The sequence below is a fragment of the uncultured Oceanisphaera sp. genome (assembly GCF_947495715.1).
Classification (GTDB): Bacteria; Pseudomonadota; Gammaproteobacteria; order Enterobacterales; family Aeromonadaceae; genus Oceanimonas; species Oceanimonas sediminis.
This window is the reverse complement of record NZ_CANLZU010000011.1, coordinates 1-57,671: the sequence shown is the minus strand read 5'-3', so window position 1 is coordinate 57,671 and position 57,671 is coordinate 1. Positions and strand designations below refer to the sequence as shown.

Annotated in this window: 41 protein-coding genes and 1 tRNA gene; 29 read left to right on the top strand and 13 right to left on the bottom strand. The window is 59.5% G+C overall.

What is annotated here, in order from left to right; all coding sequences use genetic code 11:
* Positions 1–135: 135 nt before the first annotated feature.
* Positions 136–1,326 carry an amidohydrolase family protein gene (locus Q0753_RS08435; RefSeq protein ID WP_298719423.1) on the bottom strand — a complete coding sequence of 397 codons (1,191 nt, stop codon included), beginning with the start codon at positions 1,324–1,326 and terminating at the stop codon, positions 136–138.
* Positions 1,327–1,613: 287 nt separating this feature from the next.
* On the opposite strand from Q0753_RS08435, the gene Q0753_RS08430 reads away from it, so the two are divergent.
* The 9 genes from Q0753_RS08430 (at position 1,614) to Q0753_RS08390 (ending at position 13,191) form a co-directional block, all read left to right on the top strand.
* Positions 1,614–3,209 carry an ABC transporter substrate-binding protein gene (locus Q0753_RS08430; protein ID WP_298719421.1) on the top strand — a complete coding sequence of 532 codons (1,596 nt, stop codon included), beginning with the start codon at positions 1,614–1,616 and terminating at the stop codon, positions 3,207–3,209.
* 148 nt (positions 3,210–3,357) lie between these two features.
* Positions 3,358–4,947 carry an ABC transporter substrate-binding protein gene (locus Q0753_RS08425; RefSeq protein ID WP_298719419.1) on the top strand — a complete coding sequence of 530 codons (1,590 nt, stop codon included), beginning with the start codon at positions 3,358–3,360 and terminating at the stop codon, positions 4,945–4,947.
* Between the two features lie 54 nt (positions 4,948–5,001).
* On the top strand, positions 5,002–5,967 hold the full coding sequence (locus tag Q0753_RS08420) for an ABC transporter permease (protein WP_298719417.1): 966 nt from the start codon (positions 5,002–5,004) through the stop codon (positions 5,965–5,967).
* A gap of 27 nt (positions 5,968–5,994) precedes the next feature.
* Entirely contained in the window at positions 5,995–6,978 is a 984-nt protein-coding gene (locus tag Q0753_RS08415; protein ID WP_298719415.1) for an ABC transporter permease, read from the top strand.
* Positions 6,979–6,990: 12 nt separating this feature from the next.
* Positions 6,991–7,989, top strand: coding sequence for an ABC transporter ATP-binding protein (locus Q0753_RS08410; protein ID WP_298719413.1), 999 nt, complete (start codon positions 6,991–6,993; stop codon positions 7,987–7,989).
* Positions 7,989–8,996 carry an ABC transporter ATP-binding protein gene (locus Q0753_RS08405; RefSeq protein WP_298719411.1) on the top strand — a complete coding sequence of 336 codons (1,008 nt, stop codon included), beginning with the start codon at positions 7,989–7,991 and terminating at the stop codon, positions 8,994–8,996. Before Q0753_RS08410 ends, Q0753_RS08405 begins: the two co-directional genes overlap by 1 nt.
* 155 nt (positions 8,997–9,151) lie before the next feature.
* Positions 9,152–10,369 carry an MFS transporter gene (locus Q0753_RS08400; RefSeq protein WP_298719409.1) on the top strand — a complete coding sequence of 406 codons (1,218 nt, stop codon included), beginning with the start codon at positions 9,152–9,154 and terminating at the stop codon, positions 10,367–10,369.
* A 189-nt stretch (positions 10,370–10,558) separates the two neighbouring features.
* Positions 10,559–11,650, top strand: a complete 1,092-nt coding sequence (hppD, locus tag Q0753_RS08395) for a 4-hydroxyphenylpyruvate dioxygenase (RefSeq protein WP_298719407.1) — start codon at positions 10,559–10,561, stop codon at positions 11,648–11,650.
* A gap of 173 nt (positions 11,651–11,823) precedes the next feature.
* Positions 11,824–13,191, top strand: coding sequence for a sodium-dependent transporter (locus Q0753_RS08390; protein WP_298719405.1), 1,368 nt, complete (start codon positions 11,824–11,826; stop codon positions 13,189–13,191).
* Positions 13,192–13,468: 277 nt separating this feature from the next.
* Here the strand turns inward: Q0753_RS08390 and Q0753_RS08385 are convergent, their stop codons facing one another.
* The 4 genes from Q0753_RS08385 to Q0753_RS08370 form a co-directional block, all read right to left on the bottom strand.
* Entirely contained in the window at positions 13,469–14,080 is a 612-nt protein-coding gene (locus tag Q0753_RS08385; protein WP_298719403.1) for a LysE family transporter, read from the bottom strand.
* 184 nt (positions 14,081–14,264) lie between these two features.
* Entirely contained in the window at positions 14,265–15,887 is a 1,623-nt protein-coding gene (locus Q0753_RS08380) for a methyl-accepting chemotaxis protein (protein WP_298719400.1), read from the bottom strand.
* Positions 15,888–16,118: 231 nt separating this feature from the next.
* Positions 16,119–17,483, bottom strand: coding sequence for a sigma-54 dependent transcriptional regulator (locus Q0753_RS08375; RefSeq protein ID WP_298719398.1), 1,365 nt, complete (start codon positions 17,481–17,483; stop codon positions 16,119–16,121).
* On the bottom strand, positions 17,477–19,345 hold the full coding sequence (locus Q0753_RS08370) for a sensor histidine kinase (protein WP_298719397.1): 1,869 nt from the start codon (positions 19,343–19,345) through the stop codon (positions 17,477–17,479). The genes Q0753_RS08375 and Q0753_RS08370 overlap by 7 nt, the downstream gene beginning before the upstream one ends.
* A gap of 322 nt (positions 19,346–19,667) precedes the next feature.
* Here Q0753_RS08370 and Q0753_RS08365 point away from each other — a divergent pair, with 322 nt between their 5' ends.
* The 8 genes from Q0753_RS08365 (at position 19,668) to Q0753_RS08330 (ending at position 31,437) form a co-directional block, all read left to right on the top strand.
* Positions 19,668–21,074 (top strand): cytochrome ubiquinol oxidase subunit I, encoded by a 1,407-nt coding sequence (locus Q0753_RS08365; protein ID WP_298719395.1) that lies wholly within the window; start codon positions 19,668–19,670, stop codon positions 21,072–21,074.
* Position 21,075: 1 nt separating this feature from the next.
* Positions 21,076–22,065: a cytochrome d ubiquinol oxidase subunit II gene (gene cydB, locus Q0753_RS08360; RefSeq protein WP_298719394.1), complete on the top strand. Its 990-nt coding sequence runs from the start codon at positions 21,076–21,078 to the stop codon at positions 22,063–22,065.
* 271 nt (positions 22,066–22,336) lie between these two features.
* Complete coding sequence (locus Q0753_RS08355) at positions 22,337–24,985, top strand: GAF domain-containing protein (protein ID WP_298719392.1); 2,649 nt, start codon at positions 22,337–22,339, stop codon at positions 24,983–24,985.
* Positions 24,985–26,727, top strand: a complete 1,743-nt coding sequence (locus tag Q0753_RS08350; RefSeq protein WP_298719390.1) for an EAL domain-containing protein — start codon at positions 24,985–24,987, stop codon at positions 26,725–26,727. Before Q0753_RS08355 ends, Q0753_RS08350 begins: the two co-directional genes overlap by 1 nt.
* A 79-nt stretch (positions 26,728–26,806) precedes the next feature.
* Positions 26,807–27,577 carry a gamma-glutamyl-gamma-aminobutyrate hydrolase gene (gene puuD, locus Q0753_RS08345; protein WP_298719389.1) on the top strand — a complete coding sequence of 257 codons (771 nt, stop codon included), beginning with the start codon at positions 26,807–26,809 and terminating at the stop codon, positions 27,575–27,577.
* Positions 27,578–27,616: 39 nt separating this feature from the next.
* Entirely contained in the window at positions 27,617–29,101 is a 1,485-nt protein-coding gene (gene puuC, locus Q0753_RS08340) for an aldehyde dehydrogenase PuuC (protein ID WP_298719387.1), read from the top strand.
* Positions 29,102–29,214: 113 nt separating this feature from the next.
* Positions 29,215–30,489 (top strand): FAD-binding oxidoreductase, encoded by a 1,275-nt coding sequence (locus tag Q0753_RS08335; protein ID WP_298719385.1) that lies wholly within the window; start codon positions 29,215–29,217, stop codon positions 30,487–30,489.
* A gap of 201 nt (positions 30,490–30,690) precedes the next feature.
* Positions 30,691–31,437, top strand: coding sequence for an META domain-containing protein (locus Q0753_RS08330; RefSeq protein WP_298719383.1), 747 nt, complete (start codon positions 30,691–30,693; stop codon positions 31,435–31,437).
* Positions 31,438–31,667: 230 nt separating this feature from the next.
* On the opposite strand, the gene Q0753_RS08325 is transcribed toward Q0753_RS08330, so the two are convergent.
* From Q0753_RS08325 to Q0753_RS08310, 4 genes are all read right to left on the bottom strand, one after another.
* Complete coding sequence (locus tag Q0753_RS08325) at positions 31,668–32,006, bottom strand: 4a-hydroxytetrahydrobiopterin dehydratase (protein ID WP_298719381.1); 339 nt, start codon at positions 32,004–32,006, stop codon at positions 31,668–31,670.
* Between the two features lie 10 nt (positions 32,007–32,016).
* The gene (gene phhA, locus Q0753_RS08320; protein WP_298719380.1) at positions 32,017–32,811 is read right to left on the bottom strand and encodes a phenylalanine 4-monooxygenase; all 795 of its coding nucleotides are present in this window, start codon (positions 32,809–32,811) and stop codon (positions 32,017–32,019) included.
* A gap of 482 nt (positions 32,812–33,293) precedes the next feature.
* Positions 33,294–34,484, bottom strand: coding sequence for a nicotinate phosphoribosyltransferase (gene pncB / locus Q0753_RS08315; protein WP_298719379.1), 1,191 nt, complete (start codon positions 34,482–34,484; stop codon positions 33,294–33,296).
* Complete coding sequence (locus Q0753_RS08310) at positions 34,477–35,124, bottom strand: isochorismatase family protein (RefSeq protein WP_298719378.1); 648 nt, start codon at positions 35,122–35,124, stop codon at positions 34,477–34,479. The genes pncB and Q0753_RS08310 overlap by 8 nt, the downstream gene beginning before the upstream one ends.
* 144 nt (positions 35,125–35,268) lie before the next feature.
* On the opposite strand from Q0753_RS08310, the gene Q0753_RS08305 reads away from it, so the two are divergent.
* From Q0753_RS08305 to Q0753_RS08260, 10 genes are all read left to right on the top strand, one after another.
* Entirely contained in the window at positions 35,269–35,610 is a 342-nt protein-coding gene (locus Q0753_RS08305) for a DUF2750 domain-containing protein (RefSeq protein WP_298719376.1), read from the top strand.
* 137 nt (positions 35,611–35,747) lie between these two features.
* The gene (gene zapE, locus Q0753_RS08300) at positions 35,748–36,848 is read left to right on the top strand and encodes a cell division protein ZapE (RefSeq protein ID WP_298719374.1); all 1,101 of its coding nucleotides are present in this window, start codon (positions 35,748–35,750) and stop codon (positions 36,846–36,848) included.
* A 325-nt stretch (positions 36,849–37,173) separates the two neighbouring features.
* Positions 37,174–38,676: a BcsE family c-di-GMP-binding protein gene (locus tag Q0753_RS08295; protein ID WP_298719372.1), complete on the top strand. Its 1,503-nt coding sequence runs from the start codon at positions 37,174–37,176 to the stop codon at positions 38,674–38,676.
* Between the two features lie 172 nt (positions 38,677–38,848).
* Positions 38,849–40,432, top strand: a complete 1,584-nt coding sequence (bcsG, locus tag Q0753_RS08290) for a cellulose biosynthesis protein BcsG (RefSeq protein WP_298719370.1) — start codon at positions 38,849–38,851, stop codon at positions 40,430–40,432.
* Positions 40,408–40,611 carry a cellulose biosynthesis protein BcsR gene (gene bcsR, locus Q0753_RS08285; protein ID WP_298719368.1) on the top strand — a complete coding sequence of 68 codons (204 nt, stop codon included), beginning with the start codon at positions 40,408–40,410 and terminating at the stop codon, positions 40,609–40,611. Before bcsG ends, bcsR begins: the two co-directional genes overlap by 25 nt.
* On the top strand, positions 40,608–41,315 hold the full coding sequence (gene bcsQ / locus Q0753_RS08280) for a cellulose biosynthesis protein BcsQ (RefSeq protein ID WP_298719365.1): 708 nt from the start codon (positions 40,608–40,610) through the stop codon (positions 41,313–41,315). Before bcsR ends, bcsQ begins: the two co-directional genes overlap by 4 nt.
* Positions 41,309–43,897 carry a UDP-forming cellulose synthase catalytic subunit gene (bcsA, locus tag Q0753_RS08275; protein WP_298719363.1) on the top strand — a complete coding sequence of 863 codons (2,589 nt, stop codon included), beginning with the start codon at positions 41,309–41,311 and terminating at the stop codon, positions 43,895–43,897. Before bcsQ ends, bcsA begins: the two co-directional genes overlap by 7 nt.
* Positions 43,897–46,158 carry a cellulose biosynthesis cyclic di-GMP-binding regulatory protein BcsB gene (gene bcsB / locus Q0753_RS08270; RefSeq protein WP_298719361.1) on the top strand — a complete coding sequence of 754 codons (2,262 nt, stop codon included), beginning with the start codon at positions 43,897–43,899 and terminating at the stop codon, positions 46,156–46,158. Before bcsA ends, bcsB begins: the two co-directional genes overlap by 1 nt.
* A gap of 3 nt (positions 46,159–46,161) precedes the next feature.
* Positions 46,162–47,253, top strand: coding sequence for a cellulose synthase complex periplasmic endoglucanase BcsZ (bcsZ, locus tag Q0753_RS08265; protein ID WP_298719359.1), 1,092 nt, complete (start codon positions 46,162–46,164; stop codon positions 47,251–47,253).
* Positions 47,244–50,564: a cellulose synthase subunit BcsC-related outer membrane protein gene (locus Q0753_RS08260; protein WP_298719357.1), complete on the top strand. Its 3,321-nt coding sequence runs from the start codon at positions 47,244–47,246 to the stop codon at positions 50,562–50,564. The genes bcsZ and Q0753_RS08260 overlap by 10 nt, the downstream gene beginning before the upstream one ends.
* A gap of 184 nt (positions 50,565–50,748) precedes the next feature.
* Here Q0753_RS08260 and Q0753_RS08255 read toward each other — a convergent pair whose 3' ends face one another.
* The 4 genes from Q0753_RS08255 to rsgA form a co-directional block, all read right to left on the bottom strand.
* The gene (locus Q0753_RS08255; RefSeq protein ID WP_298719355.1) at positions 50,749–51,267 is read right to left on the bottom strand and encodes a DUF4136 domain-containing protein; all 519 of its coding nucleotides are present in this window, start codon (positions 51,265–51,267) and stop codon (positions 50,749–50,751) included.
* A 135-nt stretch (positions 51,268–51,402) separates the two neighbouring features.
* Positions 51,403–54,735: a miniconductance mechanosensitive channel MscM gene (mscM, locus tag Q0753_RS08250; protein WP_298719353.1), complete on the bottom strand. Its 3,333-nt coding sequence runs from the start codon at positions 54,733–54,735 to the stop codon at positions 51,403–51,405.
* A gap of 64 nt (positions 54,736–54,799) precedes the next feature.
* On the bottom strand, positions 54,800–55,660 hold the full coding sequence (gene asd / locus Q0753_RS08245) for an archaetidylserine decarboxylase (RefSeq protein WP_298719351.1): 861 nt from the start codon (positions 55,658–55,660) through the stop codon (positions 54,800–54,802).
* A gap of 27 nt (positions 55,661–55,687) precedes the next feature.
* Positions 55,688–56,722 carry a small ribosomal subunit biogenesis GTPase RsgA gene (gene rsgA / locus Q0753_RS08240; protein WP_298719349.1) on the bottom strand — a complete coding sequence of 345 codons (1,035 nt, stop codon included), beginning with the start codon at positions 56,720–56,722 and terminating at the stop codon, positions 55,688–55,690.
* Positions 56,723–56,810: 88 nt separating this feature from the next.
* On the opposite strand from rsgA, the gene orn reads away from it, so the two are divergent.
* Positions 56,811–57,356, top strand: a complete 546-nt coding sequence (gene orn / locus Q0753_RS08235) for an oligoribonuclease (protein ID WP_298719347.1) — start codon at positions 56,811–56,813, stop codon at positions 57,354–57,356.
* 238 nt (positions 57,357–57,594) lie between these two features.
* Positions 57,595–57,670: transfer RNA gene (locus Q0753_RS08230), tRNA-Gly, on the top strand.
* The last annotated feature ends 1 nt before the right edge of the window (position 57,671 follow it).

Below are 57,671 nucleotides of genomic sequence, written 5' to 3'. Positions count from 1 at the left end.
GGGGAGATCCTCTGCGCCAACCGTTGGTGCCGTCGATCCAACCCCAAAATGGGGGCTGCGGCGAGTCGGTGTGAGGGTGTCTCGTCCTGCTCTTGTGCGCCATTCAATGGCGTGATTGCTAACGAATGTGTCTGCTCAGAATAAACATTCGCCCTGGTCAGCGACCAAAGTGCCGGCCTTGAACACGGTGCGAGCCTGAGGCGGTTCGACAATGGCTTCGGCCAGTGTCCGGGCATCAAGCAGCACCAGATCGGCCTGGCAACCCACCGCCAGACCATAGTCGGTCAGCCCCATCACCTCGGCGCCGCCCCGGGTAATGGCATGAAGCGCCTGTTCCAGCTCCTTGTCCTGGCGCCAGCGATATTTGAGCCCCATCAGCATGGCCCGCTGCAGCATGTCGCCATTACCATAAGGGCTCCAGGTGTCGCGAATGCCGTCGTTACCGGCGGTGACCTTGATGCCGGCGGCACGCAGTTTTTCATAGGGCGGTACATTACGATTGGCCGGGGCGGTAGTCGCAATGGCAATATCGGCCCGGGCCAGCCCGTCGATCAGCCGATCCTGATAGGCCGGGTCTATTTCACCCAGGCAAAAGGCATGGCTGATGGTTACCTTGCCCTGCAGACCCAGCGCCAGGGTACGTTCGATTATCAGCTCGACCGAAAAGGCGCCGAGCTCGCCCGCTTCGTGCAGGTGCAGATCGACGCCCTTGCCGTACTTAACGGCCATGTCGAATACCGCGTCGATATGGGCCACCGGATCGCGCTCAAAAGATGAAGGGTCGATACCGCCGACGTAATCGGCACCCAGCTTGAGCGCCTCTTCCATCAGCGCCCGGGTACCGGGCCTACCGAGCAGGCCACTCTGGGGAAAACACACCGTCTCGATATAAATCTGCTTGGCCAGCTTGGCCTTGGTAGCCAGCACACCTTCCATATGTTGCAGGCCAATTTCGGTATCCACATCGATATGAGTACGGATATGAGTCGTGCCCTTGCTGATAGCCTGACGGGTAATGCGTTCGGATTGTTGCTGTGCGTCAAATTCATGCTGGCGCCGAAAATGACGTTCGTTTTCGATAATGGCGGGCAGCTCTCTGGGAACCTGGTTTTCATACCAGTCCATGCCCCACAGGGATTTGTCGATATGCGCATGGCCGTCGATAAACCCGGGCAGGGCCAGGCGGTGGTGCCCTTCCTGCAGTATTGCGCCGTGTGGTAACGATATATTCGGCTCGATACGCACGATTCGGCCCTGCTCAATCAATACATCCTGGCTTCCCTGCTGTGGTGCAAGACGAACTTGTCTGATCAATGTGGCTACCATGATTGCTCCCTTTGGTCCTATTAACCCCGAATGGCTTGTGCTCGACTGTGTTAACGATGGCAAGGGACGTCGTAACGATCCGCGCCATAACTTGCCGATCATCCTACCCAGAGTTGAATTTGTGTTTTGTGGTTGCCATCACAAACAAACCAATTGTTAGCACTTTGTTTTGTTTTTATTATCACTTTGAATCTACGATGTTAACTGTTGGCGCGGTTGATTGATAATCAGCTCCAGCAACGGTCGTCATAACCAGGCCGTTATGTTTTCACTCACAGGGACGATGAATGATGAAACTAAAGACGATAACCGCTTGTTTGGTGGCCGCTTCCTGCAGTCTGGTGACGCAGCAGGCGCTGGCTGAAAATGTAGTGCGTTGGGCTCAGCAAGGGGATATTCCAACGCTGGATCCGTATGCATTTGCCTCTACGCCGGCGCTGGCATTTCAGAACCATATCTATGAAGGTCTGGTGCAGTGGAATGAGCAGTTGGAAATGTCGCCGGCCCTGGCTACCCACTGGGAGCAACTGGACGATACCACCATCCGTTTTTACCTGCATAAAGGTATCAAGTTCCACAACGGCAACGGCTTCAATGCCGACGACGTAGTCGCTTCCATTGCTCGTGTTACCCACCCGGACTCGGGCATTCGCGGTAACGCTTCCTCGATCAAGGATGCGGTAAAAGTGGACGACTACACGGTCGATATTCGGCTCAGTGGCAAATCACCGATCGCCCTCAACGAGCTCAGCGGTATTTTGATGATGGACAAGGAGTGGCTTGAAGAGCACCAGGCCACCGAGCCCACCAGCATGACCAAGGGAACCGAAGGCTATGCCACCAATCACACCAACGGCACCGGCCCCTTCAAGCTGGAAAGCCGACGCCGCGACGCCGAGATGGTGCTGGTAAAGAATGACGGTTGGTGGCAGGCCGATCAGGCCAAGCACAATATTGATCGCATCGTGTTTCAACCGGTGGCATCCGAATCTACGCGTCTGGCGGGCATTCTGGCCGGCGAATTTGATTTGGTGAGCGATGTGCCTCTGCAGGATCTGCCCCGCCTGGAAAGGGAAAAGGGCATAGAGGTAAAAGTCCGGCCTTCTTTACGCGTCATGTTTCTGACCCTGAACATGAATGACGAGCTGAATGCGGGCAATGTGGATGGCAAGAATCCACTTAAAGATCAGAAGGTACGTCAGGCCCTGCACATGGCCATCGATCGTGAAGCCATCGTCAAGAAAATCATGCGGGGCATGACCGAGGTGGCCAACACCTATGTGGCTCCCGCCATCGCCGGCTTTGACGCCGAGCGAGGCGTGACCACCAGCTACGACCCCAAGCAGGCCAAGGCGCTGCTGGCCGAGGCCGGCTACCCCGATGGCTTCAAGCTGGCGTTCGACTGCGAGCAGGGTTACTACCTGAACGCGGAGCAATGGTGTCAGGCGGTGCAGCGTTACTGGTCCAAGGTGGGAGTCCAGTCCAACCTGAACATGCACACCCGCAGCGTCTATTCCCAAATTCGCGACAATGGCCGCACCGATGTGGCGGTACTGGGCTGGGCCAACCTGCCGCTCTATGATGCCTACAGCATCAACCAGCAGTTGCTGCATTCCAAAGACGGTGGCATCTACGGCGCCTTCAATATTCCCCGCTATCAGAATGGCACCATCGATACCCTGATCGAACAGTCTTCGTTCGAACTGGACTCGGCAATCCGTACCCAGCAGATGGAAGATGTGCTGGCGATGGCGCATCAAGACCTGCCCTTCCTGCCTCTGCATTTTGAGCCGATGGCCTGGGCAACCTCCGACAAGCTGGAAATCACCCAGAACCCCGACAACGTGGTACGCCTCTGGTACGCCAGCATGAAGCAGGGTTGATTGGGCAAGGGGCCACCCGAGGAGTGGTGGCCTCAATACGCAAAGAGTGAATGCGAAACCCGAGGAGAATCGTCGACAGGCAGCAGAACCTGTTCTGAATAACAAAGCCGTAATCAACCATCAGTTTGTTCACCCAAAGGAATGATGAATGATGAAATTAAAGACGATATCGGCCTGTTTGGTGCTTGCCAGTTGTGGCCTGATCACCCAGCAGGCCCAGGCCGAAAACGTGGTGCGCTGGGCCCAGCAGGCGGACATTCCCACCCTGGATCCTTACGCCTTCGCCTCAACCCATGCCCTGAGCTTTCAAAATCATATTTACGAAGGTCTGGTGCAATGGAATAACAGCCTGCAGCTGGAGCCGACTCTGGCCACGCACTGGGAGCAGTTGGATGACACCAGTCTCCGCTTTTATCTGAATAAAGGTATCAAGTTTCACAACGGCAATGATTTCACCGCCGATGATGTGGTGGCCTCCATCAATCGGGTGACCCACCCGGACTCGGGCATTCGCGGCAATGCTTCCTCGCTCAAGGACGCGGTCAAGGTAGATGACTACACGGTCGATATCCGTCTGAATGGCAAGTCGCCCATGGCGCTTAATGAATTGTCCGGGGTGCTGATGATGGACCGGGAATGGCTGGAAGAACACAAGGCCACCGAACCCACCAGCATGAGCAAGGGCACCGAGGGCTATGCCACCAACCACACCAACGGCACCGGCCCCTTCAAGTTGGAAAGCCGGCGGCGCGATGCGGAAATGGTGCTGGTCAAGAACGACAACTGGTGGCAGGCAGAGCAGTCCAGGCACAATATCGACCGCATCATCTTCCAGCCGGTGTCGTCCGATTCAACCCGTCTGGCGGGCATGTTGTCCGGCGAGTTTGACCTGGTGAACGATGTGCCGTTGCAGGACCTGCCCCGGCTGGAAAGGGAAAAAGACATAGACGTCAAGGTCCGGCCCTCGTTGCGGGTTGACTACCTGTCGCTGAACATGGCGGATGAGCTGAACGCGGGTAATGTAGATGGCAAGAACCCGCTCAAGGAACAGAAGGTACGCCAGGCCCTGCATATGGCCATCGATCGTGAAGCGATCGTCAAGAAGATCATGCGCGGCATGACCGAGGTAGCCAACACCTATGTAGCCCCCGACATTGCCGGTTATGACGCCGAGCGCGCCATCGAGCTTGATTATGACCCCAAACGGGCCAAGGCCTTGCTGGCCGAAGCCGGTTATCCCGATGGCTTCACACTGGCCTTTGACTGCGTACAGGGTGCTTACCTGAATGCAGAGCAGTGGTGTCAGGCGGTGCAGCGTTATTGGTCCAAGATTGGCGTAAAAACCAACCTGAACGTGCATAGCCGCAGTGTCTATTCCCAGATCCGCGACAACGGCCGCACCGATGTGGCGGTACTGGGCTGGGCCAACCTGCCGCTCTATGACGCCTACAGCATCAACCAGCAGTTGCTCCACTCCAAGGACGGCGGCATCTTCGGTGCCTTCAATATTCCCCGTTACCAGAACGACAAGGTGGACGCGTTGATTGAACAGTCGGTGTCCGAGCTGGACAAGTCGACCCGGGTACAGCTGATGAGCGATGCCCTGGCCATGGCCCAGCAGGATCTGCCGTTTATTCCGCTGCACTTCGAACCGGTGGCCTGGGTGACCTCAGACAAGCTGAACATTACCCAGAATTCCGACAACGTGGTACGGCTCTGGTACGCCAGCCTGAACTAGCAAACAGGGGCCCGATAGCCCCTAATCCGTTATTGCGATTCAAAGGAGTGAATGATGTTGGCTTTTATCATACAGCGGCTGATCCAGGCCTGCGGCCTGATGCTGACGGTGGCGTTGATCGCCTTTACCATGTTCCAGTTTGTCGGCGATCCTATCGACGGCATGCTGCCGGAAAGCGCGACCCAGTTTGAACGGGACGAACTGCGTGAAAAGCTGGGCCTGAACGACAGTGTCATCACCCAGTACGGGCGCTTCGTCGGCAATATCGCCCAGGGCGATTTCGGCATTTCCTACTACAACAAGATGGATGTGCTCAACCTGATCATGGAGCGGCTGCCCGCCACCCTGGAGCTGGTGTTCGTGGCGGTGATCATCTCGCTGCTGGTGGGCCTGCCGGCGGGGGTCTGGGTCTCGTTGTCGCGCAACAAGTGGCTGACCAGCCTGGTACAGACCATTTCCCTGATTGGTGTGTCTCTGCCCAGCTTTATCGCTGGTATCGTGCTGATCATCGTGTTTTCGGTCTGGCTGGGCTGGCTGCCTTCCCACGGCCGGGGCGACATAGTGGAGTTCGGTTGGTGGAGCAGTGGCCTGTTCAGCAAGACGGGCTGGGCTTCCATCATATTGCCGGCGCTGTCGCTGGCCCTGTTCATGATCACCATGATCATGCGCCTGGTACGCAGCGAGATGAAAGAGGTGCTGCGCACCGATTACATCAAGTTTGCCAAGGCCAGGGGTATCAGGCAGCGCAGCATCAACTACACCCATGCGCTGCGCAACTCCCTGCTGCCGGTGATCACCATCATAGGCCTGCAAATCGGCGGCCTGATCGCCTTCGCGGTAGTCACCGAGACGGTCTTTCAGTGGCCCGGGATGGGACTGCTGTTTATCCAGGCGGTGAACTACGTCGATATACCGGTTATTTCCGCTTATCTGGTGTTTATCTCCCTGATCTTTATCTGCATCAACACCCTGGTCGATATTCTCTACCGGGTGATCGATCCGCGCTTGAAAACCGCTTGAACGTTAAGCACAAGGACGAGGTAACGTATGGCTATCAATACTACTAAAGCGGCCCTGACCGGCCAGAACAGTCCTCGGCCCGGGGGGCTGAAAAAGATATGGCAACAGCTGCTGGCGGCTTACGACAGCGACATCGCCTATAACTTCCGAACCTCCCGGCTGACGATGTTTGCCACCGCAGTGCTGGCCCTGCTGCTGTTTTCCGGCATCGGTGCCTCCCTGCTGTCGCACTATGACCCCTTCGATATGGCGGCTTTCGATCTGATGGACTCCGAGCTGCCGCCCTTTTGGGTTGAAGGAGGCGAGGCTCGCTTCTGGCTGGGCACCGATATTCAGGGGCGGGATGTCTATTCGCTGATCCTCCATGGTCTGCAGGTATCGTTGATTGTCGGTTTTATCAGTGTGCTCTGTGCCATGGCGCTTGGGGTGACTCTGGGGGTGATCAGCGGTTATTTCGGCGGCATGATCGACGCTCTGATCATGCGTCTGGCCGATGCCATGCTCAGCTTCCCGACCATCATGTTTGCACTGCTGGTGAGCGGTGCGGCGCGAGGTCTGCTGCCCCAGGAAATGCACGATCAGATGGCGGTGTACATCATCGTTATCTCCATCACCCTGACCGGCTGGATGCAGTATGCCCGCACCGTGCGCGGCTGTACCCTGCTGGAAGGCAACAAGGAATATGTGCAGGCCGCCAAGGTGATGGGCAGTAATAATATGCGCATCATGTTCCAGCATATCCTGCCCAATGTGCTCAGCCCGGTCATGGTGCTGGCCACCCTGCACCTGGCGCTGGCGGTACTGACCGAGGCGACCCTGTCGTTTCTTGGGGTTGGCATGCCGCCGCATCAGCCCTCGCTCGGTACCCTGATCAACGAAGGCAACCGATACCTGTTCTCCGGTCAGTGGTGGGTGGTGCTGTTCCCCTCCCTGGTACTGGTGATCCTGGCCCTGTCGGTCAACCTGGTGGGTGACTGGCTGCGCGATGCCCTCAACCCCAAACTGCGTTAAGGAGCAAGACATATGAAAAATGCAAGCAACAACCGCGGTGAGGTGGTGCTGGAAGCCGATGATCTGTGTATCGAGTTTGCCCATCGCAAGGGCAACCTGAAGGCAATACAGCATGTGTCGTTCGAGATGCGCAAGGGCGAGATCCTCGGCGTGGTGGGCGAGTCGGGCGCCGGCAAGTCGCTGACCGGCTCGGCAATCACCGGTCTGCTGGAGGCGCCGGGCTTCATTGCCGGCGGCGAGATCCGCCTCTATGGCGAACGGATCGACAACCTGGCAGAAGATCAGCGCCGCCTGCTGCGCGGCAAGGAGATCGGTGCCATCTTCCAGGATCCGCTGACCAGCCTTAATCCGGTGCTGACCGTTGGCCGGCAACTGATAGAAACCATTCAGACCCATCTTCCCCTGTCCCATGGCCAGGCCCGGCAGAAGGCGCTGGATCTGATGAAGGAAGTCGGCATTCCGGCGGCGGAGCAACGCATCGATCAATACCCGCACCAGTTTTCCGGCGGTATGCGCCAGCGCATCGTGATCGCCCTGGCGCTCTGTGTCGAGCCCAAGGTGATTATCGCCGACGAGCCGACCACGGCACTGGATGTGTCGGTACAGGCCCAGGTGCTGCAGTTGCTGCGGCGGCTGTGCAAGCAGCACGACGCATCTGTGATGCTGGTGACCCACGACATGGGGGTCATTGCCGAGATCTGCGATCGGGTAGCGGTGATGTATGCCGGGCGGCTGGTGGAAATAGGCCCGGTCGAGGCGGTGCTCAAGTCGCCGAGCCACCCCTATACGGTGGGGCTGATGGGGTCGATTCCGCGCATTGGGGTGCGCGAGCCGCGCTTGTCCCAGATCCCGGGATCCATGCCCCGGCTCAACGCTATTCCCCAGGGTTGCGCCTTTAATCCGCGCTGCCCTAACAGCAGTGCCGAATGCCGGCAGCATGAGCCTGAGCTGAAAACCGTCGGTGACTCCCGGGTTGCCTGTCTGAAAGTGATGCAAGAGGAGCTGGTGTGATGAGCGAGATGATAGAAGATCGTGGCTTGCTGGAAGTCCGTAACCTGCATATCAAGTTCGATATCTCCAAGCCGTTTATTCATCGGCTGCTGAACCGGGCGGAAAAAACCTATGTGCATGCGGTTCGCGGCATCGATTTCAGCATCCGCAAGGGCGAGACCTTCAGTCTGGTGGGGGAGTCCGGCTGTGGCAAGTCGACGGTTGCGCGGCTGCTGTCTGGTCTGTATCAGCCGACCGACGGCGACATCAGTTATCAGGGCACCATGCTGGCCGAAGCGACACGTGAGCAGCGCCAGCATATTCGCCGTCGCTGCCAGATGATCTTTCAGGATCCCTTCGCCAGCCTGAATCCGCGCTGGAAAGTGGAACGTATCGTTGCCGAACCCCTGGTGCTGTTTGGCATGATCAACAACCGGGATGAAGGTCGTCAGCGGGTCGGCAAGCTGCTGGAGCAGGTGGGGCTGGCGGCGTCGGACATGGACAAGTTTCCCCATGAATTTTCGGGCGGCCAGCGTCAACGTATTTCCATCGCGCGGGCATTGGCCGGCGAGCCGGAATTCCTGATCTGTGATGAACCGACCTCGGCGCTGGATGTGTCGGTGCAGGCCCAGGTGCTCAACCTGATGAAGGATCTGCAGGACGAGCTGGGGCTGACCTATCTGTTTATCAGTCACGACATGTCGGTAGTGTCCCACTTCTCGGATCGGGTCGGCATCATGTATCTGGGACGACTGGTGGAAGTGGGTACGGTAGAGGAGGTGTTCAACCGGCCTCGTCACCCTTATACCCGCATGCTGATGGATGCGATCCCCAGCATGGACGTGATTCATAAAGAACGAACCCCGGTTACCGGTGAAGTGCCAAACCCCATCTCGCCACCTTCCGGCTGTGCGTTTCACCCTCGCTGTGCCTTTGCTACCGACCAGTGCAAACAGGCCACACCGGCAGTGCAGGACATGAGTGCCACCCAGCAGGTAGCCTGTCACTACCCTCTGTCTCTCGACTGAGCAAGCAGCCAGCCCGGCGGTGTTGTGGTCGGATTGGGTAGCATTTGACCCCAACATTTATTATAAATCGTCTCTCCACCACTCATGGTGGCGAGGCGATTTGTTTTTTCCTTTCCCTTATTGCTGCAATGGCCTGATCGGGCCCGGAGTTTGTTATGTCTGCACCTTCACGGCATTGGCTCAATGTCGGCCTTCTGTCTTATGGAATGGCACTGTCACAGTCGGGCATGCTGATTTACCTGAGTCTGATCTCCATGGTCGGTTTTCAGCTTGCGCCGTCACCGGCGCTGGCTACCCTGCCGTTTGCTATTCAGTCGGTATTTTCAGCCCTGGCCAGTTTTCCCGTGGCCTATCTGATGGCCTGGCTGGGCCGCAAGTGGGGCATAGTGCTGGGCCAGTTGTTCGGCATGGGAGGCGCCAGCTTGACGGTGGCGGCGCTGATGATGTCCCAGTTCTGGCTGCTGATTGCCGCCTGCGTGCTGTTCGGCATCTATTTCAGCCTGACCCAGCAAATCCGCTTTGCCGCCGCCGAACTGGTGCCTGCATCGATGAAGGAACAGGCGGTTTCTTTGGTGATCGGGGCGGCGGTAGTGGCATCCATCGTCGGGCCCGGATTGTCGACCTGGGGTGAGTCCTTCGGCTACGGCGTGCCTTTTGTGGGCAGCTTCGCCGCCATTATTCCGCTGTGTTTGCTGGTGATGACCGGGGTGTTGTTTTTGCGTCCTCCGGCGCGGCAAGCAACAGCCACCACCGGCGGAGGGCGCTCTCTCGGCCAGATACTGAAAGCGGGGGCCTGGCGGCCAATGGTCGCGGCAGCGGTCTCTTTTGCGATGATGTCCTTTGTGATGATCGCCACGCCCTTGTCGATGAGCCATGCCCATTTTCATGTCAGCGATTCCAATACGGTGGTGCAGTTTCATTCGCTGGGCATGTTTCTGCCCGGGCTCTTTATCGGCCCCTTTCTCAAACGCCATGGTCCCAAACGATTGATCCTGGCCGGCATTAGTGTGTTTATGCTGGCGATCATCATCAACCTGCAGGGCATGTCATTCTGGCATTACCTGAGTGGCCTGCTGCTGGTGGGCGTGGCCTGGAGCCTGATGTTCGTCAGTGCCACCAGCTGGCTGACCCGTTTTTACCAACCCGATGAGGCGGCGCGCGTACAGTCGTTCAACGATTTCTGCGTCTTCATGGTGGTGGCGGTGTGCGGACTTTTCTCCGGCAAGGTACTGACCACCTTTGGCTGGGAAGGGCTCAATCTGGTGATGTTGCCCAGCCTGGGACTGGTGGCACTGATCTGCCTGCTGGAACCCAAGGCCGGCCCGCTGGTGAACAAGGCGGCTCGCTCTACTATCGACAAGCAGGCCGGTTGATTCATCGCCGTCACCATAGCGCCGGCTGATTGGCCGGCGCCATGGTTTTTACTTTCGTCCTCACCCCGGCCGCCGATGGCTGCCGGTAATGCTCCTTCAAATACGCAAGCTGGCGGTTAAAAACTAGACTTAGGGCTGGCAGCATCACCTGAACCGTTATTTTGTTGCGATGGATGAAGGAGGGGCATCATGGTGTCTAAAACCGGTCATACCGACACACCGGCTATCTGGGACAATCCGATGGGAACCGATGGCTTCGAGTTTGTGGAATATGCCTCCAGCCAGCCGGCGCAGTTGGCAGCGCTGTTCGAGCGGCTGGGCTTCGTGGCCATTGCCCGCCATCGCAGCAAAGACGTAACTTTGTATCGCCAGGGCGACATCAATTTTATCCTTAATGCCGAACCCGACAGCCAGGCCGCGGAGTTCTCCCACCTGCACGGTCCCGGCGCCAATGCCATGGCCTTTCGGGTCAAAGACGCGGCCGCCGCCATTCGGCAACTGGCGGCGCAGGGTGCGACCGTGGTGGCGTCCGGTGCCGGCCCGATGGAATTGCAGATCCCGGCCATTGAGGGCATCGGCGGCTCGCTGATTTATCTGGTGGATCGCTACGGGGAACAAAGCATCTATGATGTGGACTTTCGGCGCCTGCCCGGCGTGGATCAGCACCCCAAAGGCGTGGACCTGACCTACATCGACCACCTCACTCACAACGTGGAAATGGGCCATATGGATCTGTGGGCCGGTTTCTACGAGCAGTATTTCAACTTTCGTGAAATCCGCTACTTCGACATCGAAGGCAAGCTCACCGGACTGCGTTCCCGGGCCATGACCAGCCCCTGCGGCAAGATTCGCATTCCGATCAACGAATCGGCGGACAAGAAGAGCCAGATCGAGGAATTTCTGCAGCAGTACAAAGGCGAGGGTATCCAGCATATCGCCCTCGGCACCGACGATATCTTCCATACGGTGGAAACCTTGCGTGACGGGGGCATGAGCTTCATGGTTACACCCGACACCTATTATGAGAAGCTCGATGCCCGCTTGCCTGGGCACGGCGAGGATCTGGCCCGCCTGCGGAAAAATCACATTCTGCTGGACGGTGCCCCCACACAGGGGCAGGGCCTGTTGCTGCAGATCTTCACCGATACGGTGATAGGGCCGATTTTCTTCGAAATTATCCAGCGCAAGGGCAACGAAGGCTTCGGTGAGGGTAACTTTCAGGCGCTGTTCGAGTCGATTGAGGAAGACCAGATCCGACGTGGGGTACTGAAACGAGAGTGAGCTACCCCCGATTAAGTGATGAAATTGGCATAAAACTGAATTTTCTACTACGGGCCATTTTTTATCTTAGCCATTGATGGCAAACTAGCAGGACATACTGTCAGTCATTCTTTACACCTGTTGTGGAGTGTGACTGACATTTTTTGTGTCCAGTAACAGGAGTGGCAGTACCCGTGGCGGAGAACAATCAGCAGGCTGGCAACCCGGCCCAGTGGTCCAGCCGTTTTGCCTTTATCATGGCGGCGGTGGGGTCGGCGGTAGGTCTGGGAAATATCTGGAAGTTTCCCTATATCACCGGTGAAAACGGCGGCGGCGCCTTCGTGCTGGTGTATCTGGCCTGTATCGCCGTTATCGGTCTGCCGTTGATGATGGCCGAAGTCATGCTGGGCCGCCGTGGCGGCAAGAGTCCCATCGGCACCATGGAACGGGTGGCGGCCACCGAGGGGCGCAGCAAGGGCTGGGGCGGTATCGGCATCATGGCGACCCTGGCGGCGTTTCTGATCCTCTCCTTTTACAGCGTCATCGCCGGCTGGACCATGCCCTACATCGTTTCGGCGGTCAGCGGTGACTTCAGCGGCATAGCGGCGGAAGAGTCCGGTGCCCTGTTTGGTGGCCTGCTGGCCTCGCCGGGCGAGCTGCTGTTGTGGCATTCCATCTTCATGGGGCTGACGGTGCTGGTGTCGGCCGGTGGCGTACGCCACGGTCTTGAGCGAGCGGTCACCAAGCTGATGCCGGCGCTGTTTGTGCTGCTGTTGATCCTGGTGGGTTATGCCATGACCACCGGCCATTTCGGCGAGGCGGTCGGCTTTTTGTTCACGCCCGACTTTTCCGCACTCACCGCCGAGGCGGTATTGGTGGCGCTGGGCCATGCCTTCTTTACCCTGAGTCTGGCCAGCGGCGCCATGATGGCGTATGGCGCCTACCTGAAAAAAGACGTGTCCATCGCCCGCACTTCGGTGGTAGTGGCCATTATGGATACCGGTGTAGCGCTGCTGGCGGGGCTGGCCATTTTTCCCATCGTGTTCGCCAATGGGCTGGAGCCGGGGGCGGGCCCGGGGCTGATTTTCGTGACCCTGCCGGTGGCTTTTGGCCAGATGCCCGGCGGCAGCTTCTTCGCTTCTCTGTTCTTCGTGTTGCTGCTGTTTGCGGCCTGGACCTCGTCCATCTCCATGCTGGAGTCGCTGGTCAGCTACCTGAACGAAAAGGGCGTGAGCCGGGTCAAGGCCGCCATCGGCGGTGGTCTGGTGGCCTGGCTGGTAGGCATAACGACCGTGCTGTCGCTCAACGAATGGTCCGGCTTCACCCCGCTCGACATGTTTGCGCGCTTCGAAGGCAAGACCCTGTTTGACCTGTACGATTACCTGACCGCCAACATCATGATGCCGCTCGGCGCCCTGTTTACCGCCATCTTCGTGGGCTGGAAGATGAAGCCGGAACACTCCGCCAGCGAGCTGGGCGGCTGGCACCGGGTCTGGTTTCCGGTGGTCCGCTACCTGTCACCTATCGCGCTGTTAATCGTGTTCTATTTCAATCTGAAATAAGCAAGACAGCTCGGCAAGCCAAAAAACCGGCTGGCTCGACAGAGCCAGCCGGTTTTTTTATGAGCGGCATTTTATGTTCAGGCGCTGCTTCAGCTGCGCGGTGTGTTTTTTGAGGTACCGCTGCGTGCCACCAGCCAGCTGATGCAGGCGTCTACAAATGACTCCGGCCTTGTAGGCGCTGCTTCAGCTGCGCGATTTGTTTTTTGACGTACCGCTTGCGCGCTACCAGCCAGCTGAAGCAGGCTTCTACAGGGTTTCGTGTTTATGGGCGGGTGGCTTAACGGGCCAGCGGCAGCCAGCCGCCGAGCAGTACGAACAGGCCGGCGCAAATGCGGTTGAAGCGCTTTCCGCTGCGGGCCAGCCAGGCGCGGGTGCGCTGGGCAAAGCTGGCAATAAAAACTTCGGTGACAAATTCGGTCAGCGCGAAGGTCGCCGCCATCACCACAAACTGGATAAACAGCTCGCGCTCCGGGTCGATGAACTGGGGCAGAAAGGCGGCGAAAAACAGCACCGCCTTGGGGTTGGTCAGCGCCGACAGCAGCCCCTGGCGAAACAGGGATCCGCCGCTACGGGAACCGGCCTGCTGATGTAAATCGGCACTGGGGGCGGGGGCTCGCCACAGCTGAATGCCGAGCCAGACGAGATAGGCGCCCCCGACAATCTTCAGCGCCATAAACAGGCTGGTGGAGGCCTGCAACAGGGCACCGATACCAAACAGCGACAGCGCTATGACCATGGCAAAGCCGACGGCACCACCGGCCACGGTAAACAGGGTCTTGCGCCGGCCATAAAGGGCGCCGTGACTCAGGGCCAGCAGGCTGTTGGGGCCGGGAGTCAGCGACAGACCAATCATGGCCGCCAGATAAACAAGCCAGGTGTCCAGTGCCATCGTGGTGCTCTTGAATATGGGAGGATGGCGCAATATAGCAGCAATGAGGTTGCGGTTTCGAGCTGGAATATGAGCCGAACGACCATTATCCCTGTTTGCGGGCGCGACAGGCCTGCGCATTCGAGAAGCTCGGCGCCAGCACACGAGTCTATGTGCAGGCGCCGAACCAAGGGGAGAGTGGTAGTTATATCCGGAACCGGCCCACCATCTCGTTGAGGCGTTCGGCCAGGCGGGCCAGATCGTTGCTGGAAGCGCTGGTTTCGTTGGCGCCGGCCGAAGTCTGCACCGACAGATCCCGAATGTTGATCAGGTTTTTGTCTACCTCTCTGGCCACCGTGGCCTGCTCTTCGGCGGCGCTGGCAATGGTCTGGTTCTGTTGGTTGATCTGCATGATGGCCTCGGTAATCAGCTCCAGCGCTTCGCCGGCTTCCTGGGCGACCTGACGGGTTTGCATGGTGCGATCGGTGCTCATCTGAATGGCGTTAACGGTGCTGCTGGTGTCGCTTTGAATGGCGTGCATCATGGCTTCGATTTCCTTGGTCGACTCCTGAGTGCGGTGAGCCAGTGCCCGTACCTCGTCGGCCACCACCGCAAATCCGCGGCCCGACTCGCCGGCGCGGGCGGCTTCAATGGCGGCGTTCAGCGCCAGCAGGTTGGTTTGTTCGGCAATGGAGCGAATCACGTCCAGCACGGTACCGATATCGCGTACCCGATTGGCCAGGCTTTCTACTCCTTGCTTGGTATTGGTAATTTCATGTTCAAGCTCGGTCACGGTATTGATGGTGTTGGTGACTCTGGTACGGCCGGTGCGGGCCTTGTCGTCGGCCATGTCGGAATTTTGCGAAGTGGAGGCGGCGTTGCGGGCCACTTCTTCCACCGCCACCGTCATTTCGTTCACGGCGGTGGCGGCCTGCTCCAGCTCGTCGCTTTGCTGCTGCAGGGTGCGGGTAGACTGGTCGGTCACCACACTCAGCTGTTCGGCGGTCGACGCCAGTTGGGTTGCAGAGTCATTGATATCGAAAATGGTCTGTTTGAGTTTTTGCTGCATCTGGGCCAGGGCGCGAATCATGTCGGCGGCTTCATCCTTGGCGTCGTCACCGAATTCCGAGGTCAGATTGCCGGAGGCAATGATATTGCTGACCTCCAGCGCCTTGCGAATCGGCAGCAGCAGGCTGCGGCTGAACAGCAGGGCCAGCGTCACCACCAGCAGCATGGCCAGAACAATGGCCAGCACCATGATGAGATTGGAGGTCGAGATAATGTCATCGACTGAAACCGATACCTCATCGGCTCTTTGTTTCTGGTAACTGCCCAGGTTATTCAGATCGGTGGTCACCTTGATGCCCAGCTCGTTAAGCCCCTGATGGCGAAACTGCTCGGCCTGGGTCTGTTGGCCGCTGTTGATCATGCTCAGCAGGCGGTTATTAACGGTATCGTAGTTGGCTTTACTCTGAATAATGCTGCCAAGCAGCTGCTTGCCTTCGTTCGATTCTACATAGGCCTTCATCTCCTGAACGTTGGTCAGAAAACTGTCTTCCAGACTTTTAAGGCGGTTGACGGCATCGCGGCGACGTTGCTGGTTGTCTGCGTAGAGGGCGTTGAGGGTGTAAAGGCGGATCAGCAGAAAGTCACGCCGTATCTCGCCGATTTTAATCGCGGCGGGCATGCGTTTGTGGGCCATGACATCAACTTCTCGCCCTATGTTGCCAAACTGCACCATGGCCATGATTCCCAACAGCAGGGTAATGGCTCCCAGCAGGCCGAAGGAAATAATGGAGCGGGGTCCGATTTTGAGTTGTCGCAGCATAGCCATACCTTGGAAAGGGGGTGTGAATTGGCGCCGATAATAGTCGCGCCATCCCGGGTATTGTTTGCGAAAGATCAATAGAAGGATCGTTAAGGAAGGATAAGCCGACGTGCAAGATTCAACCAAATCCCCTCTGCCGATTAGGCCGAGGGAGAGGGTTCTGAATGGCTATTTATTTGCGTCTTTCATCAGGGGGCTCAGCCGGAACATGGCAACGGCTTGCCGCCGTATTCACAGTCCGTAGCGCTCTATTTTTTTCAATAACCCCTGACGAGACAGGCCCAGAGCCTGGGCGGCGTGGGTGCGGTTGTGGTCGAATCTGGCCAGCGCCTGGCTTATCAGTGAAATTTCCAGCGCCCGCACCTGGGCTTCCAGGCTGTCGCCGGGCCGGGCTGTGGCGTGTTCGCTGCCGGCCTGGGCGTCCGGGTAGAGCAGGGCAATGTCTTCCAGGGTAATGATGCCGTTTCTGGCGATGGCGGCCACGCTGTCGAGGGCGCTTTTCAGCTCGCGCACATTGCCCGGCCAGCGGCGTTGAATAAACCAGTTGAAGGCGGCGGTATCCGGATGCAGCGGCGCCCGGTTGTCCCCCCGGGCCGGCAGCCCCAGAAAGTGGGTGATCAGCAGCGGAATATCTTCGGGCCGCTCGTCCAAAGGCCGGGTTTCGATGTTCACGCCCTTGATGCGGTAGTAGAGATCTTCCCGAAACTCCCCGGTTTTCACCTTTTCGGGCAAGTCCGCGTTGGTGGCCGACACCAGCCGTACATCGATGGTTTCAAGGACACGACCGCCCACCGGGTAATAGCTGCCTTCCTGCAGCACCCGCAACAGTTTGACCTGCATCGCCAGCGGCATGTCGCCGATCTCGTCCAGAAACAGGGTACCGCCGTCGGCCAGCTTGAGCAGGCCGTCGCGGGCCTTGTCGGCACCGGTAAAGGCGCCTTTGGTGTGGCCGAACAGCTCGCTTTCCAGCAATTCGGCGGGAATGGCACCGCAATGCACCGAAATAAAGGGGCCGCCGGCGCGGGCACTGAGGGCGTGCACCGCCTTCGAGATCACCTCCTTGCCGGTGCCCGAGGGGCCGGTCACCAGCACCCGCACATCGGTGGGGGCGATGCGTCCGACCAGGGCGCGAATGCTGTTCATCGACGGCGAGGCGCCAATCAGCGTATCCAGCCCCTGCTGATCGACCTGTTGGTGTTTGAGGTTGTTGAGCTCGCGCACCAGCTGGTGTTTGGTCAGGGCGCGCTTGACCACCACCGCCAGCATGTCGGGATCGATGGGCTTGGCCAGAAAATCCCAGGCACCCTGGCGCAGCGCTTCCAGCGCCAGCTCGCGCTCGCCGTGACCGGTGAGGATGATCACCGGTCGATCGATGAAGTTGGGCAGTGCCGCCAGGGTATGCTGGGGATCGAAGTGCGGCGGCAGCGACAGATCGAGCAGGATCAAGTCTGCGTCGAAGTGCGGCAGCTTGGCGCTCAGTTCGTCCAGGCTGGCGCCGGTGTTGACCTCATAGCCTTCCGAGGTCAACCACTGGGCACTCAGGGTGCGAAAGGCGGGCTCGTCGTCAATCAGCAGGATACGGGGTGGGTTCAACATGATCTGTCCTCGGGGAAAAAGAGTTCAAAGGTCACCGGCCAGCCCATATCGCTGCGGTGTTGAATGCGGCCGCCGTGGGCATCCATGATGCGGCGCACGATAGACAGTCCCAGGCCACTGCCGCCGCTGCGCTTGCCGACGAAGGGACGAAACAGGTGATTAAGCATGTCTTCGGGAACCGCCGGGCCGTTGTTGTGCACCCGGACTATGCCGGGTCTGTCACCGGCCTCGATGCGGATCACGCCATTCGGCTGATTGCGCACGAAGGCCAGGGCATTGTCGATCAGGTTGACCAGCACCTGTTGCAGTCGATAGGCATCGGCACTCAGGCGAACCTCGTCGGACAGGGCACACTCGAAGCGGGTGTGCTGCCAGTCGAACTGGGGGCGCAGGCTGTTCAGCATGGCGAGCAATGGTACCGATTGACGCTGCACGCCGATGTTACCGGAGTAGGCGAGCATGTCCGAGATCAGGCGGTCGGCGCGCTTGAGCTGGGTCTGGATCATCGCCTTGCGTTCAGGCTCCAGCCCGGCGGAGGCCATGGAGATGATATTGAGCGGGTTGCGCAGCTCGTGCGCCATGGCCGCCGACAGGCCGCCCAGCTCCACCAGATGCTGCTCCGACAGCCGCTTGCGCTCGGCTTCCGCCAGTTGCAGCGACCGTTCCAGCAGGCTGCAGCGCGTGGTCAGCAGCGAGGCAAACACTTCTGCCGCCAGCCGCAGCCCGGGGGTGACGTCCTCAAAGCCCTGCAGCCGGGATTGCCAGCCCGGATTCTGGTGGCGACAGATAATGCAGGGACCTTCGACGACAGGGGGCCGCTGTTCGTTCGGTAACAGCCGTACCTGCACCGGCTGCCCCATCTGATGGGACAGCAACTGCTCGGCCACCGCGCTCAGCCCGGCCCAGTGACTGGGCTCGGCCAGGCGATTGAGCCAGGTATCCAGCAGTTGCTCGCCAAGCCGGCTGCCGGGATAAATCAGCCGCTCTACCAGTTTGCTGACCGGTTGATACAGTGCCAGTGCCAGCATCAGCAACAGCATGGAATAGAGCCACAGCTGCCATTCGGGCACATTGGCCAGCGCCTGCATGCCGAACGGACCGGCCATGGAGCTGAGCAGGGCAATCAGGCCCATCACCAGTGCCGTCATCAGTATCCACAACAGGGCGCGGTTGGCCCAAGCGTTGACTTCCAGCATCTGGTAGCGCACCACGCCATACACCAGCAAAACCACATAGGTGGGCAGCAGCAGCATGGGCCAGGGATACCAGTACAGACCGAGTGAAGGGAAAATAAAGCTGGTGGCAAGCCAAAGCCCCCAGGCGCCGGCGGCAAACATGGCGGCGATGGAGCGGCGGCGGTTACCGCGATGGATACGCCAGCCCCACAACAGCAGGGCGTGCGCCAGTATTCCGATGACGATGGTATAAATGATGTTGAACCAGCCGGCCCCGCTGAACACGAAGTAATGACTGAAGGGACCGAACGAGATGATGTCGCCGCCGCCCAGCGCCAGGCTGATGCCGAGCACCAGCAGGGCCGCCGAATAGAAGAGGCCACGCCGGCGGGCCAGATTATCCAGCCAGGGTCGTCGGCCCGGCCCCTGATTGACGAAGCCGATGGCGAAGTCGAGGAAGAAGGTGGGCATCAGCGGGTTGGCCAGGATCAGCATCTTGCCCAGCCGTTCCCAGCCATAAAACACCGAGACATGGCCACTGCACCACAGCGCCATCATGATGCCGAAACCGGCCAGCGCCTTCATGCTGCGTTGGCGGCGCGCGCGCCAGAACAGCCAGGCCGACACCAGCAGGGCACAGCCGCCGGTGAGCAACATCATCAATTCAAAAGCCAGATCCAACGCCATGCTGGGTTCCCGTCATGTAAACATCGTTGACACTTTAACGGGGAAAGACTGTAAACCTGGTTGTCACCCGGGGCAAGTATTCATCGTTTTTTTGATCCAGGCCAAGGCGGGTGCAGGTTTTCCTATTTGTGGCATGCATCGTGCTTTATCTAGCGACAGCAGGTTCACCCTCGAGTAAACCAACCGGATTGAGTCCACCCTGGAGAAACGTTTTATGAACATGACTACTTTGGTACTGGAATTTTCTGCCATTTTTATTGTTCTGCTGCTGGCTATCCTGCCGGCGGTAGTAAACCGCTTTCAATCTCGTTAAGGGAACAAGATGGAACTTGATGCTGCCATACTGTCGCGGATCCAATTCGCCTTTACCGTCAGTTTTCACATTATCTTTCCGGCTATCACCATAGGTCTGGCAACCGCCATCGCCATCTGGGAAGGGCTGTGGCTGAAAACCCGGAATCCGGTCTACTTTCAACTGGCCAAATTCTGGATCAAGCCCTTCGCCATTACCTTCGGTATGGGCGTGGTCAGTGGCATAGTGCTGTCGTACGAATTCGGCACCAACTTTTCTCGTTTCTCCGAACTGGTCGGCCCGGTACTGGGGCCTCTGCTGGCCTACGAAGTGTTGACCGCCTTCTTCCTGGAAGCCGGTTTTCTCGGGGTCATGCTGTTCGGCTGGCAACGGGTAGGGGAAAAGCTGCACTATTTCGCCACCTGTGTGGTGGCGGTGGGCACCTGGATTTCGTCGTTCTGGATTATCGTTGCCAATTCCTGGATGCAGACCCCGGCAGGCTACGAGATCGTCGATGGCCGCTTCGAGGTGGCCAGCTGGATGGAAGTGATCTTCAACCCCTCCATGCCGTATCGGCTGGTGCACATGCTGCTGGCGGCCATGCTCACTGCCACCTTCGTGATTGGCGGCGTCAGTGCCTGGTATCTGCGCAAGAACCGGGATCTCGCCTTTGCCCGCAAGGGACTGTCGATGGCGTTGTGGGCGGCTCTGGTGCTGGCGCCGCTGCAGGCGGTGGTGGGTGATTTTCACGGCCTCAACGTGAAAGAGCATCAGCCAGTCAAGGTGGCGGCGATGGAAGGTATCTGGCCCGAGACGGAAGCCGGTGCCCCGCTGCTGTTGTTTGCGGTGCCCGACATGGAAAACGAGACCAACCATTTTGAAATCAGGATCCCCAAGCTGGCCTCGCTGATCCTGACCCACGAGCCGGATGGCGAGTTGCAGGGACTGAAATCGGTGCCTGCCGACGAAAGACCCTATGTGCCGCTGGTGTTCTATTCCTTCCGCGTCATGGTGGGGCTGGGGGTGCTGATGATCGGTGCCGCCCTGTGGGGCTTGTGGTTGCGTCGCCGGGGGAGTCGTTTCGAGAGCAAACCCTTTCTGCTGCTGATGACGCTGCTGATCCCGTCGGGCGTTATCTCTACTCTGGCCGGCTGGTATGTGGCGGAAGTGGGCCGTCAGCCCTGGCTGGTGCACGGCCTGGTACGCACCATGGAAGTGGTGACGCCGCTGCCGGCCGAGCGGGTGTTGTTCTCGCTGACGCTGTTTGTGCTGACCTACAGTCTGCTGCTGTGTGTCTATCTCTATTTCATGGCCAAGCTGATCCGCAAGGGGCCGCCGGACATGACGCGGCTGGAACAGCACATGATTGGTGTCAATGCGCCCGGCTTTGCCCTGGCCTGGGTGAAGAAACTGCAACGTGACGTGGTGGAGAATTAACATGGATCTGGCGCTGTTTTATTATTTATTGCTGGGCTTTGCGGTGCTGATGTACGTGGTGCTGGACGGTTTCGACCTCGGCCTCGGCATCCTCTACCCCTGGTTCAGGAGCGAAGGCGAGCGCGATCACATGATGCGCTCCATCTCCCACGTGTGGGACGGTAACGAAACCTGGTTGGTCTTTGGCGGCGTGGTGCTGTTTGCCGCCTTTCCCGCCGCTTACGCGGGTATTCTTTCCACCATGTATACGCCGATCATCATCATGCTGATCGGGCTTATCTTTCGGGGTGTGGCGTTTGAATACCGCTTCAAGTCGCACCGCTCCAAGCCCTGGTGGGACAAGTCCTTCTTTCTCGGCTCTACCGTAGCCACCTTCTGCCAGGGCGCCATTCTCGGCGCCGTGGTGCAGGGCGTGGAAGCGGGTCAGCAGGGCGCGCTGGACTGGCTGACACCGTTCAGCGTGTTCACCGGTTTTGCGCTGATGGTGGCCTATGCGCTGCTGGCCTGCTGCTATCTGGTGATGAAAAGCCGGGGGCCGATCATGGCGCGCTCTGCTCATTTGGGGCGCAAGCTGGTGCTGACCATCATGGCGATTCTGGTGATCGTCAGCCTGTGGACCCTGTACGCCAACACCGAGGTAAGGGCGCGCTGGCTGGATGGCATCAATTTCCTGCTGTTGCTGCCGCTGCCCTTGCTCAGCGCTTTGCTCGGCTGGTTACTGTATCGGGATCTGGATGGTGAACCCCACGAGACCCGGCCCTTCTGGCTGGCGGTCGGACTGTTCGTGCTCGGTTTTGCCGGTCTGGTGGTGGGACTGTTCCCTTATCTTATTCCCCATCAACTGACCCTGTGGCAGGCCAGCGCGCCGGATTCCAGCCTCAAATTTCTGCTGCCGGGCATTCTTATCTTTCTGCCGCTGATCTGCGCCTATACCCTGTGGGGCTATCGCATTTTCTCCGGCAAGGTCGAGGATTTCGAAGAGGGTTACTGATGGCGAATCGTAAAAAGAGCTGGCTCTGGTTTGCCGTGCTTTATCTGGCCGGTGTGCTGGCCGTGACTCTGGTAGGCATGGCCATTAAACTGGCCCTCGGCATCTGATAAAAAAGGCTCCTTCGGGAGCCTTTTTCATTGTGGGTGACCGACGCGGTTCAAGATCAATAAAAGGTCTAAACATGCTCCACATGGAGCTTATAAACGGTTACAGTCCCCAATCAGTGCCGCTTACAACGGGTTCCATTTCGCCTCCATATTGCCGGATTTTTATGATCACTCCCCAGTTTCCCGAAAACGAAGCAGCCAGGTTGGCTCAACTTCATGAGTTGCAGTTGCTGGACTCGCCGTCCGAACCTGCTTTTGAACAGCTGGTCGAGCTGACGGCGCTGCTGTTGAAGGTTCCGATAGCATTGGTGTCACTGGTGGATAAAGATCGACAGTGGTTCAAGGCCCGAGTCGGCGTGGACAGCTGTGAAACCGGGCGGGATATTTCATTTTGTGGTCATGTGGTGGCCGATGGCGAGCCGCTGGTGGTGGAAGATGCCACGCTGGACCCCCGTTTTGCCGATAATCCGCTGGTAACCGGTGCGCCACATATTCGCTTTTATGCCGGTATTCCCTTGGTGCTGGAATCCGGGATGAGTCTGGGAACCCTGTGTGTCATCGATACTCGGTCGCGCCGTCTCGATGAGGATGAATGGCGACAACTGCAATTGCTGGCAAAACAGACCGAGCAATTGATTCAGCTGCATCAGCAACGGCAGCTGCTCGGCAACCAGTGCATGGTCAGCGATCATCGGCTGGCGCGTTACGAAGCCATTACCCAGGGGGCGGCAGCCGGCATAGTGCGGATTGACGGTCGAGGAATCATTCAGGAAATCAACGATTATGCCCTGAGCCTGCTCGGCTATCGGCGAGCGGAATTACTGGAAAAAAATGTCAGTGCTCTGATGCCGGAACAGTGGTCCGCCCATCACGATCAGTATTTGCACAATTATATCGAGAGCGGGCAGCCCAAGGTGATCGGCAAGGGACGTCGAGTGTCGGCGTTGCACAAGAGCGGTCATCAGGTGCCGGTGCATCTGGCGGTGGGTCGGGTGGTCGATTCGCATCAGCCTCGGCAAATGGAGTTTATCGGCATTCTGACCGATCTGACCGAAATGCATGAGGCGGAACAGCGCGAGCGGAGCGCGGCCCGCCAGCTGCAAAAGCAGCAGCGCCTGCTGAGCGTGTTGCACAAGGGACTGACCGACTACCATGCGCTGATGTCCGGCAACCGCTTGTGGAGCTTTCTGCAGGAAGCCCTGCGCGAGCTGACCGACAGTGACTATTCGCTGATTGGCGAAGTCTTGTCGGAACAGGGGCAACCCGAGCTGAAAATTCACGCTATTACTGACTTGTCCTGGAACGAGGAATCGCGCCAGTTGATGCAGAAACTGCAGGCGGGCGAGATGAAGCTGACCAACCCGCACAGCATGCTGGGCCAGGTGTTTGCCCAGGGCAATACCGTACTCAGCAACGGCATGGACAGTGACGAGCGCCGGGGTGGTTTTCCACCGGGTCATCCGCCGTTGCATAATTATCTGGGTGTCCCCATTCTCGACGAGGGCACCGTCATCGGTATGTATGCCATCGCCAATGGCGGTGAAGACTATGATCAGGATCTGGTGTCCTGGCTGGAGCCCTTTACCTCCACTTGCGCCCTGCTGATCAAGTTGTATCGCCAGCTAAACGAACGTGAGCAATTTACCGAGCAATTGCGTCAGGCGCGCGATCAGGCCGAGCAGGCCAGCCGCGCCAAGACCGATTTTCTGTCATCCATGAGCCACGAGCTGCGCACACCGCTTAATGCCATCATGGGCTTTGCCCAGCTGCTGCAGAGCAATAAACGCGCGTCGCTTGACGAACGGCAGTTGCGACAGGTGGAGCAGATTTACAAGAGTGGCAGCCATCTGCTCAATCTGATTAACGAAGTGCTGGATCTGGCGCGCATCGAAGCCGGTCGCATCAATATGTCGCTCGAAGCGATACAGCCGCGCGAAGTGATTGATGATGCCTGTGACACCCTGATGCCCATCGCCCGGCAACAGGGGGTGGCGCTGCATATTGATGCGGCGCTGAACCGCATGCCGGCGGTGCTGGCCGACTACACCCGGCTGAAACAGGTAATGATCAACCTGATTTCCAATGCTATCAAATATAACCGTTCCGAGGGGAAGGTCTATATTGGTTGCCGTCAGCACGCCGACCTATTGCGGGTCTCGGTACGAGACACGGGGCCGGGCATAGATCCCCTGTATCTGGAACAGCTGTTTCAGCCCTTCAATCGACTGGGGGCGGAAAATGGCGCCATTGAAGGCACCGGTGTCGGGCTGGCACTGACCAAGAGTATTCTCGAACAGATGGGAGGACGTATCGGGGTCGATAATCATCATGGTGAAGGGTGCGAGTTCTGGTTCTGCCTGCCGTTGGCGGTGTCTTCTTCGCGAAAGGCGGTGGCTGATCTGTACCAGGAACCCCAGGCCGAACCGGTTGCAGGGGCGCGGCGCACCGTGCTCTATGTGGAAGACAACCCGGCCAACCAGCGGCTGATGGCTGAAGTATTTGAAGAGCGGCCAGGCATGCAACTCGAGTGCGTGCACTCGGCCGAGCTGGCCTTTGAAATAGCCTGCTCGAACCCGCCGGATTTGATCCTGATGGACATCAGCCTGCCGGGCATGAGCGGGATTGAAGCGGCCGGGCTGTTCGGGCGCCATCCGCTGACCCGTACCATTCCCATCGTCGCCCTGTCGGCCAATGCCATGCCGGAAGACATCAAGCGTGCGAGCAAGGCCGGATTTCGGGATTATCTGACCAAACCCATCGATATACTCCGGCTGCTGAAGGTGCTGGATGACTTGCTGGAGCCTGTGGACTGATGCCAAAAATTCCTCTGGTTTACAAAGATGCCGATATTCTGGTGCTCGACGACAACCCGATTAACGTCGAATTGTTGGTCCAGCAGCTGGAAGACTATGGCTATCGGGGCGTACGGGGCGAAACCGACCCACGCCGACTCGAGGCGCTGCTGGAAGCCGGCATGCCCGACCTGTTGCTGCTCGATATTCACATGCCCCATATCAACGGCTATCAGGTGCTGGAGCGGTTGAAGACCCACTGGAAAAATCAGGCGCCGCCGGTGATTGTGCTCAGTGCCCAGACCGATCCCGATACACGTCTGCAGGCGCTGAATCTGGGGGCGCGGGATTTTTTGCCCAAGCCCTTCGACCGTTTCGAGGTGCTGCAGCGCATTCACAATACCCTGGAGCTGCATTTTCTGTTGCGTGAGCGCAGCAGTCGGGCCGAGCTGCTGGAAGAGCTGGTGAAGCAGCGTACCGCCGACCTGCATCGTTTGTCGCTGACCGACCCGCAGACCGAACTCCCCAACCGCCGTGGCCTGCTCGAGTGGCTGCAGCAGGGCCGCGAGGCGGTGGTGTACTTTATTGTGCTGGAGGGAATGGACGACATTGCCCGGGTGCACGGTTACGGGATAGCAGAAGCCCTGAGCCGAGCGGTGGGGGAGCGCCTGCAGCGGCTACCGGGATCGCTGCGTCGGCAACTGGGGGTGTGGGGCGGCAACGAATGGCTGCTGCTGGAGTTTGACGGCATCGGCGAGCAGGACATCGCTCGGCGAGCGAATGAACTGGTGGCGGTGGTCAGCCTGGCGTTTGAAGTCGAGCATCTGCTGTTGTACCTGAAAGTCCGCATCGGGGTCAGTCACAGCGGTTTTGCTCATCGGTCACCCGAGCACCTGGTGCGACTGGCCTCGATGGCGCTGCCGACCGAGCATAATTGCTGGCAATGCTATCAGCCGGTACTGGAGCAGGATCTGCTGGCTATTAACCGTCGCCGCCAGGCGCTGCATGCCGCGATAGATAATCAAGAACTGTTTCTGGTTTATCAGCCCAAGGTGAACCTGCACAGCGGTCGGGTAACCGGCGCCGAAGCCCTGCTGCGCTGGGTTCATCCCGAGCTGGGTTTTATCTCACCGGTGGACTTCATTCCCATTGCCGAAGCCAGTGGAGATATTCTGCGGCTGGGAGACTGGGTGATCGACACCGCCATCCGTCAGCTGGAATGCTGGCTGGAGCAGGAATCGGTGGCAGCGGACTTCAAGGTCGCGGTGAATGTGGCGGCATTGCAGCTGATGCAGCCCGGCTTTGCCGACCAGTTGATCACCCGGCTTCAGCAAAGCCGCCTGCCCAGAGGGGCGCTGGAAGTGGAGGTGACCGAGTCGGGTCTGATGCAGAACATGGAGCTGGCACTGAGTCAGTTGCAGCAATTGGCGGAGCAGGGCATTTCGATTGCCATCGATGACTTTGGTACCGGTTATTCTTCGCTGGCCTACCTCAAATTAATGCCGGTATCTGTGTTGAAGATCGACCGCGCCTTTATCGACGAGATGGATACCGATTGCCAGGACCGGCGGCTGGTGGAAACGGTGATCAACATGGCCCGTAACCTGGGCTGCGTCACGGTGGCGGAAGGCGTGGAGCGGGTCGAACATATCGACTTGCTCAGGGGCATGGGCTGCACCCTGGTGCAAGGCTACTGGTATTCTCCGCCGCTGAAGCCGGCGGCGTTTATTGCCTATACCCAACAGCACAATGCCATGAGGTGATTTTTGATATAAGTCTGTTACCAGCGGATATTTTATGGTCAAAATGAGCACTGGATAGCATCTCTGAGAGGGAAGTGTGATGGTGAAAGCAGCGTACAGACCGCTGATTGGTGTGGTGATGTGTCGGCAACAGCTGGGGCCGCACCCGGCGATGACGCTGCAGCAGAAATACCTTGATGCCCTGTTGGCTGCCGGTGCGCTGCCGTTTCCGCTGGCGCATGGATTGGTAGAAGACGAACAGAGTCTGACCCAGGCGCTGACCATGCTCGACGGCCTGCTGCTCACCGGCAGCTACAGTAACATGGAGCCGCATCATTACGGTGAAAGTGGCGATGAGCCCCACACAGATCCTGGTCGGGATCGACTCAGCCTGCAACTAATAGCGGCGTCACAAGCGCGGCAGATGCCGCTGCTCGGCATCTGCCGGGGCTTTCAGGAAATGGTGGTGGCCAGCGGGGGCCGCCTGCATCGTCGGCTGCACGAGACAAATCTGTTCGAGGAACACCGGGAAGACAAGACTTTGACTCTGGAACAGCAATACGGCCCTGCGCACAACATAATACCGAGTGACGGCGGCCTATTGAGTCGGCTGGCAGGTTCGGAGACACAGCAGGTTAACTCGTTACACATGCAGGGCACGAAACAGGTGGGGGAAGGTGCCCGGGTCGAGGCCACGGCGCCCGACGGTCTGGTGGAAGCCATCAGCCTGCTCGATCATCCCTTCGCCCTGGGGGTGCAGTGGCATCCGGAGTGGCAGAGCCGGAATAACTCCCTGTCTCGCGCCTTGTTTGATGGCTTTATTGCGGCCTGTCGCCGGTATCATGCCGGCAAGGGTAAGGATCGGCGCTAGTGCCGAGGTCGCTTGCTGCAACGAAACGGGGAGATCGTTATGGAACACAGAAACAAGGCCTATTGGCAGGCACAGGCGAAAGCGCTGACCATAGAGCACCGCTTGTTTATTGCCGGCGAATATCAGCAAGCCCGGGGCGGTGAAACCTTTAGCCGCATCAATCCGGCCACCGAGCGGCCGTTGGCCGAAGTGAGCCGGGCTCAGCAGGCGGATGTGGACGCCGCCGTGGCGGTGGCGCGTCTCAGCTTCGAGTCCGGCGTCTGGTCCGAGTCGGCCCCGAGCCGGCGCAAGGCGGTATTGCTGCGCCTGGCCGAGCTGATGGACGAGCACAAAGAAGAGCTGGCGCTGCTGGAAACCCTGGACACCGGCAAGCCGATTCGCCACAGCCTGCGCGATGATATTCCCGGTGCCGCCCGCGCCATTCGCTGGTATGCGGAAGCGGTGGACAAGGTCTACGGCGAAATCGCCCCTACCGACCCCGGCGCCCTGGCGCTGATCAGCCGCGAGCCCATCGGCGTGGTGGCGGCCATAGTGCCGTGGAACTTCCCGCTGTTGCTGGCCTGCTGGAAACTGGGCCCGGCGCTGGCGACGGGCAACTCGGTGATCCTCAAGCCCTCGGAAAAATCACCGCTCACCGCCATTCGTCTCGGCGCCCTGGCCAAAGAAGCCGGCCTGCCCGACGGCGTGCTCAACGTGCTGCCCGGCCTGGGGCACGAGGCGGGCAAGGCGCTGGCGCTGCATCAGGATGTGGACTGCCTGACCTTTACCGGCTCTACCGGGGTGGGGCGGCTGCTGATGGAGTATGCCGGTCAGTCGAACATGAAACGCATCTGGCTTGAAGCCGGCGGCAAGAGCGCCAACCTGGTGTTTGCCGATTGTCCGGATCTGGCCAGGGCGGCCAAGGCTTCCGCCGCCGGTATCTTCTACAACCAGGGGCAGGTGTGTATCGCCGGCACCCGGCTGCTGGTGGAGGAAAGCATCAAGGACGCCTTCATGGCCGAGCTGAAGAAAGCCGCCGCCGCCTTCAAGCCGATGGATCCGCTCGATCCCGAATCGATAATGGGCACACTTATCGACGCCGAACATCATGGCAGCGTGTGCCGTTACATCACCGAAGGGCTGGACGCCGGTGCCGTGCTGAGCCTGGACGGTCGCAGTCAGAACGGTAACTTCATGGGACCGACCGTGCTGGAGCAGGTTAATCCGCACATGACGGTGGCGAAGGAAGAAATCTTCGGCCCGGTACTGGCGGTCACCACCTTCACCGATGAGGAAGAAGCGCTGCGGCTGGCCAACGACAGCAAATACGGCCTGGGCGCCGGGGTCTGGACCTCGGATCTGCGTCGTGCGCATCGGTTGTCCCGCAAGCTCAAGGCCGGATCTGTATTCATCAATAACTACAACGACGGCGACATGACGGTGCCCTTCGGCGGCGTCAAGCAAAGCGGTAATGGCCGGGACAAATCGTTGCACGCGCTGGAAAAATTCACCGAACTCAAGACCACCTGGCTGTCGCTGGATTAAGCCCTCAGAGCGTCATCCTGACGAAAGCCAGGATCTTCTTGCAGAAAGATACCGGGTCAAGCCCGGTATGACCCCGTGATGGATACTGAGGTAGACACAGGAGGAATTTGTACATGCAGCATGTAAACAGCTATTACGCCGCCTCGGCCAACCAGCATGCGCCCTGGCCGCAACTGACCGACGACATTCGCTGCGATGTGTGTGTGGTCGGCGGCGGTTACACCGGGCTTTCTACCGCCCTGTTTCTGGTCGAGGCCGGGTTCGACGTGGTGCTGCTGGAAGCCAGTCGCATCGGCTATGGCGCCAGTGGCCGTAACGGCGGCCAAATCGTCAATTCCTATAGTCGGGATATCGGGGTGATCGAATCCCGTTATGGCCAGGATACCGCCCGCATGCTGGGCAGCATGATGTTCGAAGGGGGCGACATCATTCGCAGCCGCATCGAGCAGTACCAGATCGATTGCGATTTTCGCCCCGGCGGCATCTTCGCCGCTCTCAACAAGCGGCAGCTGGAAGCGCTGCGGGCGCAAAAAGCCGACTGGGAGCGTTACGGCCATCAGGATCTGGAGCTGCTGGATACCGAACAGGTGCGCAAAGAAATAGACACTCAAGCCTATGAGGGCGCGCTGCTCGATCACCGAGGTGGTCATATTCATCCGCTCAACCTGGCGCTGGGCGAAGCCGAAGCGATTCGCAAGCTTGGCGGGCGCATCTTCGAACAGTCGGCGGCCGTCGACATCAAACACGGAGATCCGGCGACGGTAGTGACCGCCAAGGGAAGAGTTGAAGCCAACTTCGTGGTGATGGCGGGCAACGCCTACCTCGGTAATCTGGATCCGAAACTGGCGGCCAAGGCCATGCCCTGTGGCAGTCAGGTGATCACCACAGAGCCGCTGAGCGAAGCGCAGGCGTCCAGCCTGATCCCCAATAATTACTGTGTGGAAGACTGTAACTACCTGCTGGATTACTTTCGCCTCAGCGGCGATCGCCGGCTGATCTACGGCGGTGGCGTGGTGTACGGCGCCCGGGATCCGGATGACATAGAGCGATTGGTAGTGCCCAAGTTGCTGCAAACCTTCCCCCAACTGAAGGGGGTGAAGATCGACTATCGCTGGAGCGGCAACTTCCTGCTGACCCTGTCGCGCCTGCCCCAGTTCGGGCGGCTGGAGCCCAACGTCTATTACATGCAGGGTTACAGCGGCCACGGGGTAACCTGTACCCACCTGGCGGGCCGATTGCTGGCAGAAGTGCTCAAGGGGCAGGCCGAGCGGTTCGAAGCCTTCGCCAGGCTGCCGCATCTGCCCTTCTTCGGCGGACGCCGCTTTCAGGTGCCGTTCACTGCCATGGGAGCCGCCTACTACAGCCTGCGCGACAAGCTGGGCGTGTGAAGAGTCGCCTGTCACACACAGAGTCACATCATGTCGCGTACAGGCGGTGTCATCCGGGTTATCTGCTGCACCGAGTAATAGAAGACGCATTTGTGGCTGAAAGTCGTTACAGTATTCACGTTTTTACTCTAATTCGTGGGTCGCAATCGGATGCACCCCTTTGCTCAGGGACGACGTTTCTCTTTTGAATGAGGCGTTTTGATGAACCGACTGACTTCCATCACATTGACTTCCGTGGTTGCCGTGACCGCGCTCAGCGGCTGTGCTGCACAACAGCAAGTGACCCAGCAGCATCAACTGACCGGGTCCCTGTCTTATCTGTCCCGTATTGCCTTGTCGCCGAACAGCGTGGCGGTGGTCACGGTGCGTGATAGCTCGGTGGCCGACGGTGCCGTTATCGGCGAGCAGCGTATCGACCTCGACGGCCAACCACTGCCGATTCCCTTTACCCTGGCAGTGAATACCCAAGACATGAACGGCGGGGCCTACAGCCTGAGCGCCGTTATCATGGAAGACGGCGAGACAAACTGGCGCAGTGCACCGGTTGGAGTGAGTGCTGAAGCGGGCATGACCGAGCTGGGTAATCTGGTATTGCGTCAGGTGAGCGAGCAGGGCGCGGTTACGCCGCTGCCGGGCAGTGAGTGGCAGGTGCGTAACCTCAACGGCGTGGCCGTTCCTGCCTCGTCCAGGGCGAGCCTGAATTTTGGTGATGATGGCCGCCTGTATGGGCAGGCCTTCTGCAACAGTTTCAACGGCAGTTACCAATTGCAGAGGGATCAGCTCAGCGTCGGCGATCTGGCCAGCACCATGATGCTGTGTACCCCGAAACAAATGGAGCGGGAGCGCATCATGCTGGATATTCTGGGTCAGAGCCGGCGTGTCGAGCAGCAGGGTGATGGTACTCTGCTGATCTTCGCCGCCGACGGTCGCGCCCTGACTGCCAATTGACAGCGACTGGCTTCCCGACCAAAAACGCCCGGCCTTGCGCCGGGCGTTTTTGTTTGTCGTTTGTGCAGTCCTCGTGACTAAAGATGTCGTAGGGTCGAATTTATTCGACCAACGAGCCTGGCACCGCAGCTACATCGGTCGAATAAATTCGACCCTACCATCGGCGCCCATTCATGCGGCGCAATCCGGCAGCACAGTGAGATCCAGATGCCGAGTCGTTTGAGCAAATATCAATTCAGCAGCAAATCGGTTCTGGCCGCCATGATGAAGTCGTTACGGTGCAGGCCCTTGATGGCGTGAGTCCACCAGGTGACGGTGACCTTGCCCCATTCCAGGGTGATGGTGGGGTGATGAAACTCGGTTTCGGCCAGCTCGGCCACCTTGTCGGCAAAGGCCCAGGCCAGTTTGAAATTCTTGAATTTGAATTCCCGCTCCAGTTGCAGCACGCCGTCACGGGCCATGGGTGCCCAGTCCGGCAGCTTTTGCATCAGCTCGGCCAGTTCGGCGTCGCTGACCTTGGGGGCATCGGCCCGGCAGGCTTCGCAGTGTTGTTGGGCAAGTTCGGTCATGTTTACTCCTTTAGCTGGCGTTTTGTTTGGCGGCAAAAGTGGGGGCAAACAGCCCCAGACGGCGGGCTTTTTTCACTTCGGCCATGATATCCATCTCGGCGATGGCAAAGAGATCGTCGATGGAGTCGAGTACATAATAGATGGGTTGCATGATATCGATACGGTAAGGGGTGCGCAGCACATCCAGTATCTCGAAGGGGCGGAATTCGGGAATGTCCGATTCGAACACATGACGGGTTTCACCCGGCGAAGACAGGATGCCGCCGCCGTAGATACGGCGTCCGCTCGGGGTGTTGAGCAGGCCGAATTCCACGGTAAACCAGTACAAGCGTGCCAGAAACCCTCTATCCCGGGGGCTGGCATCGCGCCCCAGTTGGCCGTAGATATGGGTGAAGCGGGCAAAGGCCGGGTTGGTGAGCAGGGCGCAGTGGCCGAACAGCTCGTGAAAGATATCCGGCTCCTGTAGGTAGTCCAGCTCTTTCCGGCTGCGAATAAAGGTGGCCACCGGGAAACGCCGGTTGGCCAGCAGTTCGAAGAAGCGATCGAAGGAGATCAGCGCCGGCACCCGGCTCACCTGCCAGCCGGTGGCTGGGCTCAGCACCCGGTTAATGTCGTCCAGCTGGGGAATGCGGTCATGAGGCAGTGCCAGCCGGGCCAGACCGGCCACGTATTCGTCGCAGGCCCGGCCCTCCACGCACGCCAGCTGGCGTGCGATCAGAGTATGCCAGATGGCATTTTCTTCGTCGCTGTAATGGATAACACCATCAGCGTCCGGTTTGCGGGCCACATACTGGGTCGCATTCATCGGGCATTCCCACCTTTCAATCAATCTCAGTCTCTAATGTAGAGAGACGGCGAACGATTGAGAAGGGCAGCACCCGGGCCGGGTTTACAGTTGATGTAATTATAAGTTTACGGTTTGCTTATGGGTCATAAATAAACGTATGGAATAAAGCGGCAACAGGGTTGCCTCCTCCGACACGCTGCAAGCACATCCTTGTGACGCTCAGCAAATGCCATCCCTGCATTTGACGGTCGGCTGAGGCAATTCCTGCTGCCTCTTATTGACGTCCGAATTAGCTGTTGACATCACAAACAGGCGACGCCGGAGCATCAAGGAAGACAAAGGGATCTGCTCAGCCGACCTTCTGTTTCAGGGATGAAACAGAGAGCGCCCATGGATGGGTCTACAGCGAGTCGGCGGAGCGGGCCCTTTGGCCGAGGTGTCGCTTTAGCTGAATACACAGGCTCGGGTTTGTGACCAACAGACAGCGTTACAGTATGTGACTATTTGACTGTGGCCAGATCGACGTCGAACACCTGCGCCAGGTAGGCCAGATAGCCGGGATCTTCGCACATGGCCTTGCCCGGGCTGTCCGACAGTTTGGCCACCGCCTGACCGTTACAGCTGATCATCTTGATCACCATGTTGATGGGCGAATGACTCATGAGATCGTTGGTCAGGTGAGTACCGATACCGAAGGCCGGACGACACTGATGCCGAAAACGCCGGTACAGATCCAGGGCGCTGTGCATGGTCAGGCCATCGCTGTAGACCAGGGTTTTGCTGCGCGGGTCTATGTTCATGCGGCGATAGTGGGCCAGCGCTTTTTCGGTCCATTCCACCGGGTCGCCCGAGTCCTGGCGCAGGCCATCGAACAGCTTGGCGAAGTAAAGATCGAAGTCGCGCAGAAAGGCGTCCATGCCCACCACATCGGTCAGGGCAATGCCGAGCCGGCCCCGGTATTCGTGCACCCAGGCTTCCAGTGCCATCTTCTGACTGTCGATAAGCCGCGGCCCCAGCGCCTGAAAGGCTTGCATGAACTCATGGGCCAGGGTGCCGACCGGCTTGAGCCCCAGTCGCCGGGCCAGATCCAGGTTGCTGGTGCCGGCAAACTGCAGCGGTAACTGCCGGGCGAGTTGTGTCACCACCTCTTGTTGCCAGGCGCGGGAATAGCGGCGGCGGGTACCGAAGTCGGAAAAGCGGAAATCGTCGTTATCGCTGCCGTCTTGCACCAGGCTGATTTTATCCTGCAGTCGCGCTCTGGCTGCCGCCAGGTCGGTGCCGGCAGCATGGCGCCGGCAATAGACCTCGCTGATGATCGCCAGCAGCGGCACCTCAAACAGTATGGTGTGCAGCCAGGGTCCCTTGATGCTCAATTCCAGCTCACCCTGATGGCAACTCAACTGGATAAAGCGCCGATCCAGCCGGAACAGGCGCAGAAAGTGAATGAAATCGGACTTGATGTAGTCGAGCCGGCCCAGATAGGCGAGCTCGTCTTCGGTCAGCCGCAACTGACAAAGATGCTCGATTTCGGCTGCTATCTCTTCGACGCAGTCGCCGAAATCGAGGTCGGCATTACGGCTGCGAAAGCGGTATTCCACCTCGGCAGCCGGATACTGATGCAACACCGTCTGCATCATGGTGAACTTGTACAGATCGGTGTCGAGCAGCGAGCGAATCACGGGCTCAGTCATCGGCTTGCTCCAGCTGACGGCTGTCGTGCACGAAGTGGGCACCGTGTTGTATCATCTCGGCAATGGCGTGGCGGCTGGACTCGTCGGCCACGCCGCGAATGGCGGAGCGGTTGACCACCACGTTGAAGCCGGCATCCAGCAGCTGCAGCACGGTATGACGCACGCAGTAGTCGGTGGCCAAGCCACCCACCAGCACGGTATTGATCTCTCGATCGCGCAGATATTCAATCATGCCGGTACTCATGTTTCCGGCCAAGTCGTGATAACAGGCGCCGTAGGGATGCATGTCCGGCTCCACACCTTTCCACACGAAAAAGTCATAATCGGCCGGGTGGGGCAGGCCGTCCAGCAGTTCAAAACCGCGGGTGCCGGGCACCGCATGACGGGGCCAGCGAATGTCCATGTTGGCGCCCTCTATGGGGCTGAACGGCGGTTGCTTGTCGCTACTGACCCACAGCGCCCGGGGCGAGTGGGCATCCTTGGAACCCAGGCGCCGGTCGGCAAAGGCGGCCTGGCGATTAAGCTCATCGGCAATGGTATCGCCGCCGGGGACCGGCAGCTCGTCCGGGCAGCTGGGGGTAAAGGTATATTGAGCGTCTACATCCAGGCTGGCGACCCGGTTTTTGGCGGGTAATTTCATACACCACCTCCTATGTTAAGTGTGGACCTTTGGCCCTTGTGGCGCGCTGTATTAGTATTGTTTTTGATTGAGTCTAGGGGGAATTTGGTTCAGTATCGCCCCATCTGGGGTATCTTCCCCGTTATCAGCCCAAAGGTGAACAACATGAGCGATAGCCACCAGCAAAATTACCAGCGTTTTCTCGATGAAGTCACAGCCAACCGGGTGATGTGGGGGCTGCGCTTCGGCGATGAGTGGGTCGTTTGCGACTCGTCCGAGTTTGAAGATACCGAAGTCATGCCGGTGTGGTCTACCGAGAATGAAGCAAAAGTGCAGTGTGTAGACGAATGGGCCGAGTACGAACCCTTTGAAATCACCCTGCCCGAGTTTCTTGAAGTCTGGGTAGAAGACATGTCGGAAGACGGTGTACGCATTGGTCCCAACTGGGACGCCGAGCTGGATGGCATCGAGCTGGACGTGCTGGAGCTGGTGAAAGCGCTGGCCTGATTGAAATACCCCTTGGGTTAACGGCCTGCCCGGCGCTGTCGGGCAGGCCGTTTTTATTTCTGCCGCCACCCGGATTGTCAGTCTGTCGCAGAATCTGGCTTAATAGTCAGCTGATACCCGTTCAGATAGAGGATCTGATGTCGCTCTTGTCTCCCTATGCCGCCTATCGGCAGGCCATTGAATCCGGTTTTAAGAATGACGTGGCCCAGCACGGCGCCGCCGAGTGCCTGGAACGCTGCTACCGGCAGTTGCAGGCCGGTGAGTCGAATATTTCCGGCGTCTATTTGTGGGGGCCGGTGGGACGAGGCAAGACCTGGCTGATGGACAGTTTCTACCAGAGTCTGACCGTGCCGGCGAAACGACAGCATTTTCATCATTTCATGCGCTGGGTACACAAGCGGCTGTTTCAACTGACCGGACAGGAAGACCCTCTCATCTTGCTGGCGCAGGAGCTGGCGGCCGAGGTAAGGGTGTTGTGTCTGGACGAGCTGTTTGTCAGCGATATCGGCGATGCCATGTTGCTGGGCCGCCTGCTGCAACAGCTGTTCGAGCAGGGTCTGGTGCTGGTGACCACCTCCAATCAGCCGCCCGACGGCCTCTATGCGGAAGGTTTCAATCGCGAGCGCTTTCTGCCGGCGGTGGCGGCCATCCATCATCATATGCAACTGGTGAGTGTGAACGGCGGTGAAGATCACCGGCTGCATCCGGGGCAACAACAACAGCGCTACTGGATAAAGCAGCCGCAGGCGCTGGCGGCGGTGTTTGCCGAGCTGGCCGCGGGTGAATGCAGTGCCGAGCCATTGCTGCTGGGCCATCGGCAGATACGCGTGGTGAATCGCGGTGGTGAGGTGCTCTGGTGTCGTTATCACGATTTGTGTGAACAACCGCTGGCGGCGCCGGACTTCATCGAATTGTGCGACCGCTTTCACCATATTCTGCTGGGCGAGGTGCCCAAACTCACCGGCAGCGGCCTGAAGGCGAATATCGCGCGTGGTACCGAAGATGGCATCAAGCAGGTGGCGGCGGGAGATCGCCAGCTACCCATGTTGACCCAGCAAGACGACGGCGTGCGCCGTTTTATCGCCCTGGTCGACGAATGCTACGACCGCGGTATTCCGCTTTATATCGACGCGGCGGTGCCGCTGCAGGAGTTATACACCGAGGGCGCATTGGCCTTTCCCTTTCGTCGCACCCTCAGCCGCTTGCAGGAGATGCAGTTGCAACGATTTGGCGAGTGATACCAATTTGAAGAAGCATCTGATCATTTTAACCCCGAGCTGAGAGGCAACGCAGCCGCCTCCCACGACACGAGTTGAGTACATATATGTAGGCTCGGGCATGCTGTCTGACCGCCAGAGATGGTGGGAATGCCGAAACGGCAGGAGCATTTTCCGGCTTTGGCATTTCACGGTCGTGGGTTCTGTTCTCTAGTTGCCTCTTTTCAATACGATGAAAGATATCTAAAGGCGATTGGACGCATATGGCGTCGGGGTCTAGATTTAAGTTTCGAACGTATCCTTTTCTGTGCACCCTGCGTCATCGCTCGAGGGGAACTTACACCTTATGCTGTCTCTTGCCCTTGCTGTAGAACATCTGCCACGAGAAGCAGCCCTATTAAGTGAGCCGGGTCTGTACTGGCTGTCGTTTACCAGGCGGGACGATATGTTGCTGCTGGCCGCCAGCCTGCTAACGGCGCTGCCTGCAAACCTGAAAACCACGCTGGTGTGTGCCGATGACGAGCAGGATGAATTGCTGGCCATGGTCCCGGATGAGGCTGGTCCTGATCAGATATCTCTCTTTTCTTTGGCTCCGGGCCGGCGTGGCGCCGATCTGAAATGGCTGACTGCCGAGCTGGGGCGAAGTGGTGTAAACACAGGGGTGCTGTTGCTGTTGCTGCCTGCAACCCGGGTACAGATGAAGGAGGGCAGGAAGAAGGCGTGGGCGCTGTCATTGCAGGCCTGGGCCAGCCGGCACGGACTCACCATGCTGGTGTTGTGCCATGGCCAGGAGCAGGTATTGCCGGCCACGCTGGCCGGACAGGTGAATGGTTTGTTGCGACTCGAGCGAAATGATAACAGCATCCAGTTGCGGGTTGATGGCTGGCGTAATGCCCTCGGGTTGCTGGCCGGTGTCGATTATGAACTCCTGCTGAAGGACGACCGGTTTGCCGTGCGCCCTGCCAGCGTGGCGCAGCATGACTCCGCTCATAACGAAAAAGGCGTGTTGATTCAGCGTGCGGCACTGGAGCATATGCCGGCACCGGCGGCCGACTGGCAGATAATGGAGCCAGAAGAGGATTTTTGGCTGCAGGCCATGACAGCGAGCGAAGGCACTCTGGTGGCTGCGGTCGAAAGCAACGAAGAGTTGACTGTTCTGTCCCAGCGCATTCATTCCCTGCGCCGTTTTCGCGGCCCCGGGCTCAGGCTGGCGATACGCAAACTGCACCCCTGCCTGCGGGAGGTGGAGCAGGAGCTGCTGTTGCAGTGTGGTGCCAACCTGGTGATCCCTTCCGGGGTGTCTCATGCCCAGTTTCTGTCTTTGCTGCGTTGCCTGCCGGGGCAACGCTGGCAACGGCCACCGGTCGGTGATATCGAGCAATTATTGCGACGTTATCAGCCCCCGGCTGCCAGCGGCTTGCTGAGCCCGAGGGAGTTTTACCGTTACGTCGATGGGGTGTTCCGGGCTGCCAGTGGAGAAATCCCCCATCAGTTGCTGGCCTTTCCCCTGCGCCTGGGCCTGAATGCAGAATTATGCCTGAGCCAGCTCAATCTGCGCCGGCAGGGCGATCTGGCCTGTTTGCTGGACGACTGCTGTTATCTGTTTTTGTTTTCCTGTCCGGACGAGGCAAGGGAGGCAGCCCTGGCCAATGCCTTTCATTTGCCCTGGCAGGAGCTGTTCAGCGAGTGTCGCCCCTTGTTCGATACGAAAATGCTGCCCAGGCAGCGGTTCGAGCAGGACCAGCAGAGACCGGCTCTGGCGTATGAAACGCCATCGGAGCCGGCTTTTGCCTCCAGGCAGCGTCATTTTGGCCGGCGTCCGTTTCACCTTAACGTCCGGGAGCAGTAAATGTATTCGGATCTGTGGTTATTGTTTTTGGTGAATGCCGCCTTGACGCTGCTCCTGTGGTGGGCACTGGCTTGTTGTGGACGTGAGCTGCTCGCCCTGTTGAGGCGGTGCCGGCCCAACCGTTATCTCAGGCACAGGGGCGTGCGGCGGGCGAAGGGAAGGGAGACCGGACATGAGCGGAGTGAAGGCTGAATCCGGGTCGGCATGGCGAGGCCTGGGGCACTGGAACCTGTATTTTCTGAGCAAGCTGCTGCTGCTGTGGCTGGGGTACCTGAATCTGCAACCGCTGCCCAACCTGGCGTTGGCGGCCTTATTGTTGCTTCCCCTGCCGGGGCGGTGGCCCCATCGTCTGCGCCTGCTGCTGGTTCTGCCACTGGCGTTGGCATTGTTGTACCAGGACAGCTGGCTGCCCCCTTTCTCCCGTTTGTTGGCCCAGCCCGGTGTTACCGATTTCACCTGGGCCTATCTGATGGAGCTGGCAGGTCGTTTCGTCAACTGGCAGTTATGTGGCCTCTTGCTGGCTACGGCAGTTGCCTACGTTTATCTGCATACCTGGGTTCGTTTTACGACCTTTACTCTGGCCGGCCTGGCCTGGCTGACGCTGCAGTCTACAGGCATGGTAGCGCCTCTGCCGATGGCATCGTCCGGAACGGTCATACCGGCCGGCTCATCAGCGCAGACGCTGGATGAAAAACTGCAGTACTTTTATCGTACCCAGCAAGCGCTGAAGACGGACTTTCCGGCCTCGACGAGCACGCCGGCGCCCTTTGATTTGCTGTTGCTCAATATTTGTTCCCTTGGCTGGGATGATCTCGACGCCGTAGGGCTGAGATCCCACCCCTTGTTTGAACGCCTGGATGTGATTTTTGATCGTTTCAACGCGGCAACCTCCTACAGTGGGCCAGCGGCCATTCGCCTGTTGCGTGCCGGTTGCGGCCAGGGCAGTCATGCCAGTCTGTTTGAATCGGCACCACAGCAGTGCATGTTGATGGATAATTTGCGCAATCTGGGCTTTGGCACCGATCTGGCCCTTAACCACAACGGACAGTTCGACGACTTTCTGGGCGAGGTACAGCGTCAGGGCGGGCTGGCACAGCCAGTGGTAGAGCAGCAGGGACTGTCGCGCTACCTGATTGGTTTTGACGGTGCTCCCATTCGACGGGATGGGGAAGTACTTGGCCGCTGGTGGCAGCACCGTCTGCAACAGGGCGGACAGGCCAGGGCACTGTATTACAACTCCATCTCCTTGCATGACGGCAATCGTCGGGTCATGGCGGACGGTGGCACCCAGCCGGCCAGTTACCGGGAGCGGGCCAGGCAGCTGTTTAATGATATCGAGCAGCTCTTTGATCAACTGGAGCAAAGCGGCCGGCCCGTGATGGTGGTGCTGGTGCCGGAGCACGGGGCCAATTTGCGTGGTGACCGCATGCAGATCCCGGGCATGCGCGAGCTGCCCGTTCCCGCCATTACCCATGTGCCGGTGGGGGTCAGGTTGTTCGGCATGGGCAGCTATGCCGCCGGCCCATTGCATGTGACACAGGACAGCAGCTATTCGGCTCTGAGCGAGCTGGTGGCTCGGCTGCATCGTCAGCAGGTGACCGAGGGCGGAAAGGTGGAGCTTTCCCGGCTGATCGAGGAGCTTCCCGTCACGTCCTGGGTGGCGGAAAATGCGGGTAGTTTGGTGGTGAAGGAGCAGGATGCGACTTATATCAGGCTGAAGGAGAACAGCGATTGGTTAACCTACACGACAAGGTAAAGGAAACGGTAAGGCCGGCGGACGATACCCTGTATCTGCGCCGGCAGTTCGGCCGGTGGCAGCACAGGGATATCGCCGAGCAACAGCGCCTTGAGCAGGCGTTGCAGCGCTGGCCGCTGCTGGCCGAGCTTGTTTTTGCCGAAGCGGAAGTACAGCAGCAGGAGGAGGCCGGTTCATGACCCTGCTTCGTCTGAGTGGTATTCGTGGCGGAGTGGGGGTGACATCGGTGCTGGCGGCACTCGCGCAGGCACTGCACCGGCTCGGCCAGCGGGTATTGATGGTGGATCTGTCTCCCGGCAATATGCTGGGCCTGCATTTTGAGCTGCCTTTTACCCATGCCGACGGCTGGGCGCAGGGGGAAAGCTGGCGGGAAAAAGCCCTGGAATTGCAGCCTGGCCTGTGTCTGTTGCCCTATGGAAGACTGGTCCGTGAAGAGCAGGAGCGCCTCGAGCTGTGGTTCAGAAACCGCCCTGGTGAATGGAACCGGCGTTTGTCGGGGCTCAGGGATGATTTTGACTGGGTGTTGTTTGATACGCCTCAGGCCCTGCCCGGACATGCGGAAAGCCTGGAGCCCGATCTGGATTTGCGGCTGATCCGTCCCGACGTGGCCTGTCAGGTGTTGCTGCAGCAGCAGCCCGAACCGGAGTGGTTGCTGATAAACGGCCATGATCCCGTCAGCCGGCTGCAGCAGGATTTGTTGCTGTTGTGGCGCCAGCAGTTTGCCGATTGTTTGCTGCCGTTGGTGCTGCATCAGGACGAAGCCATGGCCGAAGCGCTGGCGTACAAGCTTCCCCTGGGGGTCTATGCCCCCCAGAGTGAAACCGCCGAACGCATTCACAGTCTGGCGGTGTGGTGTATGGGCAAACGGGAGGCGGCATGCTGAGTCCGGCGTTTGCCTATGCCGCACTGCGCCGGCGCGGGGCCGGCCGGGTCACCGCCTTGTGGCTGACCGGCTGGCAGTTGATGGCCTGGTTGATATTGCCTCTGGAGCAGGCGAACTGGCACCGACTGCTGAAAGCACGGGGGGTGTCGCATCTTGAATGCCAGCCGCCACGACCGGGAGATCCACTGCGTTACCTCATTCAGGGGTGCTGGCTGCTGCTGTTCAGGCCCAGGCCCGAACGTCGCACCGGTGTTAAGGCGTGGCTGCTTGAGAGCCTGGCCTGGCTTCGGCTGCAGCAGGAGCAACTCCAGAGCTGGTTGCACCGCCGGCTTTTTCGCCCCCTGGTAGACAGGGTAACAGTACCTCGGGCGGTGAGAGGCAGAACCTGGTGGCGCCAGCGAGGCCGAAGCAAGCGCCGCCTGACCATCTGGCTGATACTGGTACTGGCCTTGTTACTGGCCCTGCTGGGGGTTACCCAGCCTTTTGATTACACAGCACAGCTGTTTTTTGTTCTGCTGCTGTGGTCGCTGGCCATGGTGGTACGTCGTCTTTCCGGGCGTTTTCCCATACTGCTGATGATAGCGTTATCGGTGTTGATCTCCTGCCGCTACCTGTGGTGGCGTTACAGCTCGACCCTTAACTGGAACGACAGCCTGGATCTGACCCTGGGGCTGATTTTGCTGGCTGCGGAAACCTACTCCTGGCTGATCCTGCTGTTGGGCTATGTACAAACCTGTTGGCCGCTTAAACGACAGCCGGTGCCATTGCCCCAAGATACCCGGTTGTGGCCGTCGGTGGATCTGATGATTCCTACCTATGACGAACCCCTGTCGGTGGTGCGCACCACCGTATATGCGGCCCTGGGCATCGACTGGCCGGCGGACAAACTGAATATCTACATACTGGATGATGGCGGACGCATGGAGTTTCGCCGTTTCGCCGACGAGGCGGGGGTCGGTTACATTGCCCGTATCGAGCACCATCACGCCAAGGCCGGCAACCTCAACCATGCCCTGAAGCAGACCAGTGGTGAACTGGTGGCGATTTTTGACTGCGATCATGTACCGGTGCGCTCCTTTTTACAGCTTACTGCCGGCGGTTTTCTGCAGGATCCCAGGCTGGCACTGGTGCAAACTCCCCACCACTTTTTTTCGCCGGATCCGGTAGAGCGCAACCTGGGGCTGTTCCGGCGCACGCCCAACGAAGGGGAGCTGTTCTATGGCCTGGTGCAGGATGGCAACGACATGTGGAACGCCACCTTCTTTTGTGGCTCCTGCGCCCTGCTGCGGCGCAGCGCCCTGGAAGAAGTGGGCGGCATAGCCGTGGACACGGTAACCGAAGATGCCCATACCGCCCTGCGTCTGCACCGCCGGGGCTGGAACTCGGCCTATATGCGCATTCCCCAGGCGGCGGGGCTGGCCACAGAAAGTCTGTCGGCCCATGTGGGCCAGCGTATTCGCTGGGCCCGGGGCATGGCACAAATATTTCGTATCGACAACCCTCTGCTGGGCAAGGGCCTGACCCTGTTTCAGCGGCTGTGCTATGCCAACGCCATGCTGCACTTTCTGGCCGGAGTGCCCCGGCTGGTATTTTTGCTGGCGCCGCTGGCCTTTTTGCTGCTGCATGCCTACATCATCTATGCGCCGGCCACCCTGCTGCTTCTCTATGTGCTGCCGCACATGATGCATTCCAGTCTGACCGCGGCGCGCATGCAGGGTCGCTACCGCAAAACCTTCTGGGGTGAAGTTTATGAAACCGTACTGGCCTGGTATATCGCCCGTCCCACCATGGTGGCGCTGCTGGCACCGTCCAGGGGCAAGTTCAACGTCACCGCCAAGGGTGGACTGGTGGAGCAGACCCAGTTCGACTGGCGCATAGCCCGGCCTTATCTGGTGCTGGCATTGCTTAACCTGGCCGGCCTGGGAGTGGGGGTATGGCGCTTTATTCATGGTCCCGCCGCCGAGCAGGGCACGGTGGTGGTGACCAGTCTGTGGGTGCTGTACAACCTGCTGATCATCGGGGCCGCCGTGGCTATCGCTGCCGAGGCCCGTCAGGTGCGGCACAGTCCCAGAGTCAGTACTCGTTTGCCGGCTACCCTGCGACTGCCCGGCGGGCACCTTTATTCCGGTGTGCTACTGGACTATTCCGATGACGGGGTCGCCATTCGGGTGCCCGGTGTCGCGTCGCTGGCGATGGGCTGCGAAGTGTCCCTGTTGCTGCGGCGTGGCGAGCGGGAGCATGTCTTTCCAGGTGTGGTCTGCCGTTCCCATGACAATGTTCTGGTCATTCATCTTGCCAGGCTCAGCCGGGAGCAACGCATTGATTTTGTGCAGTGCACCTTTGCCCGGGCCGATGCCTGGATGAACTGGCTGGAGCCGCGAGGGCGGGAGCGACCCTTGCAGAGCCTGCTGGAGGTGTTTGCCATTGGCATCCGTGGCTATGTCCGACTGTGGCAGTTTATGCCCCGCTGGCTGCGTTTGCTGTGTGAGCCCTTGCAGGCGTTGTTGCACTGGTTGGGCACCTTTTTGCCGCGCTGGCCCCAGGCTAGTGTCGATTCAGAAAAACGGGAGTGGACCACCTGATGAGCCGATTGTCGAGCCTGCTGATTGCCAGCCTTGTTATGCTGTGGGCGACAGCCGCCCTTGCCCAAATACCGTCTGGTAATGGCCGTTTGCCCACCTGGACGGAGAGTCACAGTTTTGGTCAGCTGACCCAAAACAGGGACATGCTGCTGAGAGGGGTGAAAAACACTCAGCAAATCACCTTTGCCCTGCGGCGGGATCGGCTGGCCAGTGAGGCAGCATTGAAACTGTCCTACACGCCGTCACCGGTCCTGCTGCCGGAGTTGTCACATTTGCGGGTCTATCTGAATGAAGTATTGATGGATACCCTGGTGATCAAGCGAGGCGAGCCGGGCCGGCTGGTCGAGAAAAGTGTTCGGCTGGATCCGCGTCTGATCACCGATTTCAACCAGCTGCGCATCGAGTTCGTGGGTCATTACAAGGACATTTGCGAAGACCCCGCCCACAGCTCCCTCTGGCTCAACCTGGCCCAGAACAGCCGGGTGGAGCTGACCGAGCAGGCTTTGGCGCTGAGCAATGATTTGTCCCATTTCCCGTTACCTTTTTTTGATCGTCATGATAATCAGCCATTGCGGCTTGATATGGTGCTGGCAAAGGATCCCGGACCCGCCGAGCTGCAGGCGGCGGGAGTGCTGGCTTCCTATTTCGGCAGCCTGGCGGGCTGGCGCGGTGCCGGGTTTGACGTGAGTTACGACAGCCTGCCACCTGTGGTACGGCGGCAGCCACCTGGCCGCATTCTGGTGCTGGCCACCAATGAACACAGGCCCGCCTTTATGCGTGATAACGGCCGCTTTCCACCGGTCGAGGGAGCCGAAGTACGGCTGATGGGCCACCCGGACGACCCCTATACCAAATTGCTGCTGGTACAGGGGGAGAACAGCGAGCACCTTGCCCGGGCGGTGCGGGCCCTGGCGCTGGGTGGCAAACTGTTGCGGGGGGAACGGGTCGTGATCGACGAGGTACAGCCCCTGGCGCCGCGCAAACCCTATGATGCACCCAACTGGACGCCTACCGACAGGCCGGTACGCTTTGCCGAGCTGGTGGAATACCCGGGCCAGCTTCAGGCCAGCGGACTGATTCCTGACCCCATCGAGCTGGCGGTTCGCCTGCCACCGGATCTGTTCGTCTGGCGAAACGAGGGTATTCCGCTGCAAACCCGTTACCGTTATACCACGCCCTCGGCGAAGGATGACTCCCGGCTCAATATCAGTATCAATGGCGAGTTTATCGGCAGCCTGCCGCTTGCCGGCGGGGAGGCCGGGCAGTTGGAAAAGCTGCGCCTGGCGATGACCTCCAATGAAACCGCCAATGCCCATGACCGGCTGATGGTGCCGTCGATAAAGATCGGCGCCCGCAATACCCTTCGTTACGATTTCAGCTTTGCCACCACCTTTGGCAGTGCCCAGCCCGGGCAGTGCCAGACCACCCTGGCGGTAGACAGTCAGGCGGTGATCGACGAGGACTCGAGCATCGACTTCTCCGGCTTTTATCACTTCAAGGCCATGCCGGATCTGACGGCCTTTGTACACAGCGGCTTTCCATTCAGCCGTATGGCGGATCTGTCAGAAACCATGGTACTGATGCCCGCAACACCTTCTTCCCAGCTGACCGGGCTGATGCTGGACACTCTGGCCCGGATTTCGGCCCAGACCGGCTATCCGGCCATGGCGCTGCAGGTGACCCATGACCCGGAACAGGCCGGCGAGCGCGATATGGATTTGCTGGTATTAGGCCGGTTGCCGGCTGGCCTGGAACAGGCGGCGGGTGCCCATCTTGAGCCGGCTTCGAACTGGTTGCTGCAAGCCGCCAATGCTGCACCGGTACAGGCCAGTGCACCACAACGGCTGAGCCAGGATAGCTTTTCCGCCGGATCCCGGGTGGCGGTATCGGCGACAGGGCCACTGGCGGCGTTGATCGGCATGGAGTCACCCTATGTCTCCGGACGCAGCCTGGTGGCATTGCTGGGTAATAACGACCAGGACTACGCGTTATTGCGGCAGGCTCTTCACGATGAGGGCAGCATGAGCAATGTGTTTGGCTCTATAGCCCTGTTCCGGGACAGCGGGGTCAGCAGCCAGCTGGTGGGGGAGCAGTACTTTGTTGGCTACTTGCCCTGGTGGCTGAAGCTATGGTACCTGCTGGCACCCCACCCGGTATGGCTGGCGCTGTTGTCGGCGCTGAGTGCCTTGCTGCTGGCGGTGTTGTTGTGGCGCAGCCTGCGCTGGCTGGCCCACCGGCGTAATCCGGGCAACGAGGACTGAGCCATGAAAGCGCCCCTGATGGTGCTGTTGTGGTTGCTGTTGCCCCTGCCGGCCTGGCCGGACTGTGACTGGCCGCTGTGGCAGCAATACAAGGCAGCCATGATGAGCAAAGACGGTCGCATTATTGATTACTCGTCGCCGCAGGCCATCACCACCTCGGAAGGGCAGAGCTATGCCCTGTTCTTTGCTCTGGTGGCCAACGACAAAGCCGCCTTTGAACGCGTGTTGCGCTGGACTCAAAATAACCTTGCCGGCGGTGATCTGAGTACCCGGCTGCCGGCCTGGCAATGGGGGCAGGGAGAAGATGGCGATTGGCGCATACTGGATGGCAACAATGCCGCCGACTCGGATTTGTGGATAGCCTACAGCCTGCTGGAAGCGGGCCGGCTTTGGCAGCAGCCCGAGTACAGGCGCCTGGGGCGAGAACTGTTGTGGCGCTCGGCGGCCCAGAGCCTGCGCATGATGCCCGGGCTGGGGCTGGGACTGTTGCCCGGTAACACGGGTTTTGACAAACCCCGGGGCTGGATGCTTAACCCCAGTTACCTGCCCTTGCCGTTGCTGGCTCGCTTTGGTGGCGAGGCGGCGGTGTGGCAAGACCTGGCCATCAGTACCCGACGGCTGTTGCTGAATACGGCACCGGCCGGGCTGGCACCAGACTGGGTCATGTGGTCTGTCGACGGACAGTCCGGCTTGGGGGAGATCGGCAGTTATGATGCGATTCGCGTGTATTTGTGGCTGGGGCTGTCGGCGCCGGACACACCGGGGCGGGATGAGCTGCTGGCGCACTACACCCCCATGCTGGCGATGACCCGGCAAGCCGGCGTGCCGCCGGAGCGGGTCAATGCGGTGACCGGACACACCGAGGGGGTCGGTCCGGCGGGGTTCTCTGCCGCTCTGCTGCCCATGCTGGCGGCTATTCCCGGATTCGAGGCGGAACAGGCGCGTCAGCGGGAGCGGCTGCGTACCCGCCCTCCCGCGCCCGAAGCCTACTATGATCGCTCCCTGCTGTTGTTTGGGCTTGGCTGGGAGGAGCAACGTTATCGTTTCGATAAAAAAGGCCGATTACTCGTGCCATGGGAGGATTCATGCGAATAGGTATTTTATCCAGTGTCTGCCTGTTAATGGCTGTTCCGGCCGCCTTGGCCGAGCCGGGCAGTACCGCCGAACAGCGCGTCCTGTTGCTGGAACAGATGCGTGCGGGGCAGGCGCTGTACCGGGATGACATGGTTGAAAACGCCCTGAGGCGGCTGGCGTTACTGGCCCCCCGGGACGCGGAGGTACTGCTGGCAGAGATTGAGTTCAGCCTGAGTCAGAATGATATGGAGCAGGCCAGGGCCAGCCTGCAGAACCTGATACAGACAGGGGGAGATCCGCAGTTGCTGCGACAGGCCCGGGCCATGGTCAAAGCCCACCAGGACGAAGGCCGGGCGCTACGGCAGCAGGCGCAGTTGCTGGCAGCCAGTGGCCAGCCCGAGAAGGCCATGGTCCTATACCTGCGGTTGTGGGGAGATACGCCGCCCGGCCTGAACCTGGGGCTAGAGCACTGGCGCACCCAGGCCCGAGTGGATGGCCAGCGCGCCCTAGCCCTAGAGCGGCTACAGCAACTGGATGAGCGTTACCCGGGCAGCCCCGATCTGCGTTTGCTGCTGGCCCGGCTCTGGCTGTCGGAAAACCAGCCACAGCGAGCGCTGGCGCTGCTGGGGGAACTGGCCAGTAACCCGTCGGCGCTTAGCCGGGCCGCCGAGTTGGAATACAACTACCTTATCGAGCTGCCGGTATCGGATCAGAGTGAAGCCTTGTGGCAACGTTTTCTTCGTCGTTATGAAGGCAGTAGTTACGAGACGGGCGGTCGGCGAGAGTGGCAGCAACAACAGGCTTTGCTGAAGGATCCTGCCTGGCGGGCCGGACAACGGGGTATCGCCCTGGTGAAACAGAGCCGTTACAACCAGGCTCTGCCCCGGCTTCGCCGGGCACTGAAACAGTATCCGCAAGATGCCGGACTGCACGGTGCACATGGTCAGGCGCTGATCCAGCTAGAGCGCTACAAAGAGGCAGAAGCCGCTCTGGCCCGGGCGGTACGACTGGAGCAGAGTGGGCGGGTCATCTCGAAGTGGCAGGACTTGCATCAATATGCGCAAAGCCTGGTGTGGTATGAGCGTGGCCGACAGGCGTTGGCCAGTGAAGATCCGGCGCGGGCGCAGGGTGCTTTTGAACGGGCCCGGCACCTGAGGCCCGGCGATGCATTGCCTTTGCTGGGCCTGGCTGATGCCGCCCTTGCCTTGGGTCATGACGCCGAGGCCGAGCGCCGCTTGCTGCAAGCCCGAAAGCAGGCCCCAAGTGATGCCCGAGTGCTCTATGCCCTGGTCGATTATTATCGGGAGATGCCAGAGAAAGCTATTGCTCTGCTGCAAAAGGCACCGCGGTCTGTGTCGCCGCAACCCTGGCTGAGCTACCGTCTGGCGACCCTGCTGCAGGAGCAAGGGCAAGACACAGCCGCGGCAGAGGTGTTTGCGCCCCTGTTGCGCAACCATGGAAACGATCCACAAGTCCGTCATGCCCATGCCCAGTTTCTGGCTTCACGCAATAACGGCAAAGCTGCCCTTGCCAGTCTTCAACAGATTGCTCCCGAACGCTGGTCAGAGGACATGAGTGTGCTTGCCAGCCGGCTTGAAGACAGTCTGCGCCGATCCGAGGCAGTGCAGCTGCGTGAACAGGGCCGTGAGGAGCAGGCTCGAGCCTTGTTGCAGCAGTCGGGCACGGTGGAAAATCGCCTGCTGCTGGCCGGCTGGTTGACGGAGCGGGGGAAACACCGGCAGGCACAGAGTGCCTATGAGCAGCTTTATAATGAGGTCCCCGATAGTATCGATGCCTGGCTGGGCGTGGCGGAAAGCCGGTTGGCGCTGAAACAGCCGAAGCAGACCCGGCAATGGTTACAGACCCAATCGCTGCCGGATAATGCCAGCGTTAACCAGCGCCGCCGGTATATTAACCTGCTGGCCGGTATTGGCGAGTCGCAACAGGCGGAGCAACAAATGGCCGTTCTGGTGGCCAGGGCGCCGACGGATCCCTTGTTGTTGCGCGATGCAGCCCGGTTGCAACCAATGCCAGAACAGGCCCTGCGGCTCTACGGGCGAGGCCTGGTGGCGTCAGGTGAGCTTCCCCACGATGCGCTGTCTCCCCTCGACGGCGCGGCACTGACCCAGGCCAGCCGGGCCAGAGCGGAAGACGACTGGCTGCAGCGTAGCCTGAAGCGTGAAAGCGCCGACCTTTATCGCCGGCAAAATATGACGCTGCAACTGCAGCATGATCTGGGATGGCGTACTGATAACAACCCAACAGGGGTGAGTGACCTCACCCTGAACACCACCCAGCTGCGGGCCGAGTGGCCCTGGGTAAACGGCCGTGCCTGGCTGCAGGCCGAGCGGGTGGGCCTGAATGCGGGCACGCCCGACGCCGATGAGCGCTTTGGTGGCTGCAATACGGTGATTGGCGGCTGCACCTTCGGCTCGCTCGATACCGCCGGCACCGGCTTGGCGGTGGGCTGGCAGAGTGAGCACTGGAGCTGGGATCTGGGACATTCTCCATTTGGCTTTGAAGTGAGCAACTGGCTGGGTGGGCTGAACTACAATGGCGACTGGAACAGACTGGGCTACAGCCTGACCCTGTCGCGCCGGCCCATGAGCAACTCACTGGTATCCTATGCCGGAGCGGTGGATCCGGTGACCGGCTTGAGCTGGGGCGGGGTGACCGCTACCGGCCTGACTATGGGTGTTAGCCACGATCAGGGAGAGGATCACGGCGTCTGGGGTAGTCTTGGGGCACACTCACTGGATGGCGAGCGGGTAGAAAGCAATCAGCGTTTAAGCGCCATGACCGGCTATTACTACCGCTTGATCAGGCAACCTCACGAACAGCTGCGCGCAGGCGCCTCTCTGCTGTATTTTCAGTACCAGAAAGATCTGAGCGAAGACACCCTGGGCCAGGGCGGTTATTACAGCCCCCAGCGTTATGTGTCGCTGGGGTTTCCGGTGCGCTATACCCGTCGTAGCGAGCATTGGTCTGGTGTGCTTGAGGCATCACCGGGCTGGTCCTGGTCCCGCTCTGAAGGCGACGATCTTTATCCGGGGCAGTGGTCGGCCATTGAAGCCAGCGGCAAACCGCTGCGGCCTAATGCGGCTCGAACCAACGACTCGGACAGCGGCGACGGCCCGAGCATCAGCCTGGCGGCCCGGGGAGAATACCGGCTGAATGAGCACTGGATAGTCGGGGGCGGCCTGAACTGGCAGTTGAGCGATGATTATGCCCCAGGACACGGCTTTTTGTACCTGCGCTATCATTTTGCACCCTGGCTGGGCGATCTGGATATGCCGGTGACACCGCTGACACCCTATTCGGAATGGCGCTAAGCGAGGCCGCAGCGCGGTTGCGCTCCGCCGACCCGCTGCACAAACCCATGTGATGTTTAGCACATGACATCTGACCGCCAGGGGCATTTCCGAGCCCAGGGGGTGAGCTTGTCTCGCCGTGACGAACGGTTGCAGTCTGACCGAACATCCAGTGAATGTTCGCAGCAGGCTGAAACGGTGAGTGTCATTTATCAGTGGCGTGTCGTGGTCGGGGCGGATAGTTGCTCAGTAGCTCCGCGACCTGCTGTTCGATGCGCCGACTGCGCGCCATGCCGTTGATATTGTCGGCGGGAAAGGCCTTGGGGTGTTTGCTGCGCCATAGTACCTTGCCGTTTTGCGGCTCCGTCAGCCACAGTTCCAGTCTTTGCTGGCGCACGGCGCCATAGACCCGTTCTTCATCGTCCCAGACGCTCCCGTGACGAGAAAACATGCTTGGCATGGTAGTCAGCAGTTTGGTTTCCTGCAGCAAGCGATAATGCAGCCATAGCGAGGCCTGATCCGGCGTGGTCAGGCGCAGGCCGCGGGCCGGCAGCATGGCCTCGGCCGCGGCACCGATGCGGGCACCATCGAGCGAGTTGACATCGCTCGATGGTGCCAGCGCCACGCTGGTAAAAGTACGAAAATTGACGTCTTCGGCATAGTCGTAGGGGGCGGCGCAGCCACTTAGCAGCAGTGTCAGGACGAACAGGCGCAAGGTAAACATGAGCAGAACTCCAAGCGGGAGTGATGGGTTATTTACACCTGTTCTGCTCATAAAATCAACAGCGGATCCGAGGGCGGACGTGGTGAACTCCTCGCTAGCCGCCTCCAGGTCTGGCATCAGGGAGTTCAGCCGCCGTTATGCCTCAGGCTGCTCTTTGCTTGCACCGGTACCGCGCTGGGCGGACGACATGGGTTGTTCGCCCAGCAGGCGAATATCGACCTGCTGGTGCGGTATCTTGATGTCGTGCTGGCGCAGCCGGGCCAGCAGCAGGTTGTGCAGCTCGTGCGTCATGGGCATGCGGTGGCTCATGTCTTCCACATAGACCCGGACTTCATAGACCAGTGCCGAGTCGGTCAGCTCCACCAGAAATACCTCCGGTACCGGATTATCCAGAATGCGGCCGCATTCTTGAATGGCCTCGTGGGTGAGGCGCTGTACCAGATCGACATCGGCGTCGAGCCGCACCCGCACCAGCAGTTTAACCCGGGTGATGGCATCGGACAGCGACCAGTTGACGAACTGCTCGGTGATAAAGGCCTTGTTGGGCACTATGATCTCGCGTCGGTCCCAGTCCACTATGGTGGTGGCGCGGGTCTTGATTTTGGACACGGTGCCGGTGAGCTCGCGGATGGTGACGGTGTCGCCGATGCGGATCGGTTTTTCAAACAGGATGATCAGGCCGGAGACGAAGTTGGCGAAGATTTCCTGCAGACCAAAGCCCAGGCCCACCGACAGCGCCGCCACTAGCCACTGCAGCTTGGACCAGTCGATGCCGAGCATGGCGAAAGTGGTGAAGGCGCCGATCATCAGCACCAGATACTTGGAGATGGTGGTAATGGCAAAGCCGGTGCCCGGTGACAGGTTCAGATGCTGTAACAGGCTCAGCTCCATCAGGCCGGGCAGGTTGCGGGCGGTGATCAGGGTCAGCACCACCAGAAGCACGGCGATCACCAGATCCTTGAGCGAGATCGGCACCAGGGTGTCTTCTCCGGCCAGAGAGCTGGAAACCTGCCATACCTCTATGCTGTCGAGGAAACTGAAGGCGTTGTTGATCTCGGACCACAGCAGCATCAGGCCGAGAATGTAGCCCAGCATCAGCGCCGAGCGCAGCAGCCCCAGCGACTGGGCGCTGATGGTATCCAGATCCACTTCGGCCACGGCGGCGGCTTCCGCCTCGGGGCTGGTGGTATGCTCGATGGTGTCTTCCTTTTCCTTGCGCTGGGCCAGTATCTCGGCCCGCCGGGCCTTGGCCCGCTCAAATGCCAGCCGCCGGCGTTGGATCAGCATCCAGCGGCGCACCAGGTAGTAGAATATCAGAAAGCCCATGCCCATCAGCACCGAGACTTCCAGCTGGCGCAGCAGAGTATGGGCGGTGAACAGGTAGCCCATGATGGTGGCAACCAGTGCCAGCAGGGGCGATATGATCAGCAGCCCCCACAGCATATGGTTCATCAGAGTCAGTTGTTCCTGGCGGGGCGGAGAGACCAGCAGCGGCAAATCTTCCCGGTACAATCGCCAGGAAAACAGGCTGGTCAGCAGGCAAATCACCACAAAGCTGAGTCGGCCCAGGGTGTCGTACAGAGAGAATTCCCGGTATTCATCGGCGACATAAAACAGCAGCAAGGCGGGCAGCAGAGCCAGCATCAGGGTCTGAAACTGGCGCCAGATCCGGCGCACTCGATCGTGGGGCAGGTTGAAGTGCACCACCAGCAGTCCCTTGCTCATCATCAGGTTGCCGACCAACAGCAGAATAAACACCGGCAGCATCAGTTGATGCAGGGCATCCGCCAGGGCGATTACCACCTGCGGCGCCCAGGGCGAGTCGATGGCATTGCCGAGCAGCGACAGCAGGGCCGGTATCGGCATGGCGGTCAGCAGGCTGAGCAGCAGGGTATTAAAGGTGTAGTCGTATCTGTCCTGAGTCACGTTGCCGATATGCGGGCTGATTTTGTCCAGATAGGCGCGCAGGCTGCGACGACTCAGGATCCACAGATAGACCACCAGCAGCGAGCTGAGACCGTAGAGGGTCAGGCTGGCGCCGCTTTGCTGCAGCAGCGTCTGGGGCAGGGCGGTCCAGGTTGACAGGGTCAGCAGCCAGCCCAGGGTTTCCATCAGTGCCGCCGGAAACTGGCTGCCGATGGGGCGCAAATCCGGCAGCCAGAACAGACGCTCGTCGGTCAGGGCGCGAATCTCCTGTAGCTGGCTGTTCTGCCGGCTGTAGGCGACTTTCAGCCGGGTCTGCTCATGAATTTGATTGTCGGTGGCGCTGATCAGTCGTTCCAGCAGTCGCCGCTGGGTGGCCAGTAGTTCGTCGATCTGCATTCGTTGTTGCTGGGTGATCCCCCTGGCCTTGTCGCTCAGCAATAATTCGGTGCGATAGCTGTTGTTGCGCAGGTTATCGAGCGACTCCTGATAGCCATATTTGTCGACCCGGCTTTGTACGATACGGGCTTCGAGCTGGGGCAGGGAATAGGGGGCGGGCAAGTCGCTCAGGCGATTACGCAGGTTTTCACCGAAACCACGGCTGACCTGCAACCACTCCAGTTGCTCCTTGAGATTGACCTTCATGTCCGCCAGCTCGGAGGCGGCCCGCTCCACCGCCTGATACTCCAGCTGCAGCGATTCCACTTCCCGGCTTTTTTCACTCAGCAGCCCGGACAGCCGCTGGTTGGCCGCCTGTTGTTCGGCCAGCAGCAGGGAGTCGGTTTCCACTTCATCCAGCAAGCGATCACTTTCGGCAATGGCCGCTTCCGTGGTGGCGCGCCGCAATTCGTTCTGGCGGTTTTGCAGGGCGTCTATGGTGACGTCCAGATCCTGTATCTGGCGTTGCAGTATGTCCAGTTTCAGCCGGTTGATGCTGTCTCTGTTACCGGAAGACAGCTGCTCCAGCTCCAGCGTCTGGATTCGGCGTTGCAGGCTCTGTTCCCGCGCCATGGCGAGGATGCGAGTGGCAGTTTCCTGCTGGCCCTGAGTCTCGGAAAATTGCAGCTTCTCCAGTGATTGCTGGGTGTTGCGCAGTTGCTGGCGCAGATCGTCGAGCAGGTCGTGCAGGCCGCTGTTGCTCAGCTCCTGCAGGTTGAGAGCATTGGTCAATTCTTCCCGCTGACGCCGCAGTTCCAGCCGCCGGGCCTGCACATCCACCAGCTCCTGCTGCACCGCTTCTTCATCCAGTTGGGGAATATGGCTGGTGTCGGTCGGCTTGAGCCCGGCCTGCTTTCGTTCCAGCTTCTTGAGCTCGACCGGATAGTCATCCATGAATTTCTTCAGGTCTTTGGCCTGCTGTTGATAACGATCGCCTTCGCGCACCAGCTGCAGGGCCTGGTTATAATCGTCGCGCAGCTTTTTCAGTTCGGGTTTATCACCCTCGGGCACTTCCGACAGCAGGGCCTCGATATCGGCCACGCTTTGATCGGCCAACAGCGGGGAGGGGAGCAGTAACGCTAACAACAACAGGATGGGGGCAAACACGGTTGGCTCTCGACAAAAAGAAAGTTCAGGCCGCGGCCATCAATTCGGGCCGCGGCTATTCGGGTTAATCCCGATTCAGGGTGCCAAACTCGGTTCCCATGCGAGTGGGCGTGCCGGGCAGCAGTTGTTCGGACAGTGTAACCTTGCCGGGCGCAAACAGACAGACCACGGTACTGCCCAGTTTGAAGCGGCCCATTTCGTCGCCCTTGGCCAGGCGGGGGGCGGTAGCCGGATCGTAATCCCAGCGCTGAATCCGCTTGCCGGCGGGCGGTGTCACTGTGCCGGCCCAGACGGTTTCTATGCTGGCCACGATAGTCGCGCCCACCAGCACCAGCGCCATGGGGCCGGCGGGAGTATCGAAAATACACACCACCCGCTCGTTGCGGGCAAACAGTTCCGGCACGCGGGAAGCGGTCAGCGGATTGACCGAGAACAGCTCGCCGGGTACGTAAATCATGGTTTTCAGCACGCCGTCGACCGGCATATGAATGCGGTGATAATCCTTCGGTGCCAGATAGATGGTGGCGAAGTCGCCGCCCATGAAGGGCTCGGCCAGCGTCTTGTCGCCGCCCAGCAAGGCGCGGGCGCTGTAATCGTGGCCCTTGGCCTGAATGATACGGCCCTGCTCGATGGGCGCGAGCTGGCTGATGGCGCCGTCTACCGGCATGGCCAGCACCTCGTCATCGGCCACCAGCGGGCGGGCGTCTTCTTTCAGCGCGCGGGTAAAAAAATCGTTGAAGCTGGCATAGTGGGCCGGGTTTTCATGCCGGGCCTCGCTCATGTCCACCCGATACTGGCGAATGAAACGCCGGATCAGCCACTGGGTCAGCTTGCCGCCTTCCATCGCGGCCAGTCGGCCGATGAGGCGGGACAACAGATGCTTGGGAAGCAGGTATTGCAGCAGAATTTTCAAATGGTCTGTCATGGTGATTCCGAAAAATGACGGTGATAATCAGGCGGTAGGATGATGGCGCGTGGGCTTGTCGGCCATGGCGTCCATGATGCGAATGTAGCTTTCGAAGCGCTCGGGATGAATGCGTCCCTCTTCTTTCGCTTGCTGCAACAGGCAACCGGGATCGGTGCGGTGCTTGCAGTCACGAAAGCGGCAGCCACCAAGGTAGTCTCGAAACTCGCGGAAACACCAGGCCACCCGCTCCGGATCCAGATGCCACAGCGAGAACTCGCGAATGCCGGGTGAGTCGATCAGCGAGCCGCCGGACGGAAAATGATAGAGACGAGCGGTGGTGGTGGTGTGCTGGCCCAGCCCCGAGTTGTCGGACACGGCGCCGGTCACGGCCTCTACTTCGGGCATCACCGCATTGACCAGCGACGATTTACCTACCCCGGACTGACCGACGAAGATACTGGTGTGATCTTTAAAGGCATTTTTGAGCTCTTCCAGCCCTTCGCCGGTATCGCAACTGACCAGCAACACCTGATAACCGATATCGCGATAACGCTGCAGTGCCTGCTCGGCCTGTTGACGCTGTTCCGCACTGAGCAGGTCGACCTTGTTCAGTACTATCATCGGCGGCATTTCGACGTCTTCGGCCGCAACCAGGTAACGATCGATGACGTGACAGCTCAGTTCGGGCAGCACCGAGGACACCAGCACTATCTGACTGATATTGGCGGCGACCGGCTTGATGCCGTCGTAGAAGTCTGGACGCGTCAGCACGGTTTGCCGGGGGTGTACTGCTTCCACCACGCCGCTGATGCCCTGAGTGGTATCGAGACCCGGGCGCCATACCACACGGTCGCCGGTGACCAGCGACGACAGGGTGCGCCGCATGTTACAGCGGTGAACCTGTTGTTCACTGTCTTCAATATCCGCATGCTGACCAAAGCGGCTGATCACCAGCCCATCCTGCTGGGGGCCGAGCTGGCTGTCGTCGATGGTGTCGGCCGGCTTGCGCTTCAGGCGGCGACTGTGATTATCACTGACCCGTCGAGACTGGCCTTTGCTGAGTTTTCTTCTCTTGGTCACGATATCCTCGAACCTGCTTTCATTGCCGGCTATGATACACTTTCCCGCTAGAACTTGTCCCTATTGCCACCGAGCTTCGAGAGATAACATGAGCCAAAACGCAGAAAACCTGGTCTGGATTGATCTGGAGATGACCGGCCTGGAGCCGGATGAACACAAGATCATCGAAATCGCCAGCATCATCACCGACAAAGAGCTGAATGTGCTGGCCGAAGGGCCGGTGTTGGCTATTCATCAAAGCGAGGCCGAACTGGCCAAGATGGATGAGTGGAACGTGCGTACTCATACCGGCTCCGGGCTGGTGGCGCGGGTTCAGTCCAGTACCGTCAGCGAGGACGATGCGGTAGCGCAGACGCTGGCGTTCTTGCGTGAATGGGTACCGGAGCAGGCGTCGCCGCTGTGTGGCAACTCCATCGGTCAGGATCGGCGTTTTCTGGTGCGGCACATGCCGGTGCTGGAGGCCTTCTTCCATTACCGCAATGTGGATGTCAGCACCGTCAAGGAGCTGGTACGTCGCTGGCAACCGGCATTGCTGGAGCAATTCACCAAGAAAGGTAGCCACCAGGCACTGGATGATATTCGCGAGTCCATCGCCGAATTGCAGTTCTATCGGGAAACGGTGTTCAAGATCTGAGTGCTTTTTGTGCTTGTGTCGATGTTTTAGCCAAACAGAATGCAGGAAAGAAAAAACTCTTGCATTCGATCAATCGGCTCGTATAATTCGCCTCCCGTAGCCAGTCGCAATTGTGAAGCAAGCCGCTGATTACTACAGGTTATACCAGAGTGCGGGAATAGCTCAGCTGATAGAGCTTAACCTTGCTGAAGTTGATGAGGGTCGCGACGCGGCCCCATGCACAGAGTTAAAGATTACTGCGGGAATAGCTCAGCTGGTAGAGCACAACCTTGCCAAGGTTGGGGTCGCGAGTTCGAATCTCGTTTCCCGCTCCAA

Coding starts and splice junctions, on each gene's coding strand:
- cydB (WP_298719394.1), top strand. CDS start 21,076: ATGGATCTGGCGCTGTTTTATTATTTATTGCTGGGCTTTGCGGTGCTG.
- Q0753_RS08435 (WP_298719423.1), bottom strand. CDS start 1,326: ATGGTAGCCACATTGATCAGACAAGTTCGTCTTGCACCACAGCAGGGA.
- puuD (WP_298719389.1), top strand. CDS start 26,807: ATGGTGAAAGCAGCGTACAGACCGCTGATTGGTGTGGTGATGTGTCGG.
- bcsB (WP_298719361.1), top strand. CDS start 43,897: ATGAGCCGATTGTCGAGCCTGCTGATTGCCAGCCTTGTTATGCTGTGG.
- Q0753_RS08385 (WP_298719403.1), bottom strand. CDS start 14,080: ATGGCACTGGACACCTGGCTTGTTTATCTGGCGGCCATGATTGGTCTG.
- orn (WP_298719347.1), top strand. CDS start 56,811: ATGAGCCAAAACGCAGAAAACCTGGTCTGGATTGATCTGGAGATGACC.
- Q0753_RS08415 (WP_298719415.1), top strand. CDS start 5,995: ATGGCTATCAATACTACTAAAGCGGCCCTGACCGGCCAGAACAGTCCT.
- zapE (WP_298719374.1), top strand. CDS start 35,748: ATGTCGCTCTTGTCTCCCTATGCCGCCTATCGGCAGGCCATTGAATCC.
- Q0753_RS08330 (WP_298719383.1), top strand. CDS start 30,691: ATGAACCGACTGACTTCCATCACATTGACTTCCGTGGTTGCCGTGACC.
- asd (WP_298719351.1), bottom strand. CDS start 55,660: ATGACAGACCATTTGAAAATTCTGCTGCAATACCTGCTTCCCAAGCAT.
- Q0753_RS08295 (WP_298719372.1), top strand. CDS start 37,174: ATGCTGTCTCTTGCCCTTGCTGTAGAACATCTGCCACGAGAAGCAGCC.
- Q0753_RS08375 (WP_298719398.1), bottom strand. CDS start 17,483: ATGTTGAACCCACCCCGTATCCTGCTGATTGACGACGAGCCCGCCTTT.
- Q0753_RS08430 (WP_298719421.1), top strand. CDS start 1,614: ATGATGAAACTAAAGACGATAACCGCTTGTTTGGTGGCCGCTTCCTGC.
- Q0753_RS08335 (WP_298719385.1), top strand. CDS start 29,215: ATGCAGCATGTAAACAGCTATTACGCCGCCTCGGCCAACCAGCATGCG.
- Q0753_RS08325 (WP_298719381.1), bottom strand. CDS start 32,006: ATGACCGAACTTGCCCAACAACACTGCGAAGCCTGCCGGGCCGATGCC.
- Q0753_RS08405 (WP_298719411.1), top strand. CDS start 7,989: ATGAGCGAGATGATAGAAGATCGTGGCTTGCTGGAAGTCCGTAACCTG.
- Q0753_RS08255 (WP_298719355.1), bottom strand. CDS start 51,267: ATGTTTACCTTGCGCCTGTTCGTCCTGACACTGCTGCTAAGTGGCTGC.
- Q0753_RS08260 (WP_298719357.1), top strand. CDS start 47,244: ATGCGAATAGGTATTTTATCCAGTGTCTGCCTGTTAATGGCTGTTCCG.
- Q0753_RS08355 (WP_298719392.1), top strand. CDS start 22,337: ATGATCACTCCCCAGTTTCCCGAAAACGAAGCAGCCAGGTTGGCTCAA.
- Q0753_RS08380 (WP_298719400.1), bottom strand. CDS start 15,887: ATGCTGCGACAACTCAAAATCGGACCCCGCTCCATTATTTCCTTCGGC.
- Q0753_RS08350 (WP_298719390.1), top strand. CDS start 24,985: ATGCCAAAAATTCCTCTGGTTTACAAAGATGCCGATATTCTGGTGCTC.
- bcsQ (WP_298719365.1), top strand. CDS start 40,608: ATGACCCTGCTTCGTCTGAGTGGTATTCGTGGCGGAGTGGGGGTGACA.
- Q0753_RS08425 (WP_298719419.1), top strand. CDS start 3,358: ATGATGAAATTAAAGACGATATCGGCCTGTTTGGTGCTTGCCAGTTGT.
- Q0753_RS08310 (WP_298719378.1), bottom strand. CDS start 35,124: ATGAAATTACCCGCCAAAAACCGGGTCGCCAGCCTGGATGTAGACGCT.
- bcsA (WP_298719363.1), top strand. CDS start 41,309: ATGCTGAGTCCGGCGTTTGCCTATGCCGCACTGCGCCGGCGCGGGGCC.
- bcsG (WP_298719370.1), top strand. CDS start 38,849: ATGAGCGGAGTGAAGGCTGAATCCGGGTCGGCATGGCGAGGCCTGGGG.
- Q0753_RS08410 (WP_298719413.1), top strand. CDS start 6,991: ATGAAAAATGCAAGCAACAACCGCGGTGAGGTGGTGCTGGAAGCCGAT.
- Q0753_RS08400 (WP_298719409.1), top strand. CDS start 9,152: ATGTCTGCACCTTCACGGCATTGGCTCAATGTCGGCCTTCTGTCTTAT.
- Q0753_RS08365 (WP_298719395.1), top strand. CDS start 19,668: ATGGAACTTGATGCTGCCATACTGTCGCGGATCCAATTCGCCTTTACC.
- hppD (WP_298719407.1), top strand. CDS start 10,559: ATGGTGTCTAAAACCGGTCATACCGACACACCGGCTATCTGGGACAAT.
- bcsZ (WP_298719359.1), top strand. CDS start 46,162: ATGAAAGCGCCCCTGATGGTGCTGTTGTGGTTGCTGTTGCCCCTGCCG.
- phhA (WP_298719380.1), bottom strand. CDS start 32,811: ATGAATGCGACCCAGTATGTGGCCCGCAAACCGGACGCTGATGGTGTT.
- puuC (WP_298719387.1), top strand. CDS start 27,617: ATGGAACACAGAAACAAGGCCTATTGGCAGGCACAGGCGAAAGCGCTG.
- Q0753_RS08305 (WP_298719376.1), top strand. CDS start 35,269: ATGAGCGATAGCCACCAGCAAAATTACCAGCGTTTTCTCGATGAAGTC.
- pncB (WP_298719379.1), bottom strand. CDS start 34,484: ATGACTGAGCCCGTGATTCGCTCGCTGCTCGACACCGATCTGTACAAG.
- Q0753_RS08420 (WP_298719417.1), top strand. CDS start 5,002: ATGTTGGCTTTTATCATACAGCGGCTGATCCAGGCCTGCGGCCTGATG.
- Q0753_RS08370 (WP_298719397.1), bottom strand. CDS start 19,345: ATGGCGTTGGATCTGGCTTTTGAATTGATGATGTTGCTCACCGGCGGC.